62 protein-coding genes and 1 riboswitch (1 of these 63 only partly in view) are annotated in these 54428 nt (G+C 62.6%); of the genes, 38 read left to right on the top strand and 24 right to left on the bottom strand.

All coding sequences use genetic code 11. The features are described from left to right. Positions 1-89 precede the first annotated feature (89 nt). The 5 genes from V1277_RS20755 to V1277_RS20735 all read left to right on the top strand — a co-directional run bounded on the left by V1277_RS20755 (position 90) and on the right by V1277_RS20735 (position 4164). Positions 90-851 (top strand): sulfite exporter TauE/SafE family protein, encoded by a 762-nt coding sequence (locus V1277_RS20755; RefSeq protein ID WP_334417881.1) that lies wholly within the window; start codon positions 90-92, stop codon positions 849-851. A 13-nt stretch (positions 852-864) separates the two neighbouring features. Continuing rightward, positions 865-1113, top strand: a complete 249-nt coding sequence (locus V1277_RS20750; protein ID WP_065743530.1) for a hypothetical protein — start codon at positions 865-867, stop codon at positions 1111-1113. Positions 1114-1247: 134 nt separating this feature from the next. Then, entirely contained in the window at positions 1248-1955 is a 708-nt protein-coding gene (locus V1277_RS20745; RefSeq protein ID WP_334417880.1) for a glutathione binding-like protein, read from the top strand. A gap of 200 nt (positions 1956-2155) precedes the next feature. Continuing rightward, a complete protein-coding gene (locus V1277_RS20740; protein ID WP_334417879.1) occupies positions 2156-2434 on the top strand; it encodes a hypothetical protein in 279 nt (92 codons plus the stop codon). Between the two features lie 185 nt (positions 2435-2619). After that, positions 2620-4164: a peroxidase family protein gene (locus tag V1277_RS20735; RefSeq protein WP_334370148.1), complete on the top strand. Its 1545-nt coding sequence runs from the start codon at positions 2620-2622 to the stop codon at positions 4162-4164. 110 nt (positions 4165-4274) lie between these two features. Here the strand turns inward: V1277_RS20735 and V1277_RS20730 are convergent, their stop codons facing one another. The 4 genes from V1277_RS20730 to V1277_RS20715 form a co-directional block, all read right to left on the bottom strand. Then, a complete protein-coding gene (locus tag V1277_RS20730) occupies positions 4275-4814 on the bottom strand; it encodes a DsrE family protein (protein WP_334417878.1) in 540 nt (179 codons plus the stop codon). Positions 4815-4843: 29 nt separating this feature from the next. Continuing rightward, positions 4844-5467, bottom strand: coding sequence for a hypothetical protein (locus V1277_RS20725; RefSeq protein ID WP_334417877.1), 624 nt, complete (start codon positions 5465-5467; stop codon positions 4844-4846). Next, positions 5464-6486: a TAXI family TRAP transporter solute-binding subunit gene (locus V1277_RS20720; RefSeq protein WP_442894589.1), complete on the bottom strand. Its 1023-nt coding sequence runs from the start codon at positions 6484-6486 to the stop codon at positions 5464-5466. The genes V1277_RS20725 and V1277_RS20720 overlap by 4 nt, the downstream gene beginning before the upstream one ends. Positions 6487-6576: 90 nt before the next feature. After that, positions 6577-8742, bottom strand: coding sequence for a hypothetical protein (locus V1277_RS20715; RefSeq protein WP_334417875.1), 2166 nt, complete (start codon positions 8740-8742; stop codon positions 6577-6579). 398 nt (positions 8743-9140) lie between these two features. Here V1277_RS20715 and V1277_RS20710 point away from each other — a divergent pair, with 398 nt between their 5' ends. Further along, positions 9141-9833: a glutathione S-transferase family protein gene (locus tag V1277_RS20710; RefSeq protein ID WP_334417874.1), complete on the top strand. Its 693-nt coding sequence runs from the start codon at positions 9141-9143 to the stop codon at positions 9831-9833. Between the two features lie 45 nt (positions 9834-9878). Here V1277_RS20710 and V1277_RS20705 read toward each other — a convergent pair whose 3' ends face one another. After that, on the bottom strand, positions 9879-10727 hold the full coding sequence (locus tag V1277_RS20705) for a metal-dependent phosphohydrolase (RefSeq protein ID WP_334370154.1): 849 nt from the start codon (positions 10725-10727) through the stop codon (positions 9879-9881). 364 nt (positions 10728-11091) lie between these two features. Between V1277_RS20705 and V1277_RS20700 the strand changes: the two genes are divergently transcribed. The 6 genes from V1277_RS20700 (at position 11092) to V1277_RS20675 (ending at position 14803) form a co-directional block, all read left to right on the top strand. After that, complete coding sequence (locus V1277_RS20700) at positions 11092-11304, top strand: hypothetical protein (RefSeq protein ID WP_334370155.1); 213 nt, start codon at positions 11092-11094, stop codon at positions 11302-11304. Between the two features lie 241 nt (positions 11305-11545). Then, complete coding sequence (locus V1277_RS20695) at positions 11546-11995, top strand: nuclear transport factor 2 family protein (RefSeq protein WP_057842225.1); 450 nt, start codon at positions 11546-11548, stop codon at positions 11993-11995. A gap of 221 nt (positions 11996-12216) precedes the next feature. Continuing rightward, complete coding sequence (locus V1277_RS20690) at positions 12217-12483, top strand: hypothetical protein (protein ID WP_334417873.1); 267 nt, start codon at positions 12217-12219, stop codon at positions 12481-12483. A 172-nt stretch (positions 12484-12655) separates the two neighbouring features. Then, a complete protein-coding gene (locus tag V1277_RS20685) occupies positions 12656-13090 on the top strand; it encodes a nuclear transport factor 2 family protein (RefSeq protein ID WP_334417872.1) in 435 nt (144 codons plus the stop codon). A 213-nt stretch (positions 13091-13303) separates the two neighbouring features. Beyond that, complete coding sequence (locus V1277_RS20680; RefSeq protein ID WP_442894505.1) at positions 13304-14203, top strand: hypothetical protein; 900 nt, start codon at positions 13304-13306, stop codon at positions 14201-14203. A 183-nt stretch (positions 14204-14386) separates the two neighbouring features. Beyond that, on the top strand, positions 14387-14803 hold the full coding sequence (locus V1277_RS20675) for a hypothetical protein (protein WP_334370159.1): 417 nt from the start codon (positions 14387-14389) through the stop codon (positions 14801-14803). A 338-nt stretch (positions 14804-15141) separates the two neighbouring features. Here the strand turns inward: V1277_RS20675 and V1277_RS20670 are convergent, their stop codons facing one another. From V1277_RS20670 to V1277_RS20660, 3 genes are all read right to left on the bottom strand, one after another. Then, positions 15142-15285 (bottom strand): hypothetical protein, encoded by a 144-nt coding sequence (locus V1277_RS20670; protein WP_197427265.1) that lies wholly within the window; start codon positions 15283-15285, stop codon positions 15142-15144. Between the two features lie 155 nt (positions 15286-15440). After that, entirely contained in the window at positions 15441-15920 is a 480-nt protein-coding gene (locus V1277_RS20665) for a MaoC family dehydratase (RefSeq protein WP_334417871.1), read from the bottom strand. Between the two features lie 2 nt (positions 15921-15922). Further along, positions 15923-16384: a MaoC family dehydratase gene (locus V1277_RS20660; protein ID WP_334417870.1), complete on the bottom strand. Its 462-nt coding sequence runs from the start codon at positions 16382-16384 to the stop codon at positions 15923-15925. Between the two features lie 205 nt (positions 16385-16589). On the opposite strand from V1277_RS20660, the gene V1277_RS20655 reads away from it, so the two are divergent. Then, complete coding sequence (locus V1277_RS20655) at positions 16590-16883, top strand: DUF4282 domain-containing protein (RefSeq protein WP_028350758.1); 294 nt, start codon at positions 16590-16592, stop codon at positions 16881-16883. Between the two features lie 131 nt (positions 16884-17014). Here the strand turns inward: V1277_RS20655 and ychF are convergent, their stop codons facing one another. The 4 genes from ychF to V1277_RS20635 form a co-directional block, all read right to left on the bottom strand. Next, on the bottom strand, positions 17015-18112 hold the full coding sequence (ychF, locus tag V1277_RS20650) for a redox-regulated ATPase YchF (protein WP_334417869.1): 1098 nt from the start codon (positions 18110-18112) through the stop codon (positions 17015-17017). A 39-nt stretch (positions 18113-18151) separates the two neighbouring features. Next, positions 18152-18757, bottom strand: coding sequence for an aminoacyl-tRNA hydrolase (gene pth, locus V1277_RS20645; RefSeq protein WP_334417868.1), 606 nt, complete (start codon positions 18755-18757; stop codon positions 18152-18154). A 21-nt stretch (positions 18758-18778) separates the two neighbouring features. Next, positions 18779-19501, bottom strand: a complete 723-nt coding sequence (locus V1277_RS20640; protein WP_334366795.1) for a 50S ribosomal protein L25/general stress protein Ctc — start codon at positions 19499-19501, stop codon at positions 18779-18781. A gap of 192 nt (positions 19502-19693) precedes the next feature. Beyond that, entirely contained in the window at positions 19694-19984 is a 291-nt protein-coding gene (locus V1277_RS20635) for an accessory factor UbiK family protein (RefSeq protein WP_334370165.1), read from the bottom strand. A 184-nt stretch (positions 19985-20168) separates the two neighbouring features. Here V1277_RS20635 and V1277_RS20630 point away from each other — a divergent pair, with 184 nt between their 5' ends. The 4 genes from V1277_RS20630 to pgeF are packed head-to-tail and all read left to right on the top strand — an operon-like array spanning position 20169 to position 23661. Beyond that, on the top strand, positions 20169-20903 hold the full coding sequence (locus V1277_RS20630; RefSeq protein ID WP_334417867.1) for a dienelactone hydrolase family protein: 735 nt from the start codon (positions 20169-20171) through the stop codon (positions 20901-20903). Between the two features lie 12 nt (positions 20904-20915). Continuing rightward, complete coding sequence (lgt, locus tag V1277_RS20625; protein WP_334417866.1) at positions 20916-21761, top strand: prolipoprotein diacylglyceryl transferase; 846 nt, start codon at positions 20916-20918, stop codon at positions 21759-21761. 8 nt (positions 21762-21769) lie between these two features. Then, positions 21770-22897: a class I SAM-dependent methyltransferase gene (locus tag V1277_RS20620; RefSeq protein ID WP_334370168.1), complete on the top strand. Its 1128-nt coding sequence runs from the start codon at positions 21770-21772 to the stop codon at positions 22895-22897. After that, positions 22894-23661 carry a peptidoglycan editing factor PgeF gene (gene pgeF, locus V1277_RS20615; RefSeq protein ID WP_334417865.1) on the top strand — a complete coding sequence of 256 codons (768 nt, stop codon included), beginning with the start codon at positions 22894-22896 and terminating at the stop codon, positions 23659-23661. Before V1277_RS20620 ends, pgeF begins: the two co-directional genes overlap by 4 nt. Positions 23662-23664: 3 nt before the next feature. Here pgeF and V1277_RS20610 read toward each other — a convergent pair whose 3' ends face one another. Continuing rightward, on the bottom strand, positions 23665-24666 hold the full coding sequence (locus V1277_RS20610) for an NADP-dependent oxidoreductase (RefSeq protein ID WP_334417864.1): 1002 nt from the start codon (positions 24664-24666) through the stop codon (positions 23665-23667). 133 nt (positions 24667-24799) lie between these two features. Between V1277_RS20610 and V1277_RS20605 the strand changes: the two genes are divergently transcribed. Both V1277_RS20605 and V1277_RS20600 read left to right on the top strand, forming a co-directional pair. Next, positions 24800-25420 carry a hypothetical protein gene (locus V1277_RS20605; protein ID WP_334417863.1) on the top strand — a complete coding sequence of 207 codons (621 nt, stop codon included), beginning with the start codon at positions 24800-24802 and terminating at the stop codon, positions 25418-25420. 171 nt (positions 25421-25591) lie between these two features. Continuing rightward, a complete protein-coding gene (locus tag V1277_RS20600; RefSeq protein WP_213248136.1) occupies positions 25592-26545 on the top strand; it encodes a ribose-phosphate pyrophosphokinase in 954 nt (317 codons plus the stop codon). Positions 26546-26695: 150 nt separating this feature from the next. On the opposite strand, the gene V1277_RS20595 is transcribed toward V1277_RS20600, so the two are convergent. Together V1277_RS20595 and V1277_RS20590 are read right to left on the bottom strand one after the other, a co-directional pair. Beyond that, positions 26696-27511 (bottom strand): SDR family NAD(P)-dependent oxidoreductase, encoded by an 816-nt coding sequence (locus tag V1277_RS20595; RefSeq protein WP_334417862.1) that lies wholly within the window; start codon positions 27509-27511, stop codon positions 26696-26698. Positions 27512-27696: 185 nt separating this feature from the next. Then, positions 27697-28275, bottom strand: a complete 579-nt coding sequence (locus V1277_RS20590) for a 6,7-dimethyl-8-ribityllumazine synthase (protein WP_334417861.1) — start codon at positions 28273-28275, stop codon at positions 27697-27699. A gap of 77 nt (positions 28276-28352) precedes the next feature. Continuing rightward, positions 28353-28505, bottom strand: a riboswitch (FMN riboswitch). Between the two features lie 186 nt (positions 28506-28691). Between V1277_RS20590 and V1277_RS20585 the strand changes: the two genes are divergently transcribed. The 4 genes from V1277_RS20585 (at position 28692) to proC (ending at position 33247) form a co-directional block, all read left to right on the top strand. Continuing rightward, positions 28692-29669: a Bug family tripartite tricarboxylate transporter substrate binding protein gene (locus tag V1277_RS20585; protein ID WP_334417860.1), complete on the top strand. Its 978-nt coding sequence runs from the start codon at positions 28692-28694 to the stop codon at positions 29667-29669. A 131-nt stretch (positions 29670-29800) separates the two neighbouring features. Beyond that, positions 29801-31420, top strand: coding sequence for a glycosyltransferase family 87 protein (locus V1277_RS20580; protein ID WP_334417859.1), 1620 nt, complete (start codon positions 29801-29803; stop codon positions 31418-31420). A 334-nt stretch (positions 31421-31754) separates the two neighbouring features. Further along, complete coding sequence (locus V1277_RS20575) at positions 31755-32255, top strand: YbjN domain-containing protein (RefSeq protein ID WP_334370175.1); 501 nt, start codon at positions 31755-31757, stop codon at positions 32253-32255. A gap of 125 nt (positions 32256-32380) precedes the next feature. Continuing rightward, positions 32381-33247: a pyrroline-5-carboxylate reductase gene (proC, locus tag V1277_RS20570; protein ID WP_334417858.1), complete on the top strand. Its 867-nt coding sequence runs from the start codon at positions 32381-32383 to the stop codon at positions 33245-33247. A 112-nt stretch (positions 33248-33359) separates the two neighbouring features. Here the strand turns inward: proC and V1277_RS20565 are convergent, their stop codons facing one another. The 6 genes from V1277_RS20565 to V1277_RS20540 form a co-directional block, all read right to left on the bottom strand. Continuing rightward, the gene (locus tag V1277_RS20565) at positions 33360-33755 is read right to left on the bottom strand and encodes a thioesterase family protein (RefSeq protein ID WP_334417857.1); all 396 of its coding nucleotides are present in this window, start codon (positions 33753-33755) and stop codon (positions 33360-33362) included. Between the two features lie 151 nt (positions 33756-33906). Next, positions 33907-34110, bottom strand: coding sequence for a tautomerase family protein (locus V1277_RS20560; protein WP_171710092.1), 204 nt, complete (start codon positions 34108-34110; stop codon positions 33907-33909). Positions 34111-34223: 113 nt separating this feature from the next. After that, the gene (hisS, locus tag V1277_RS20555) at positions 34224-35765 is read right to left on the bottom strand and encodes a histidine--tRNA ligase (protein WP_334417856.1); all 1542 of its coding nucleotides are present in this window, start codon (positions 35763-35765) and stop codon (positions 34224-34226) included. 198 nt (positions 35766-35963) lie between these two features. Then, the gene (locus V1277_RS20550; protein WP_334416208.1) at positions 35964-37061 is read right to left on the bottom strand and encodes an ISAs1 family transposase; all 1098 of its coding nucleotides are present in this window, start codon (positions 37059-37061) and stop codon (positions 35964-35966) included. 139 nt (positions 37062-37200) lie between these two features. Beyond that, positions 37201-38091 carry a branched-chain amino acid aminotransferase gene (locus V1277_RS20545; RefSeq protein ID WP_334417854.1) on the bottom strand — a complete coding sequence of 297 codons (891 nt, stop codon included), beginning with the start codon at positions 38089-38091 and terminating at the stop codon, positions 37201-37203. Positions 38092-38217: 126 nt separating this feature from the next. Next, the gene (locus V1277_RS20540; RefSeq protein WP_334417853.1) at positions 38218-39294 is read right to left on the bottom strand and encodes a branched-chain amino acid aminotransferase; all 1077 of its coding nucleotides are present in this window, start codon (positions 39292-39294) and stop codon (positions 38218-38220) included. A gap of 335 nt (positions 39295-39629) precedes the next feature. Here V1277_RS20540 and V1277_RS20535 point away from each other — a divergent pair, with 335 nt between their 5' ends. The 3 genes from V1277_RS20535 to V1277_RS20525 are packed head-to-tail and all read left to right on the top strand — an operon-like array spanning position 39630 to position 42309. Then, positions 39630-40178 carry a MarR family winged helix-turn-helix transcriptional regulator gene (locus V1277_RS20535; protein ID WP_334366777.1) on the top strand — a complete coding sequence of 183 codons (549 nt, stop codon included), beginning with the start codon at positions 39630-39632 and terminating at the stop codon, positions 40176-40178. After that, a complete protein-coding gene (locus V1277_RS20530) occupies positions 40175-40915 on the top strand; it encodes a response regulator transcription factor (RefSeq protein ID WP_334417851.1) in 741 nt (246 codons plus the stop codon). Before V1277_RS20535 ends, V1277_RS20530 begins: the two co-directional genes overlap by 4 nt. Positions 40916-40923: 8 nt before the next feature. After that, complete coding sequence (locus tag V1277_RS20525) at positions 40924-42309, top strand: ATP-binding protein (RefSeq protein WP_334417850.1); 1386 nt, start codon at positions 40924-40926, stop codon at positions 42307-42309. Between the two features lie 19 nt (positions 42310-42328). On the opposite strand, the gene V1277_RS20520 is transcribed toward V1277_RS20525, so the two are convergent. Beyond that, on the bottom strand, positions 42329-42865 hold the full coding sequence (locus V1277_RS20520) for a DUF3617 domain-containing protein (RefSeq protein ID WP_334370183.1): 537 nt from the start codon (positions 42863-42865) through the stop codon (positions 42329-42331). A 107-nt stretch (positions 42866-42972) separates the two neighbouring features. Beyond that, positions 42973-43278 carry a hypothetical protein gene (locus V1277_RS20515; RefSeq protein WP_334370184.1) on the bottom strand — a complete coding sequence of 102 codons (306 nt, stop codon included), beginning with the start codon at positions 43276-43278 and terminating at the stop codon, positions 42973-42975. A 166-nt stretch (positions 43279-43444) separates the two neighbouring features. Between V1277_RS20515 and V1277_RS20510 the strand changes: the two genes are divergently transcribed. From V1277_RS20510 to V1277_RS20495, 4 genes are all read left to right on the top strand, one after another. Next, positions 43445-43906, top strand: a complete 462-nt coding sequence (locus V1277_RS20510) for a hypothetical protein (protein WP_334417849.1) — start codon at positions 43445-43447, stop codon at positions 43904-43906. A gap of 123 nt (positions 43907-44029) precedes the next feature. Beyond that, positions 44030-44710, top strand: a complete 681-nt coding sequence (locus V1277_RS20505) for a ribonuclease T2 (RefSeq protein WP_334417848.1) — start codon at positions 44030-44032, stop codon at positions 44708-44710. 311 nt (positions 44711-45021) lie between these two features. After that, the gene (locus V1277_RS20500) at positions 45022-45882 is read left to right on the top strand and encodes a 23S rRNA (adenine(2030)-N(6))-methyltransferase RlmJ (RefSeq protein ID WP_334417847.1); all 861 of its coding nucleotides are present in this window, start codon (positions 45022-45024) and stop codon (positions 45880-45882) included. 262 nt (positions 45883-46144) lie between these two features. After that, positions 46145-46360: a cold-shock protein gene (locus V1277_RS20495; RefSeq protein ID WP_028350729.1), complete on the top strand. Its 216-nt coding sequence runs from the start codon at positions 46145-46147 to the stop codon at positions 46358-46360. Positions 46361-46525: 165 nt separating this feature from the next. Here the strand turns inward: V1277_RS20495 and V1277_RS20490 are convergent, their stop codons facing one another. Beyond that, the gene (locus V1277_RS20490; RefSeq protein WP_334370188.1) at positions 46526-47152 is read right to left on the bottom strand and encodes an outer membrane protein; all 627 of its coding nucleotides are present in this window, start codon (positions 47150-47152) and stop codon (positions 46526-46528) included. 222 nt (positions 47153-47374) lie between these two features. On the opposite strand from V1277_RS20490, the gene uvrC reads away from it, so the two are divergent. From uvrC to V1277_RS20450, 8 genes are all read left to right on the top strand, one after another. After that, complete coding sequence (gene uvrC / locus V1277_RS20485; RefSeq protein ID WP_334417846.1) at positions 47375-49441, top strand: excinuclease ABC subunit UvrC; 2067 nt, start codon at positions 47375-47377, stop codon at positions 49439-49441. A 102-nt stretch (positions 49442-49543) separates the two neighbouring features. Continuing rightward, the gene (pgsA, locus tag V1277_RS20480) at positions 49544-50158 is read left to right on the top strand and encodes a CDP-diacylglycerol--glycerol-3-phosphate 3-phosphatidyltransferase (protein WP_334417845.1); all 615 of its coding nucleotides are present in this window, start codon (positions 49544-49546) and stop codon (positions 50156-50158) included. Continuing rightward, positions 50155-50406 (top strand): molybdopterin converting factor subunit 1, encoded by a 252-nt coding sequence (gene moaD / locus V1277_RS20475; protein ID WP_028350725.1) that lies wholly within the window; start codon positions 50155-50157, stop codon positions 50404-50406. The genes pgsA and moaD overlap by 4 nt, the downstream gene beginning before the upstream one ends. A gap of 6 nt (positions 50407-50412) precedes the next feature. Beyond that, positions 50413-50880 (top strand): molybdenum cofactor biosynthesis protein MoaE, encoded by a 468-nt coding sequence (locus tag V1277_RS20470; protein WP_334417844.1) that lies wholly within the window; start codon positions 50413-50415, stop codon positions 50878-50880. Continuing rightward, positions 50880-51845: a 50S ribosomal protein L3 N(5)-glutamine methyltransferase gene (gene prmB / locus V1277_RS20465; RefSeq protein WP_334417843.1), complete on the top strand. Its 966-nt coding sequence runs from the start codon at positions 50880-50882 to the stop codon at positions 51843-51845. Before V1277_RS20470 ends, prmB begins: the two co-directional genes overlap by 1 nt. A gap of 107 nt (positions 51846-51952) precedes the next feature. Then, complete coding sequence (locus tag V1277_RS20460; protein ID WP_334417842.1) at positions 51953-53299, top strand: aspartate aminotransferase family protein; 1347 nt, start codon at positions 51953-51955, stop codon at positions 53297-53299. Positions 53300-53401: 102 nt separating this feature from the next. After that, positions 53402-53983 carry a phage holin family protein gene (locus V1277_RS20455; protein ID WP_334417841.1) on the top strand — a complete coding sequence of 194 codons (582 nt, stop codon included), beginning with the start codon at positions 53402-53404 and terminating at the stop codon, positions 53981-53983. A gap of 189 nt (positions 53984-54172) precedes the next feature. Further along, positions 54173-54428, top strand: partial view of an EAL domain-containing protein gene (locus tag V1277_RS20450; protein WP_334417840.1) — the 5' portion only. 1217 nt of this gene lie beyond the right edge of the window; the window shows 256 of its 1473 coding nt (coding positions 1-256); it begins with the start codon at positions 54173-54175; its stop codon lies beyond the right edge, outside the window.

The raw sequence follows: 54428 nt of genomic DNA, 5'->3' as shown, positions 1-54428 counted from the left end.
GACCCTCAGGAAAACTGATGCCAGAGCAAGATAACTCAGTTTGCGCACGCCGTCCAAGCACGGCAGAAATATGATTGTGGAGATTGCCGATGACGGCCCTGATGATTGCAGCCCTCGGTGCCCTGATGGTCGCGACGGCGTTTCTGTCCGGCCTGTTCGGCATGGCCGGCGGGATGATCCTGATCGGCGTGCTGCTGATGCTGATGCCGCTGCCCACCGCGATGGTGCTGCACGCGATCACGCAGATGGCCTCCAACGGCTGGCGCGCGTTTCTGTGGCGGGCGCATATCCGCTGGCGGCCGGTGTTCGTTTATCTGATCGGCTGCGCGCTGGCGCTCGGCCTCTGGTCGCTCACCCGCTACGTGCCGGACAAGCCGATTGCCTTGCTATTGCTCGGGGCCACGCCGTTCATGGCGCGGCTGATGCCGAAGAACCTCAAGCCGAACCCGGACAGCATCTGGCAGGGCTCGTTCTACGGCTTCATCTGCATGGGGCTGATGCTGATGACCGGCGTTTCCGGCCCGCTGATGGACACGTTCTTTCTCGGCGGCAATTTCGGCCGCCGCGAGGTGGTCGCCACCAAGGCAACCTGCCAGGTCGTCAGCCATCTCACCAAACTGATCTATTTCGGCGGCATCATCGACCAGGCAGCGACGCTCGATCCCGTGCTGGCTGCAGTTGCGATCGCGGCCTCGATGCTCGGCACCACACTGGCGCGGCGGATTCTTGAGGCGATGAGCGACGCGCAGTTTCGTACCTGGGCCAACCGGCTGATTACGACGGTAGCCGGCTATTACATTCTCTACGGAAGCTGGCTGTTGCTGGTTCGCGGCTCGGTTGCTTCCTTCTGAAGGGAGAGGGCTGATGTCGGATGCTGCAGATCCACTGGTGCTCGACTTCGTCGAATGGGTCGCCCGCGAGCCGCGGAATTACGCAGAAGTGGTCGCGACCTGGCGGACCTCCTGTCCGCGCCTGACCATCTGGGAAGACGCTTCCGATCGCGGCTATGTCGTGCGCGAAACCATCGCCGGAACCGGACTGATGGTGACCGTCACCGCATCAGGCGAAAAGCTGCTGCGAGAGCACGGCCGCATCGGCGTGCCGCAACGCTAGTCTCGCGGCGCCAGCCGTCATCACATTTCCGCGCGACGCCCTTAGCCCGCATTGACTTGGGACATCGGTCCGATCAAATTCATGCATCCGCATCTTTCTTGCGATGCACGGATTTCAACCAGCAGGATCGCCCCATGATCGACCTTCACTACTGGACCACGCCGAACGGCCACAAGATCACGATGTTCCTCGAAGAGACCGGGCTGAAGTACAAAATATTTCCGGTCAACATCGGCAAAGGCGACCAGTTCAAGCCGGAGTTTCTGGCGATCGCGCCGAATAACCGCATCCCCGCGATGGTCGATCATGAACCCAAGGGCGGAGGAAAACCGATTTCGATCTTCGAGTCTGGCGCGATGCTGCTGTATCTCGCCGAGAAGACCGGAAAGTTTCTACCGTCCGATCTCTACGGCCGCTATGACGCGATCCAGTGGACGTTCTGGCAGATGGGCAATCTCGGGCCGATGGCCGGGCAGAACCATCACTTCTCCAACTACGCCCAGGACAAGATCAAATACGCGATCGACCGCTACGTGAACGAGACCAACCGGCTCTACGGCGTGCTCAACAAGCGTCTGGCCGATCGCGAGTTCATCGCGGGCGACTATTCGATCGCCGACATGGCGAGCTATTCCTGGATCGTGCCTTACAAGAACCAGAGCCAGAACATCGACGACTTCCCGCATCTGAAGCGCTGGCTGGAGACCATCCGCGCCCGCCCCGCGACCGAGCGCGCCTATGCCAAGGCGAAAGAGGTCAATCCGAACTTTGGCCAGCCCGTCAACCGCACCGAGGAGGAGCGCCGAATCCTGTTCGGCCAGACCGCGGCAGTGGTGCGGTAACGCAGCATCGCCGGGACTTGGCTTGCCTGGTCCGCCTTTCCGGCGTGATAGGCTGGGGATTCACGCGTATCCCCAGATATCCATCCCCAGCACGCATAGGCAATATCGCCGAATCATGGCGAGAATCGCCGCGTAAACGCCCAACTTTTGCCGGGCCCGGGCGTTGTCAAACCGCAGGACTCGTTGTTTCGGAGACGATTGTGGACACCACACTGAAGCTGAAGCCACGCCCAACCAACGTGGCGTTGATCGCCTGGCAGTTCACCGGACAGCCGCTGCACGAATGGCCGAGCTGGGTTCAATCCAGTTGCTCGCTGCAGCGAAGCGAGGACGGGCACCTCGAGCTCCGACATGAACGACAAAGCGGGACACAGATCGTGTATCTGCAGGAGTGGCTGGTGCGGGATCTCGATGGCGGCGTGTGTTTTTACACCGACGCCGAGCTACGCAGAGAGTTCGACATCGCATCCGGTCAGTGAAGCTGCTCACACAAATCGAAAAATAAACCGCTGGCACCGCGCTCCGATTGGCCACAATCTGGAGATGGGTTTTGCTGACTGAACCCTTTCGAGGGGTATCGAGCTAATTTACCTGTATCTTTACTGACCTGACACGCGACACACCGGTACCCCTCTTCTCCCAACATTTGCGATTGGAGGAAGTGATGGCAACTCAAGTGAATGTCCAGCCCGGCCATGGCAAGGCTGGCCGCCAACCGACCCGACAGTTTCTCGATTCGCTTTCCGGACATGACGATCCCGGAATGTTCGGACGGATGTTTCCGAATCTCGAACCGCTCGCCGTCGACGACGCGCCGCTGCAGGAGCTTGCCGACGCGATGAAGGATCCCAACCCCGGTGACGCCGCCGGCAACAACACCAAGATCCCGGCGGGCTTCACCTATCTCGGCCAATTTGTCGATCACGACATCACGCTCGATCTCACCTCGTTCGGCGACAAGGAAGCCGACCCGACGGCGGTCGAAAACTTCCGTACGCCGGCGCTCGATCTCGACAGCGTCTACGGTCTCGGTCCCGACGGCAGCCGGCAACTTTACGCGCGCAATCCCGGCGATGCCGACGGTAAGTCGCCCGGTCCGAAACTGCTGCTCGGCAAGACCATCAGCGTTGACGATGTAACCATCACGCCGCGCAACGACCTGCCACGTAACCCGGAAGGCTTCGCGTTGATCGGCGATCATCGCAATGACGAGAATCTCGTGGTTGCCCAGACGCACCTGGCGATGCTGAAGTTTCACAACAAGGTCTGCGACCGTCTTGCTGCGTCCGGGGTGCCGGCCGGCGAGATATTCACGCAGGCGCGCCAGACGGTGACCTGGCATTACCAATGGATGGTGCTGCATGATTTCGTGGAGCGCATCACCGAGAAAGGAATCGTCGCCAAGATCCTCGATCAGGGCCGCCGCTTCTACCGCTTCAAGAAGACGCCCTATATGCCGGTCGAGTTTTCCGCGGCGGCGTACCGCTTCGGCCATAGCATGGTGCGCGAGGTCTACAGCCACAACCGCAAGTTCACGCCGGGCGGCGGCATTCCCGCTACGCTCAATCTGCTGTTCAGGTTCACCGGCCTGTCGGGCGGCATCATCGGCGATCTCGCGCCCGATCCGGTGCAGCCGCCGCTGCCTATACCTGTGCTCTCGAGCAACTGGATCATCGACTGGCGCCGCTATCACGAGGTGCTGGCGGCCAATCCTCCCAATGTGCGGCTTAATCCCTCGCGGAAGATCGATCCGTTCCTGATACCGCAGTTGCACGAGCTGCCGGGCGGTGGCGGTAGCCTGCCGTTCCGCAATCTCAAGCGCGGCGTGATGCTGGGGCTGCCGTCGGGACAGGATGTCGCCAAGGCGATGAAGATCAAGAATCCGCTCACCCCGGCTGAGATCGCGAGTGGCACGGATGGCGCCGCGGCAAAGAAGCACGGCCTGCACGAGCACACACCGCTCTGGTACTACATCCTCAAGGAGGCCGAGCAGCGCGGCGGCGGCGAGAAGCTCGGACCGGTGGGCGCCACGATCGTGGCCGAAGTGTTCGTCGGCCTCGTCCACGGCGACCGTCAATCGTATCTGTGGCTGAAGGGCAAGAACTGGAAGCCGACGCTGCCGTCCAAGACACAGGGCGAATTCACCATGGCCGATCTGCTGCGCTTCGTCGGCGATATCAGCCCGATCGACGGGATTTCGACGGTCTAGGCATTCGGTGCCATCGTGCGCTTAGGATGAATCCAGCGATTGCGCGGCGGTAAAGCTGCGCAATCGCTGGCCGTCAGGCGAAAGCTGCCGGCTCCGCAGGGGCGCCATCATCACGGCTTTACATATGTCCAGCCCTGCTCCTGCAACTCCATGACACGCACGACTCCGGATTTCACGACCTTCGCCTCTGAGATCAACGGAATTTCCTTGCTTTCGGCCCTGCCCATATTGTCGCGCGTATTGGCGCAGGCTTGGAACGAGATCGATGGATTGCTCTCCGAGATCGCCTTGATCCGCGCCTTGACCGGCGAGGTGTCGTCGCGCAGCATATGCAGGCCCGGGCCGAAAGTGACGATGTCGATCGCCACGTTCTCGCCGAGGTCCTTGTAATACTGCACAACGTTCGTTGCATTGTTGAGCGCGAGATTCATCATCGCGGGCTCGTTCGAATTCACCTGCAAGATCAGGCGGTGCGGCTTCTTGTCGACAACGGCAACCGCAACGGTACGCTTCAACCCTTGCGCAGGTGCCGCCTGCTTCTTCACCAGCGCCGCTTGATTCTTTTCCTGCGCCGGCGCTGATGGCGGCGCCACAATGAGCAGCGCTATGACGCCGACCATCACTCTGATTGCATTTCCAATCCTTGTCATGACGCTTCTCCCGTGATTGTTCGACGACCTCAGTTGCGTGGACCGGCTACCGTGTGTGGCCATTTGCACACTGCGGCGAGCCGCTCTCGCGCCGTTTTCAGCCCGCCAAGCAAGAAGTGTCCTTCCTGGGCGGTGCCGGTCCGGTTCACCACACGAACGGCAAGCTCGCCCTGCTCGGGCAGCGACTGCAGCAAGCGCACGACGTCCCCGGTGAACGCTACACCGGTTCCGGACGACGGCTGGGCTCCCGCAAGCCGCACGGGCTGATCGTCATCGATGCGGTAAGAAATGGAATAATCCTTCGCGTTGCCGGAGAAGACCGGTCCTGCAATGACCGTTTCAGTGCGGCCGGCGCGGCAGCGAATCGAGAGTTGCATCGGATGATCATTTGAGCCGCCGTGGGACAGGGTGGTGGCGGTGATGATCGGCGAATAGTCAACGGGCGAAGTGGTCTCGCTGACAATCCAATTGTCGCCCCCAGGGGCCGGTCGGGCCGGCGCAATATTGCGCAGCACATTGTCCAGACATTCCAGCCGCTCTTCGCGCTCGAACTGGGAGCAAGCGCGAAGATCCGCCATCGGGTCGGTCGGGCCTTGCGCGAGCGCGATTCTGCTGACGACTTCGAACGCGACCGAGAGAGGGAGCGCTTTCATCGCGACACCTGTGCCGCGCGTGCCTGGCGATCCAGCCACTCCTGCGCCGCCGCAAAGCGGGCGAGGCTGGGGACCGTCGCGGCCAGATTGATCGACTTCCACTTCGGGTCGAAGCCCGGCCCCTGCAGCTTGCCGATACGGGAAAACAGAGCATCAACAAAGCGGGCGACGCGCTGATAGCGGTTTGTCCCTGCCGGCCAATTGAAAGCGACCAGAACGGTCGGTACCGCAATCGTCTGAACGCGCTCGCCTTGCTTGATCAGACCGGGGTATTCGGCCGCTTCCAGCACCGCGGGAAGATAGTAATCCTCGAACTTGCTTTCGTATTTGACGGGCAGGAACTTGAAGCCGGGATCCCAGTGCCCGCGCACGAAGGCGTTAACCGGTTTCGACGTGATGAAGACGACGGCCGCCATCTCGCCTTTGCGCATCTGCTCCAGCGCGATCTGATGCGGAATGAAGGTGTTCTCTGAACTGATGCCGAGACGGCTGAAGATCAGGGGTCCCGAATAGGCGGCGGCCGTTCCCTGGGTATTGAAGTTCACTTTCTTGCCGGCGAGATCCTGCAGGCTCTGGATTTCGGGTCGAACAAAGATATGTAGCTCCGAGGGAAAGAGATTGAGCAGGTAGGTAATGCGGCGCTGGATCTCGGGTACCTGAACCTTGTACTCTTCGAGCGCGTCGGAATTGATGATCGCCGTGTCGACACCGCGCAAATAGAGCAGCGAGTTCAGGTTTTCGGTAGCGCCCCGGGTGACGATCGGTAGCACATGCAAATTCGGCCCGTCGTCGACAACGCGGGCGATTTCTGCCGCGAGGCGGAGGGGCGCACCCTCTAGCAAGCCGCCGGCGAGGCCGACCGTCCAGGCATTCATCTTCTCTTTTTCAGAGATCTGCGTTGGGGAGCGTTGCGCCTTGCGGGCGCTCTGCGTTTGTGCATCCAAGGTGGCAGGCTGAAGCACCAGAATGATCGGCGCCAACACAGCGAACGTGAGCAAAATGCTCGATCTGGAAATCATGTTCATCTGTAATATCCTTTTGTATAAACTTCGGCTTCAGCCGGCCATGGCCCGCCTGGCTCCATGCCCAATTATCAGAACGTCATCCTCTCACTGATCCAGCCGCTCCAATCGATCCTTTGCATCCCGAATTCCGCCGGCACGAGCCTTCGCATAGAGCTCGCGCGCCTTGATCGCATCGCCGCGCGTACCGTATGTTCCCCATGTGGAAAGAATGGCGGAATCATATGTCTCTGCGAGCGTGAAGCTTGCCCGTGCACTACCCGTCTCGGCAGCACGCTCGAGCACGATCCGCGCTGCCCCAATATTTCCCTGACCAAGCAGCGTGCGGGCGCGCGCGATTAACCTCGTCGCCTCCGGACTCCCTTGCGCTTCCTCGGCCGGCGGCTGCGCCGTCGCGGCTACCTCGATCACGTGCGCTGCGGTGGAAATGCTGCTGTTGGCCGTCGGTTCAGGGTCAGCACGCACAGCAATCGTGTGCCGCGAGGACTCGATTTCTCGTGCCATTACCTCGGTTCGGTCGCGCTCTTGCTGCAGAGATTGTCGCAGGTCGGTCAGGGAGCGTTCCGCCGCTTGCTTGAGCTGCTCCATCTCCTCGCTGGCGTTGCGCAGTTGCGCTGTTAGCATCTCGTTTTCGCGCTTCGCTGTGGCAAGTTCGCCCGTCAGCGCGGCGCTGCGCGCGCGTTCCCCATCGAGCGTTTGACGATGCTTCGCCGCGCTCACGGTCAGCTCCTGCTGCGCAGCCGCGGCCTCCTGCGCGACGGCAGCCGACTTCTGCCGTTCCTGTTCGAGCGATTGTGCCCCCTGCCTGATTTCCTCGCTCGCCTTGCGCAATTGCGCCGCCTGCGCCTCTATCTCGCGCTGCGCCACCGCAAGTTCGCTCCACTGTGCGACCTGCCGTGCGCGTTCCTCGTCGAGCGCTTGACGATGTTTCGCCGTACTCGCGGTCAGCTCCTGCCGCGCAGCCGCGGCCTCCTGCGCGAGGGCGGCGGTCTTCTGCCGTTCCTGTTCGAGCGAGCTGTCCGTCGCTGCCGCCTGCCTGAGTTGCCCGATTTCCTCATTCGCCTTGCGCAGTTGCGCCGCCTGCGCCTTTATCTCGCGCTGCGCCGCCGCAAGTTCGCTCCACTGTGCGGCCTGCCGTGCGCGTTCCTCGTCGAGCACTTGACGATGTTTCGCCGTGCTTATGATGAGTTCTTGTCGCGCAGCTGCGGCCTCCCGTCCGAGGGCAACCGTTTTCTGCCGCTCCTGTCCGAGCGATTCTGCGGTGTCTGCGGCAGCTTGCTTGAGCTGCCGTACTTCCCCGTTCGCCTTGCTCAACTGCGCCGCTTGCGTCTCGTTTTCGCGCTGGGCTGTAGTGAGTTTGCTCTTCAGCTCGGCACTGCGCTTGCGTTCCTCGTCGAGCGCTTCCCGGTGCTGCGCCGCGCCTGTGGTCAGCTCTTGTCGCGCCGCTGCGACCTCCTGCGCCAGGGCTGCAGCCTTCTGCCGTTCCTGTGCGAGCGATTGTGCGCTGTCCGCGGTTGCCGCCTGCCTGGATTGCCGCACCTCCTCGTTCGCCTTGCTCAATTGCGCCGCTTGCGTCTCGTTTTCGCGCCGCGCCGTGGCAAGTTCGCTCTTCAGCGCGGCACTGCGTGCGCGTTCCTCATCGAGAGCTTGACGGCTTTCCGCCGCGCTCGTGGTCGGCACTTGTCGCTCAGTCGCGGCCTCCTGCGCCAGGGCAGCCGTTTTCTGCCGCTCTTGTTCGAACGATTGTGCGCGGTTCGCAGCCGCAGTCTGCAGCTTCGTATCTAGCCCCTCGATAGCCCGTCGGGTACCGGGCGCCTCTACGGTCTGCTCGGCCTGCACAGCCTTCGTACCCGCTTCCGCTTGACCGGGCTCGGCTTGCTGCCGAAGCGCCAATGACTTGGGTTTCTGCAAGTCCTCACCGTGCAACGAGGTGTCTTGCCCGAAGCCGAAGTAGAGACGTATGACCACCGCCGCGATGAGCGTGATCCAGCAAGCCGTGATTAGCCGCCGCGCGCGCGGCGAAGACGGCCAGAACCGGGAGGAGGTGTGCGCTTCATCGTGCTCTTGTGGGAGATATTTGTCGCCCGGCATTGGACGCCAATGCGTCGGCGTGATCTTGCTTGGCTCACCATTTTCAGTGACCCACTGACCCGCGTGAGCCGACCACTGAGCAATGTCATAGGTCCCAGTAGGATCATGCTCCAGGATTACGGCTTTCCCATCTCTTGGTGCGGTCTCGATGGTGTGGCGCATTGCAATGAACGCCTCTTCTAACGGTATAATCTTCTGGCGTACTATCTGAGGTATTATCGGGTCAGCGTCTCAATCCGGGTCAACTTCTGAATTTCGCTAATGAACCCAAGCGTATTCGAGCGTGGAAAGGAGATTCAATACTCCTTCCGAGATACTGCCGAAGAGCGCTCATACTGCTTTCGATATTGCCAAAGGGTCCTCAAGGCCGCTGAGGCTTGTGCTTCTCCCGTAGTTCTACGGCGTGGAAAGCTATCCGTCGTTCAAGCAGCGCCGATTGGCAGGGGGCCGATGATGGATTGCGTTCGCCTCGTCTTCGAGCTACGCGGACACCTCGTTGCATGCACTCCTTGCAATGACAGCGCTTGTGTAGTTGCCGCTGCTCGCGCAAGATGTCGCCGATGTCCCTCAAACTCTACGAACTCGTCGGTACCGATCCATCCCGTCCGTTCAGCCCATTCTGCTGGCGAACGCGGATGGCGCTGGCGCATAAGGGGCTGTCGGCGGAGACGATTCCCTGGTGCTTTTCCGAGAAAAGCGCGATCGCGCCGCATGGCTCGGAGAAGGTGCCGGTGCTGCTCGACGGCGACAGCGCGGTCGTCGATTCCTGGACCATCGCCAACTATCTCGAAGACAAGTATCCGGACCGTCCGTCGCTGTTCGGCGGCGAAGGCGGCCGCGCCATGGGACGGATGCTGAACTGGTGGGGCGATGGCGTGATCGGCGGCATGTTTCCGCTCATCATCGCCGACATCCCGCTCAACCTGAAGCCGGAGGACGCCGCCTATTTCCGCGCGTCGCGCGAGGCGCGCTTTGGCAAAAAGCTGGAAGACATCATGGCCGGCCGCGACAAGGCGGTCGAAGGTTTTCGCAAAAGCCTCGATCCGCTGCGGCTGACATTGCGGACGCAGCCCTTCCTCGGCGGCACGGCAGCGAACTATGCGGACTATATCGTGTTCGGCGCGTTCCAGTGGGCGCGCGTGGTCAGCCCGTTCAAGCTGCTGATGGAAGAAGATCCGGTTTATGCCTGGCGCGAGCGGCTGTTCGACACGTTCGATGGGCTGGCGCGGAATTCGCCGAGCTATCACGGCTAGCACCGGCGGCTGACGCTTCATTCACGCGGAGCGAGCATGCCATTATCACGGCTGCGGGCCGGACAAGTTCATTTCGCGCTCGGCCCGAAAAACGTTGCTGTGCAGGTTTGCTATCCATTGCCGTCCACTCGACGTGACATTGAGATAGCGTATTGCCGTCTGGATCTGCGGCGCGACGTTGTTCCAATAGAACTGCGGATATTTGTAAACAACGTCTGCCGGCGTCTCGTAGCCGAGCGTTTTGTTCATGCCGACTTCTTCAAATTCGTAGAACAGGGCATTCGCTTTCTTCAGATAGTTGGGGTCGCCGAGCTGCCCGATGAGGTCGGCCGCGCGCAGCAACAGGCCCTCTTCTTCGATCAGCTCGTCGTTTGACGATGAATCAACATAGGGAAATCGGGTATATTCGATTGCCCTGGCGATCCGGCTCGCATCGACTTCTTCGGCAGTGTCGAGCCGCTCGAAGACGAACAGCTTCGAGCGGTCCACATGGTAGGCTGCCAGCGCAGCATCGGATGAACCTCGCGCCAGGCGAACAGTGCGGCCGCTGAGATCTGCGACATAGGAATCTCCGTCATCTCCCTGGACAATTCCACGAACGAATCCGATGTCGTGGCTGAGGCACGCCAGGATGAAATTGGCGTAATCGTCTGCCGTCGTTGGCCGTAGCATCGCCCGACCCATGAGGATATCGTGCCCGGCAAGGGTCACGAGCATTGTGTGCTCGATGTTGTGATACAGGGCATCGCTGTTGCCGATGCATTCCAATGTGAGCCTGGCTGCATAGGGGAGAAATTCAGCCAGCCGGGCATGGGAGGAGCCAAACCGGCTCTTTGTATCCGAGGCCAGAAACGACCCCAAAGCTTGCGCCACCAGTTCCGGGATTGTGATCATCTGAGCACCGCGTCATTTGTGCGACGTTGGCGCCGGCATGATAGCACATCGGCGTTTCTTCCGGTGGCCAATGTCTACTCGCGCCACCAGAAAGCGTGGCCCAACGTCTCCGTCCGCGGGTGCACTCAAAGCGTCCGCCGATCGGTCGTGAGCCGGGCATTCTCTGACGCCCTCTCATCCGGGTACCTGGCCAGGAGGCTTTGCTTCGCTTGGGAATTCCCGAGGCAAATTACCAGACAACGATTGCCGGAGCGTCCACGCAATCGCCGAGGCTGTAAATTAGTTCTATCCGATAACGATGTTAGCCGTGACGTAAAATGAAGGCGTAAGCTGATCCCCTTGGTGGCTGTTGGGGAGACGCGTCATGACCGACCTTGAAGCCAAATTGGAGCGGTTCGAGACTCTCGCTGCCGAATGCGATTTGATCGGCAAGTTGACGTCGGATGGGGCGAAGCGCGAGCTATACCTGCGCCTCGGCTTGCATTACCGCGAACTGGCCGACGACATCCGGGCGGTGATCGCAACCAAGACGCCGCTTAGCCGACCGGACAGGAGCGGCAGCACTATCCTGGCCTAGCGCTAATCTTACCGTGTCATAAGCCCTCAATGGTGACGAGCGCCAACGGGTCCGCGCGTAGCGCGGCCCGATGACAGGCTCCGCGCGTCTCCGGACGATGCGCCGCATCGCGGGCGGCAGTGAACCTTTTGGAAACCACCGCGTCACATACTGTAGGTTGCTTTTGCTGATTGATCCCCCGCCCTTCCCTTCACAATGGACTGGGCCGCAGAGCCGGATCGAACCCAGACGGGGTGGACGAATGACCGAGGAATCTCATCGTCAGCGCGTACTGGATTTCCTCAACATCCTGTATTCCGGCGACGTCGAAGGCGCGCTGGCGCGCTGCACCGACGACATCGAATCGCTCGCCAACGCCCCGATCGACATCCTGCCGCATATGGGCCACCGTCGCGGCAAGGCCGAAATGCGCGAGATGTGGAACGCCGTCCGCGCCCGCTATTCCGAACTGCGCTGCGAGGTGCCGATCCTGGTCGTCGAGGGCGACAAGGCGGCCGCGTTCATCCGCGTGTTCTTCCGCAAGAGCATCAATCAGCGCATGGTGCAGTTCGACATCGCCGGCTTCTACACGCTACGCGACGGCAAGATCAGCCAGATCAGGGAAATCATCGACACCTTCGATCTGGTCCAGCAACTGCTCGAACGCGACGTCGCCGCGATCCTGACCGGTAGAAGGCCGGAGCCGATTTAGCGTTTGCCCAACGGCGTCATTCCGGGATAGTCCGTTAGGACCAGACCTCAGATGCGCAATTGCGCATCGGGGAATCTCGAGATTCTCAGGTGCGCAATTGCGCACCGTAGTTCGCACTTCGTGCGCCCCGGAATGACAGCACCACCTATTCCCTCCCCGCCATGAACCTGATCGCGCCGGCCGCGACACACTGCGAGGCTGTTTGCGGACCAGAAGATCATATGAAGATCGCGTTGCTGGCTTTGCTTGGTTTGGCGTTGGGGGCGTTGGGAGGCGCGGCACTGGGCATCGGGGTGGGTCTCGCCTGGGTGGAAATCTTCAAAACCACGAGTTTTGAAGGCTATAGCAGCGTGCTGGTGTTCTTCACCTTCATGCCGATGGGGGCCGCGATCGGCGGTATCGGCTGTGCCCTGCTGTTCGGCATCATCGCCATTCGCGACGCCGAGATCGCCATCGAGCGCGAACCGGTGCGCCGCCACGACCGATAATGCGGCCAGAACAGTCGCATTTGTGCATTGCAAAAACGACAATTGTGTTCTGGCGAAACTGCTCTATTTCTGGCTGCAACAGTGAAGTTCGGCATTTCGGCCCGGTGTCGATGAAGACGCCCGATTGGGCGCGATTGCCGTTTTGAAATCCAGTTTTTAGGACCAAATCAAAATGACAGAGCATAGTCTCTGGCGTTTTTCGCGCGCGTTGTATCGTGCGATCAATGAACGCCAGCCCGCCGATCTCGAAGCCCTGCTCGACGAGGAGGTCGACTGGGCGATCTATGGACCGATCGATATGTATCCCTTCTTCGGCCAGCGCCGCGGCAAGGCGGCCGTGATGGAGGTGGTCCGGCAGGTCGCGGACAATTTCCGCGTCCACCGCTTCGACCGCGAATCGATCATGCTGGGAGTGGATACGGCCGCCTCGATGATGCGCTATTCGCTGACCGCGCTGGATTCGGACAAGCCGATCAGCCTGCGCATCGCCCATTTCGCCCAGTTCAGGGCCGGCCGCCTGACCAATCTGCGCGTGCTGGTCGACACCTTCGATCTGGTCGAACAGACCATCGGCTACCCGATTCACCTGCCGCGGATGGCGGTGTAACTCACAGGTGCCGTCATTGCGAGGAGCGCAAGCGACGAAGCAATCCATGCTTCGCCGTGCGCAGAGAGATGGATTGCTTCGCGGAGCCTGTCATCGGGCGCGCATTCGCGCGACCCGTTGGCTCGCAATGACAAGAACCCGGTCATAATTTCGCACTAAAACAAACGCATTCTTGGCGCGACTGGGAATGCGGGCGGGGCAATGATTCCGAAAATGCGATTTGGCTGGGCGCGGCTGCCAATGCTGGTGGCCGGCGTAAGTTTGGCATCGATATTGGCTGTGGCGGCGCAAACGCCGCCGACCGACGAGCCGGAGATGCAAGAGGCTGAAGAAGCCGAGGCGGCTCCCAGCGTCAACGATGCCGACATCATGAAGGACATCGACGTCGAAAAGCTCGACTGGAGCCAACTCAACGTCGATGCATCGACCCTGAGCTTTCAGGCGCCGAAGGGAGGCAATTCGTCGAAAGGCGCTGCCAGCGCGGATGCCTCATGGTCCGCCAATGAAAGACCGAACGGCACCTCCGCGGTATCGGTCAAGCAATCCATCTCGCCGTTCTGGGATGCGCGGATCGGCGCCGACATGACGGTCGCGCGGCAAGGCACGGTGACGACGTCCGAACTGCTTTCGGAAAAACTTGCCAATGGCGGCAGCCTGCCGCAATCGTCCGGTACCGCGTGGGCTGCGATTACGGCCCCAGGCGTTGGCTCGATTTGGGACACGACCGCGGTCGAGGCCCGGGTCGATCCCGGATCCGAGCAGAGCAAGCTCGGCACATCCTTGAGCAAATCGCTGCCAATCAGCGAGCAGTATTCGCTGACCCTGAAGAACGACTACAACCTGATCCAGCAGGGTATCGTGCCGGTGCCCGGCATCGTCGGCCATCCGGCCAGCAGCTACGAGACCGACCAGTCGGCAAAGCTCAGCATTGCCGACACCGGCACCAGCTTGATCGCCGGCCAGACGCTATCGACATCCGACGACAAGTGGCTGCGCAAGGTCGGCGCCGAGCAGAAGCTGTTCGACGGCGTCACCATCTCCGGCTCGATCGGCGAAACTCCCTCGGGTGCCGCCAACAAGAGCCTCAGCGCCGGCTTCAGGCGTAGCTGGTGAGGGCCGAAATCGTCCCAATTTGACGCGTTTTCCGATCTCGAGGGTACCGCCCCAGAGAATGAACCACCATTGCCGCAGATTGGCCAAGATGCGGACAAAATCGGCAGGACAGATGGGGCCGCTCCACTTCGTCGTGCGGGGGACTGTCCGCGCTCGCCTGAAAGCGAAACAGAGGAATAGCCGATGAACGCCACCATTCGTTCCGAACAAGTTGATTCCAACCCGGAAGTCGACAACGATCTCGCCGCCGTGTCCGAAGTCGAGGCCGGCATCCGCGATTTCGTTCGCAACGATATCGCCTATCTGCGTCGGCCCGCGGTGGCCCCGGACGCCATGCCGATCGACGCCAATGCCGAAGCGACCGTCAACAACGTCAATTCGCTGATCCAGCGCGTCGCCGGCACGTCGCTGGCGGAAATCGAGAAGCTGATTTCCGAACTCGAAAGCCTCCGCGACTTGCTTCATGCCGAAGGCCAGCGCGTCCAGCGCGAGATCTCGGGCTATGCGCAGCTCAGCCAGGCGGCGATGAAGTCGACGCGCATGATTGCCGACAACGTCACGCAGTGGAAGCGCGCTGCCGACGGCCTGCGCAACGCCTAATCTGATCGTTGCAAAAATCTAACACTCCGCCGCGTTCCGTAACTGAGCGCGGCGGTTTTGTTTGGCTGTGTTCGATCTGAACTTTATAAGCACGGTCGCGTCCAACGACGGATGTCGTCACTTGGCGGCAGGCACCTTTTTGGGGACACACACCGGCGATGCAAAACGTTCAGCCAGACAACATGAATTCAATGCCGTTGCGGCAATCGTCGCATAGCATGGGCACGCTCGTGATCCGCTTCGTCGGACTGCTGACGCTTGCGGTCGTGGCAATGACGTTGATCTGGAGCCGCTGAATCTTTTTTGAGATTCGGCGTCTATGCTTGCCCGATCCGCAACTACTGGCGGACGAACGCGGTGTCCTCGATCGTGTAAACGCCGTCGGCATAGGATTTCACCACCATCGTGGCGGTGAGCATCACCGCCATCGTGACGGTTGCGAAGACAAAGCCGACGAATTTCAGGCCGCTGCGATCTGCCATTTTCATCCCCTCGGTACTTCCCCTGAGACGCATTTGGCAGGCAGAAAGTTCAAAATGCGTTAGCAAAAAAACGGTTTCGTGGAGTCTTGGATTACGAAGCACTAACGAAACAATTGGCTAACCATGTTTCGCCGGACAGAGTTGGCGGGCTACAATTAACCCGCATTCCGTCGCGGCACGAACGCGGTGGCGAGGAACGAGAACACGACTTCGTCGCGCTGGTTGGTGCCGGTATTGCGGGCCTGCAGGATGCCCCATTCGGGACGCTTCTCCGAGGTCCGCTTGGTTTCGACCTGGTTGGAAAAGCTGACGGTATCGCCCGCCAACACTGGCCTGACCCAGCGCAATTCACGAAAACCCGGCGACGGCCCCCACACCGCGACCTTCTCACCGCGTGCGGCGGCCTCGGCCGTCAATCGCTTGCCGTCGGCGACCAAGAGCTTCATGCACACCGCCGCAACGTGCCAGCCCGATGCGGCCAGCCCCCCGAACAGGGATTTGCGCCCCTCTTCCTCATCGAGGTGAAAGCGCTGCGGATCGAACTGCGCGGCAAACCGCTTGATGTCGTCGGCCGTGAAGGTAAACGATCCAAACTCGCGCTGCGCGCCGATCTCGATGTCCTCGAAGAAACGCATCGCTACTCCGCTCCTGCTTCAAGGCGGCGGCGCACAATCATCGGGGACTCCATCTCGCACAGTACGACCCCGGCCGCGTTGCGGATCGTACTCTTGAGGGTCACGATGCCGGTCTCGGGCCGGCTTTTCGAAATCCTGGCCTCCGCGACGCTGACATCCAGCGTCAGGTCATCGCCCGGGCGCAGCGGCGACAGCCAGCGCATTTCGTTGACACCGGGCGAGCCGAGCGAGGCGGTGCGGCCGATAAACCCGTCGAACAGCATCCGCATCACGAGCGAGCCGAGATGCCAGCCCGAACCGGACAGCCCCTTCAGCATCGACGCGTTGGCAGCAGCTTCGTCCAGATGCATCGGTTGCGGGTCGAATTCGGCGGCGAACGCCAAAATCTCCTCGCGCGTGACGTGGCGCGGTCCGAACGTGCCGAAATGGCCGGGCGTGAAGTCTTCGAAGGTCAGCGTTGTCATCAGTTGACGATTTGGATTGAGGATTGCGGCGGGGAAGCCCGATTGTGGCCGTTATTTGCAGCAATCTCAACCCGCCCACCCGCATGGCTCGTTCGCCACGGGCGAGTACCGCTGCCGGCGCTCGCCCTGACTTGCCCGAAGCAGTTTTCGGAGCTAGCCCTGTGCCGTCTGGGACTAGGTTTCTTGACCCGCCGGAGAACCATCGATGTTCGATTTTCAGGATCTATTTCAGTGGGACCGCTTCATAACGCCCACGATTATCAAGACTTTCTACTGGCTGGTCATCGGCTTGATCGTGCTGTTCGGCCTATCCGGAATTTTTTCGGCGCTTGCCGCGATGGCGGTCAGCCCGTTCGGCGGATTCATCCTGCTGTTGTCCTCGATCGCCGGCGTCGTGGTCGGCGTGGTGTTTTCGCGCATCGCCGCGGAATTCATCCTGATCGTCTTCCGCATCAACGAGCATCTCGGCGCGATCCGAGATCAGGGCGGGATGCGGTAAGTTCGTGTCCCGGACGCGGTGCAGCGTTCTTCACGCTGCTCCGCAGAGCCGGGACCCACGCCGGATAGGCCCCGGCTCTGCAGCGCACCGCTCACGCGCTGCGCCGCGTCCGGGGCACGCACACCGACTTCTCACGTATTAAACCTGAAATGCATCACGTCGCCGTCGGCGACGACATATTCCTTGCCTTCCAGCCTGAGCTTGCCGGCGTCGCGGGCGCCGGCTTCGCCGTTCAGCGCGACGTAATCGGCATAGGCGATGGTCTCGGCCCGGATAAAGCCCTTTTCGAAATCGGTATGGATCACGCCGGCCGCCGCCGGCGCCTTGGTGCCGCGGTGGATGGTCCAGGCGCGGGCTTCCTTCGGGCCGACGGTGAAATAGGTGATGAGGTCGAGCAACTGGTAGCCGGCGCGGATCAGGCGGTCGAGGCCGGCCTCCTCCAGGCCGAGCGTCTCGAGAAAGTCGGCGCGCTCCTCGCGTGACAGGGTCGCAATCTCGGATTCGATCTTGGCCGAGATCACCACCGCGACCGCGCCTTCCTTCTTGGCGTGCTCGAACACCTGTTTTGAGAAGCTGTTGCCGTCCTTGGCCGAACCTTCCTCGACGTTGCAGACATAGAGCACCGGCTTGGAGGTCAAGAGGCCAAGCATGCCGAAGGCGCGCTCTTCCTCCGGCTTGCATTCCAGAAACCGCGCCGGCTTGCCCTCACGCAGCAGCACCAGGGCGCGGTTAACGAGGTCGAGCGCTTCCTTGGCGTCCTTGTCGTTGCCCTTGGCCTTTTTCGCCAGATTGTCGACCCGCTTCTCCAGGCTGTCGAGGTCGGCGAGCATCAGTTCGGTCTCGATGGTCTCGATGTCGGCCAATGGCGCGATCTTGCCTTCGACATGGGTGATGTCGGAATCCTCGAAACACCGCACCACATGCGCGACCGCGTCGACCTCGCGGATGGTGGCGAGGAACTGGTTGCCGAGGCCTTCGCCCTTCGAAGCGCCGCGGACGAGCCCTGCGATATCGACGAAGGTCAGTCGCGTCGGGATGATCTGGGCCGAGCCTGCGATCGCCGACAGCTTGTCGAGCCTGGGGTCAGGCACGGCGACTTCGCCGACATTCGGCTCGATGGTGCAGAACGGATAATTCGCCGCCTGCGCCGCGGCCGTCTCGGTCAGCGCGTTGAACAGCGTCGACTTGCCGACATTGGGCAGGCCAACGATACCGCATTTGAATCCCATAACTTGTCCTGAAGTTCGTTGCTGACGGTCGACAACGCGTCACGCCGCGCCATCATCACCCTTGTCGAAAATTCCCTTGGCCTGCAGCGCCAGATGCACCTTGTTCTGGAACGAGGAGTCGTGCCCTGCCGCCAGCAAGCCCGCATTCTCGGCCACCGCCGCGCACAGTGCTTCCACCCAGGCGCGGTCGCTCTTGGCGAAATCCGAGAGCACGTGGCCGTGCACCAGCTCCTTGATGCCGGGATGGCCGATCCCGAGCCGCACCCGGCGATAGTCGTTGCCGATATGCGAGGTGATCGAGCGCAGCCCGTTGTGGCCGGCGATACCACCGCCGACCTTGACGCGGACTTTCGCCGGCGGCAGTTCGAGCTCGTCCTGAAACACGGTGATGTCGGAGGCGCCGAGCTTGAAAAAGTTCGCGGCTTCCTGAACCGCGCGCCCGGACTCGTTCATGTAGGTGGCCGGCCGAAGCAGAACGACCTTCTCGCGATCGAGCGTGCCTTCGGATGTCTCGCCCTGAAAACGGCGGCGCCACGGTGCGAAACCGTGACGCCGCGCAATTTCATCGACGGCCATGAACCCGATGTTGTGCCGGTTGTTCGCGTATTTCGAACCGGGGTTACCTAGGCCAACAAACAGGCGCATGACGCGGCATCCTGCCGCTGCTTACTTCTTCTTGTCGCCACCAGCCGGCGCCTTCGCGCCAGCCGCCGGAGCGGCAGCTCCCGCCGCAGGCGCGGCAGCAGCAGCCGGAGCGGCACCCGCCGCCGGAGCGGCCGTGCCTGCCGCCGCGGCAGCCGCCGCAGCCTTCTGTTCTTCGGCGTAGCCGGACGGCGGCACGATGGTCACGAGCGTTGCGTCCTCACGCGACAGCGACTTCACGCCCGTCGGCAGCTTGATGTCGGACAGATGCAGCGAGTAGCTGATTTCCAGTGCGCCGGCATCGGCCTCGATGTACTGCGGAATGTTGTCGACCGAGCATTCGAGCTCGATGGTGTGGGTGACGACGTTGATGGTGCCGCCGCGCTTGACGCCGGGCGAAGTTTCGCCGTTCACGACATGCAGGGGCACGCTGACGCGGATGGTCGCGCCTTCGCCGAGCCGCAGGAAGTCGACATGGAGCGGGAAGTCCTTCACCGGATCGAGGTGGAAGTCGCGCGGAATCACACGGTGCTTCTTGCCCTCGAGATCGATGTCGAACAGCGTGGTCAGGAAACGGCCGGCCAGGATGCGCTGGCGCAGTTCCTTGTCGTCGACCGAGATGGTCACGGGGGGCTGGTTGTTGCCGTAGATCACTCCGGGCACTCTCCCGGCGCGACGCTCTGCCCGGGCGGCCCCCTTGCCGCTCTGCGGACGCGCGGTCGCCTTCAATTCCTTGACGGTCGCCATCGTGTTAAGTCCTTGTTTTCTAAAAAGTTAAAGGCCGCATCGCGGCCCGTTGGCGTCCCACAGCAAGCCTCCAGGGGTGCGGGGGCTGCGGACGTGGCGGGCTTTTAGCCCCAAAGGGGCGAAATGACAAGGAAATGAAGGGATTTTTCTTGTTCTTCACCCTCCCCCTCCAGGGGAGGGTGGGCAAATCCCCTACCCGTCCGCCAGGACGCCGGCGTCCGGCGTGGCCGGCGCAATGCCGAGCTTGGCTTCCAGAACAGCAATCCGGCTCTTTAGCGCCTCATTCTCCTCGCGCGCCAGGCGGGCCATGTCCTTGACCACATCGAACTCCTCGCGCTTGACGACATCAAGATCGCGCAGGATGCGTTCGGCCTGGTTGCGCATGACGGTATCGACCTCGCGCTTGACGCCCTGGGCGGCGCCGGCGGCGTCATTCATCAAACGGCCGATCTCGTCGAAAAACCGATTGCTGGTCTGGGTCATCTAAAACGCTCCGGTCGCTGCAAATTGATCGTCACGACAAGACAATGGCAATCCCAAGCGAAACGTTCAAGAGCGCGGTTCAACGCCAACGTGACGGCCGTTCGCCTTGTCATGCTGCAGTTTCCTTGCAATCGTATCGAACAGCCAGCCAGACACCAGAATCGTAACGCAAAAAGCAGCGCCCATGATCGACCAGCAGATCGATATTGCGACCAAGGACGGCAAGACCACGACCTTCATCACCCACCCTGAGCGCGGCGGCCCCTTCCCGGTCATCATCTTCTACATGGACGCACCGGCGATCCGCGAGGAACTGCGCGACATGGCGCGGCGGCTCGGCACGTCGGGCTATTACGTGATGCTGCCCAACCTCTATTACCGCTCCGGCGTCATGGAGCTGGGACCGATCCCGCCGGATCCGGAAGCGCCCGAGCGCAAGCGGATGTCCGGCTTCATGAACTCCATCAATATTCCCATGGTGATGGAGGACACCAAGGCGCTGCTCGCTTATGCAGAGACGCAACCTGCCGCAAACATGAAGGTCGTCGGCACCGTCGGCTACTGCATGAGCGGCCGCTACGCGGTCAACGCGGCAACCCATTTTCCGGATCGCGTGAAGGCGGCGGCTTCGATCTATGGCACGCATCTCGCGACCGACCAGCCCGACAGCCCGCATCTGGCTGCATCGAGGACCAAGGCAGAACTCTATTTCGCCTGCGCTGAGACCGACATCTTCGCGCCGCAGGAGATCATCGACAAGGTGAAGCAGGCAATGGAAGGCACGAAGAACGAGGTCGAGATCTATCCCGGCACCCATCACGGCTTCGCCTTCCCGAAGCGTCCGGTCTATCATCGCGACGCTGCCGAGCGGCACTGGGAGCGTCTGCTGGCGCTCTATCGCCGCAACCTCGCGCACTAGACCTCCCGCCCAATGCCCCTTCTCACCATAGCCTTTCCGGAAATCCATCCGGTCGCCATCTCGATCGGACCGTTCGCGATCCGATGGTATGCGCTGGCCTATATCTGCGGCATCGTGCTCGGATGGATCTATGCGCGCGCGCTGATCAGGAAAGAGAAATTATGGGGCGGGCCGGCGCCGATCGCACCCGTGCAGCTCGACGACTTCATTCTCTGGGTCACGATTGGCATCATCGTCGGCGGCCGCACCGGCTATGTGCTGTTTTACAACCCGGCCTTCTTCATCCAGAACCCCATCGCCATTTTCAAACTGTGGGAAGGCGGCATGTCCTTCCATGGCGGCTTTCTCGGCTGCGTCGCCGCGGTGATGCTGTTTGCGCTCAAGAACAAGATCTCCATCCTGTCGCTCGGCGACATCACGACCGCCGTCGCTCCGATCGGAATATTCCTCGGGCGGCTTGCCAATTTCATCAAAGGGGAGTTGTGGGGGCGTGAGGCGGATGCCAGCGTGCCCTGGAGAATGATCTTTCCCGATGACCCGCTTCAACTTTTCCGCCATCCAAGCCAGCTCTACGAAGCGGCGCTTGAGGGTTTCCTGCTGTTCGTTGTCCTGGCGGCCATGGTCCGGATGGGCGCGCTGAAGCGGCCGGGCCTGATCCTCGGCAGCTTCATCGCGATCTACGGCCTTGCGCGGATTGCCAGCGAATTCTTCCGCGAGCCCGATCCTCAGCTCGGATTTTTGTGGGGCGGGCTGACCATGGGTATGCTGTTGTCGGTACCGATGATCATTGCCGGAGCCATCCTGATCATGATGGCATGGCGCCGCGAGACGCCGCAGCATATAGAGAAGTCGATTTAAGGCAGGCCGTGACCGAATATTCGCCGTTACAGTCGGAGATCCACAAGCTGATCAGATCGTCAGGCCCGATGCCGGTCTGGCGGTACATGGAGCTGTGCCTGATGCATCCCGAGCACGGCTACTACGTGTCGCGCGATCCATTGGGCCGCGAGGGCGATTTCACCACCGCGCCCGAGGTCAGTCAGATGTTCGGCGAGCTGCTCGGGCTATGGACGGCCTCGGTGTGGAAGGCGATCGGTTCGCCGCCGATGCTGCGGCTGGTCGAGCTCGGCCCCGGCCGCGGCACCATGATGGCGGACGCGCTCCGCGCGGTCCGGGTGCTGCCGCCGCTCTATCAATCGATCCAGATCCATCTCGTCGAGGTCAATCCGGTGCTGCGCGAGAAGCAGCAGGCGACGCTATCCGGCGCGCGCAACATCACCTGGCATGACAGTATCGACGACGTGCCCGAGGGCCCCGCGGTCATTCTCGCCAACGAATATTTCGACGTGCTGCCGATCCATCAGGTGGTCAAGCGCGAAACCGGCTGGCACGAGCGCGTCGTCGAGCTCGATGCCAATGGTAAGCTGGTATTCGCGGCCGCGGATGACCCGATGCCGCGCTTCGAGGTGCTGCTGCCGCCGCTGGTGCGCGCGGCCCCGATCGGCGCCGTGTTCGAATGGCGGCCGGATACCGAGATGATGAAGATCGCATCGCGGGTGCGCGACCAGGACGGCGCGGCTCTGATCATCGATTACGGACATCTGCGCAGCGACGCCGGCGATACCTTCCAGGCTATCGCCCGGCACAGTTTTGCCGATCCCCTGAAAAATCCCGGACAGGCCGACGTCACCGCCCATGTCGATTTCCAGGCGCTGGCGCGCGCGGCGGAAGACGTCGGGGCGCGCGTTCATGGTCCGGTGACGCAGGGCGAATTCCTCAAGCGGCTCGGCATCGAGACCCGCGCCGTCACGCTGATGGGAAAAACCACGGCGGAGGTTTCCGCCGATATTTCCGCCGCGCTCAAGCGCCTGACCGACAGCGGCCGCGGCGGCATGGGATCGATGTTCAAGGTGCTTGCGGTTACCGAACCAAATCTCACCTCGGTTGCAGGCCTCAGCGATGAACCGCAAGCACCGGGAGACGAAAAAGCATGACGTTCGGATCGTCGCTGCTGTCAGCCATTCCCGGGCTGCGCCATGCGTTCTTCACCCGCGAGGGTGGGGTATCCAGTGGAATTTACGAAGGACTCAATGGCGGGCTCGGCTCCAACGACGATCCGGCCAATGTCGCGGAAAACCGCCGCCGGATGGCCGAGCAGATGGGGGTTACGCCCGAGCGCTTGCTCAGCGTGCACCAGATCCATTCGCCCGACGCTGTGGTCGCGACCGGACCATGGCCGGGCGACAAGCCGCGCGCCGACGCGCTCGTCACCCGCACGGAAGGCATCGCCATCGGTGTCACCACGGCGGATTGCGGTCCGATCCTTTTCGCTGACCCCGCCGCGCGCGTGATCGGTGCCGCGCATGCCGGTTGGAAAGGCGCGCTGACGGGTGTTCTGGAATCCACCATCGACGCAATGGAAAAACTCGGCGCCGACCGCTCCGGCATCGTTGCCGCCATCGGCCCGCTGATCCGCCAGCACTCCTATGAAGTCGGCAGTGAACTCGTCGAGCGCTTCATGGATGCCGATGCGGAGAATGGCGTGTTCTTCATCCCGTCAGTGCGTGCGGGTCATTCGATGTTTGATCTTCCCGGATTCATCCGCATGCGGCTGGAGAATGCCGGCATCCTGATGATCGACGACCTCGGCGTCGACACCTATTCCGACGAGCGCTTCTACAGCTACCGCCGCTCGGTGCACCGGAAGGAGCCGGACTACGGCCGCCACGTACACGCGATCGCGCTGGCGAGCGAGTAATTCTTATTTCACCCGCAGCACCACCTTGCCCCGCGCCCGGCCGGCTTCCAGGTAGGTGAGCGCCGCCGGCAATTGCTCGAAGGCAAATTCGCGATCGATCACCGACTTGATCGCGCCGCTGTCGACCAGGTGGGCGATCTCGCGCAACTGATCGCCACTCGGCTCGGTGAAAAACCAGCAATAGCTCGCACCGGCCTCGGCGCTTGCGGCATAGACCTTGCGGCTCATCAACCAGACCGCCGCGCGGACCAGCCAGCCCGCGCCCTCGCGGCGGGCGAAATCGCGATCGGGCGGTCCACTCAGGGAAATCACAGCGCCGCCCCGCTCCACCACCTTGAAGGCATCGACCGTGAATGCGCCGCCGAGCGTGTCGTAGACAATGTCGTAGTCCCCGCCCGCTTCGAGATAGTTCTCGCGGTCGTAGGCGATGACCCGGTCGGCACCGAGCGATTTGACGAAATCGGCGTTTTTTGAACTCGTGGTCGTGGTAACCTCGAGGCCGAGATGCTTGGCGTACTGGATCGCGAACGTGCCGATCCCGCCGGCGCCGGCGTGGATCAGAATGCGCTGGCCGGCGCGTGCCTTGACGCGCGCAAATCCCTGCAGGGTCGTCAGCCCCACCAGCGGCAGCGCCGCAGCTTCCGCATGCGAGATGGCTGCCGGTTTCAACGCCACGAATTGCTCCTGCAGCGCGATCTTCTCGGCAAACGTGCCGATCGTTTCGCGCGAGGCGCGCGCATAGACCGCATCACCCGGCTTGAAGCGGGTGGCACGCGCGCCTGCCGACAGCACGATGCCGCTGGCATCGAAGCCGAAGGGGCGCGGCAGTCGATATTTCGAGACGCGCTTTAAGTCGCCATGCACGATCTTGAAGTCGATCGGGTTGAGGCTGGCGGCATGGATTTCGATCAGGACGTCTTCGGCGCCCGGGGCCGGATCGGCGATTCCGGCAAGGTGGACATGGTCGGCGATCGCGCCATAGCCGTCGAGGACAAAGGTTCGCATGGATGATCCTGCGGCGTTGAAGAATTCTGGCAACAAGAAGGAGAGACGGGACGAGCCGGACGCAATCTTTTTGGCGAGCTTATCCACGCGCTGCCCTAGACCTTAACACATTTTAACGATATCGCAGGGAGCAATGAGGAACATCTTGATTGCTTCGTGCCTGCAAACCCCGCGCGCCTTGATCGCAGCAGTGCTGCTTGTCGTTTCTTGCGCGCTCGGTGGCTGTGCCGGCGGCGGCGCCGCCAGCGGCTCGTATGCGATGGCACCGAGCGGGGGCGGCGGTCCCACCGTGGCGTTCGAATCAATCGACGGTCCGCCGCCGCAGGTATTCGACCGGATGGTCAGCGTGCTCGACAGCGAATCGAAGCTGCGAAACCTGTCGATCGTCTCGCGCGAAGGCGGAGCATCCTACCGCGTGCGCAGCTATCTGTCGGCGCAGGTGGTTCGCGGCAAGACCGTGATCGCCTGGGTCTGGGACGTCTATGACAACGGCCAGCAGCGCGCGCTGCGCCTTTCCGGCGAAGAGCCCGCCGGCAAGGCTGGCCGCGACGCCTGGGCGGCAGCCGACGACCTCGTGTTGCGGAAAATCGCGCAGGTCGGCCTCAGCGGTCTGTCCGGCATGGTCAACGGAAGCCCGGATGCAGCGCCTGCGCCGGCCCCGGAGCGCCGCGGTCCCGCGGTCGCGAGTGCGGAAGAAACAGTACCCGCCCAGGATGCGGCCGGGGTCACGGCGCTCGGTTTCAGCGCCCAATAAACAGCCCTGTTAAAGTCCCGTATCGGCCGATTTTTGACCGGGAAAACGACATCAACGGGTTGCCAGCCGAGCCACCCGCCTGATATCTCCTCGCTCACAAAACGCGCCGGTTCCCGAGGACTTCTCGATATGCTGAACGTCGTATCCAGCAAGGCGCGAGGAGAAGCGTTGATGGCGGCCAAGAACGGCTCGATCAAGCTGGTCGCTGGCAATTCCAACCCCGCGCTGGCCCAGGAAATCGCGAACTGGCTGCATCTGCCGCTGACCAAGGCGGTGGTCCGGCGCTTCGCCGACATGGAAATCTTCGTCGAAATCCAGGAAAACGTCCGCGGTTCGGACGTCTACATCATTCAGTCGACGTCGTTTCCGGCCAACGACCATCTAATGGAACTCTTGATCATTACCGATGCGCTGCGCCGGGCCTCCGCCCGCCGCATCACCGCGGTGGTTCCCTATTTCGGCTACGCGCGGCAGGATCGCAAGGTGGGCTCGCGCTCGCCGATTTCGGCCAAACTCGTCGCCAACCTGATCACCCATGCCGGCGTCGACCGCGTGATGACACTCGACCTGCACGCCGGCCAGATCCAGGGCTTCTTCGACATCCCGACCGACAATCTCTACGCCTCGCCGGTGATGGTGCGCGACATCAAGGAGCGCTTCGACCTCGGCAATGTGATGGTGGTGTCGCCCGATGTAGGCGGTGTGGTGCGCGCGCGCGGGCTGGCCAAGCGCATCAATACGCCGCTTGCCATCATCGACAAGCGCCGCGAGCGCGCCGGCGAATCCGAGGTTATGAACGTGATCGGCGACTGCGCCGGTTACACCTGCATCCTGATCGACGACATCGTCGATTCCGGCGGCACGCTGGTGAACGCGGCCGACGCCCTGATCGCCAACGGCGCCAAGGAAGTCTACGCCTATATCAGCCACGGCGTGCTCTCTGGCGGCGCTGCCGCGCGCATCGCCTCCTCAAAGCTGAAAGAGCTCGTGATCACCGACTCGATATTGCCGACGGAAGCGGTCAACAAGGCTGCCAACATCCGCACGCTGTCGATCGCGCCCCTGATCGCGGAGGCGATCAGCCGCACCGCGTCGGAAGAATCGGTGTCGAGCCTGTTCGACTAGGCGACTTGTAGGGTGGGCAAAGCCAACGGGTCGCGCGAATGCGCGCCCGATGACAGGCTCCGCGTGCCCACCATTTGACGACGCCGCAATAGATGGTGGGCACGGCGCAAGCGCGCCTTTGCCCACCCTACAACACCGTCATACGCTCCCTCATTCAAATCCCGGTCGCGGCACCAAATTCATCAACATATTGGCGTAGCCGCCATCGACCATGATCTCCTCGCCGTTGACATAGGACGCGCGGTCGCTGGCGAGAAACAGGATCGCATCGGCCATGTCCTGCGGCATGCCGACCCGCCGCAACGGCACGACTGCGGCGCGGCGTTCGGTGACGCCGGGTGTATCGTAGAACGCCTGGCTCATCGGCGTGATCACCATGCCGGGACTGACGACATTGCTGCGGATGCCGTGCGGTCCCCACTCGTTGGCGAGCTGCCGCGACAGCATGATCACGCCGGCCTTGCTGACGCTGTAGGCGCCGCTCTGCCCTTGCGCATTGCTGCCCGCGATCGAGGCGACGTGAACCAGGCTGCCGCGGCCAAGCGCGCGCATCTGCCGGCCGAACACCTGCGCGCAGAGGAAGTAGCCGGTCAGGTTGACGGAGAGAACGGCGTTCCATTCGGCAAGCAACAAGGTGTCGAGCGCGCCGGGACGCAGCACGGCCGCGGTGTTGACCAGCACGTTGCACGGTGCCAGCGATCTCTCGATCATCGCGGCCGCAGCGGTAACGCTCTCGACATCCGTCGTATCGCAGCACGCGATCACATGATCGGCGCCGAGCTTGACGAGCTCGGCGCGCGTTATCTCAAGGCCACGTTCATCGAGATCGATCGCGGCCACGCGGGCGCCGGCCAGGGCAAAACCGAGGGCAACGGCGCGGCCGATCCCGCCTCCCCCGCCCGTCACCACGCAAACGCGGCCTGACAGGCCGAGCCAATCGGAAGATTCCTGCGAGCTGTTGACCATCGATGCCTCCAATCGAGAGTTCATTCGTCGTTGCGAGCCACCAGGTCGCGCGAATGCGCGCCTGATGACAGGCTCCGCGAAGCAATCCATCGAACCGCAAAGAAGGATGGATTGCTTCGTCACGGAGTTTATCATCGGGCCGGCCGAAGGCCGGACCCGGTGGTTCCTCGCAATGACGGGTTGAGCTACCCCCCAATCCCCGCCGCCACTTGTCCGCGCAGCCGCTCCAGGCTGTGTAGCGTGTTGGCGCAGGCTTCTGCGACCTCGATGCCCTTGATGACGAAATGCTTGCGGAAGAATTCGTGGTGCACGGCGCTTTCATGGAATTGCTGCGGCGTCAGCACCGCCGAGAATACCGGCACTTCGGTCCTGAGCTGCACATCCATCAGCGCCTTGATCACGGTGTCGGCGACGAATTCGTGGCGATAGATGCCGCCGTCGACGACGAGGCCTGCAGCCACGATCGCGGTGTAGCGCCGCGTCTTGGCGAGCAGTTGCGCATGCAGCGGTATCTCGAACGAGCCCGGCACCTCGAACAGATCGACCTGCGCGCGCGTGATATGGCGCGCCTCGATCTCTTCGAGGAAGGCAATGCGGCATTCCTCGACCACGTCGCGGTGCCACGACGACTGCACGAAGGCGATGCGCTGCGGCTTGACGAAACGCGGATGCACCGGCGCCGGCGGACGCTCGGGCACGTCAGGAACGTGATGGGCTTCGGCTGCTTGGGATTGGACTTCAGGCTGTTGCAACATCTGATTCATGGCTTTCCTCTTTCAGGACCAGAATCAGGGCATACGGAACGACACCGGCCCACGCGTAAACGTGCGAGGCCGCCGCAAACCGTTCTCTTTCATCCGGACTGTAACCGTCGGCTTCGGAATCACACCGAATCTGCTGACCCTTCTGCTCTGGCGAGAAGAAGGCGCTCGCGGGCTTGGGCTACGTCACCCTTACCGCCGGTGGGGATTTTCACCCCGCCCTGAGAACATCGGTCGCCCGGAATGGACGACCTGCCTTCAGGATATGACCAAGGCCGGGGCGGCAGCAAGCGTCTTTGGCATGGGGAAACGGCATGTGCCCATGCCGCCGGAACAGGGCATCTGCCCTGCCGGATCGCTGCCTTTACTCAAACCGCGGCAATTGGGATAGGCTTGCCAAGAACTGGGGGACGCTCAACATGAAAATTCTTCGTCGGAATTTCCTCAAGCTGGCTGGCGCACTCATCGCTGCACCTGCCTTGCCGCGACTGGCATCCGCGCTCGATTATCCGACGCGGCCGACGAAGATCGTGGCCGGCTTCGCTGCCGGCGGCGGCGTCGATATCACGGCGCGGCTGATCGGCCAGTGGCTGGCCGACCATCTCAAGCAACCCTTCGTCGTCGAGAACCGAACCGGCGCCGGCGGCAATATCGGCACCGAGGCGGTCGTGAACGCGGCGCCCGACGGCTACACGCTATTGCTGGCGACGGTGCCGAATGCGGTCAACGCCTCGCTCTACGAAAAGCTCAGTTTCAATTTCGTCCGCGACATTGCGCCGGTCGCCGGCGTCATTCGTGTGCCGATGGTGGTGCTGGTGCACCCTGCGGTGCCAGCGCAGACCTTGGCCGAATTCATCGCTTACGCCAAAGCCAACCCCGGAAAGATCAACATGGCCTCCGCCGGCAGCGGCAGCGCGCCGCATATGGCGGGCGAGTTGTTCAAGATGATGACCGGCGTCGACATGGTCCACGTCCCCTATCGCGGCCAGGGCCCGGCGCTGAGCGATCTGATCGGCGGCCAGGTGCAGATCCTGTTTGCGGCCGCGCCCGGTACCGCCGATCACATCAAGACCGGCAAGCTGCGCGCGCTCGCGGTGACGACGGCCACGCGCATGGCGGAGCTGCCGGAGGTTCCGACCGTAGGCGATGTCGTGGCAGGCTATGAAGCCAGCCAGTGGTACGGCTTCGCGGCGCCGAAGAACACGCCGGCCGAGATCGTCGACAAGCTCAACAAGGAGATCAACGCGGCGATCGCCGATCCCGGCATGAAGGCCCGGCTTGCCGCGATCGGCGGCGCGCCGATGCCGGGCTCGCCTGCCGATTTCGGCAGGCTGATCGCAGACGAGACCGAGAAATGGGGCAAGGTGGTCCGCGCAGGCGGTCTCAAGCCGGAGTGAGACGGCGATTTGCGAACGGTCCGGGACGCACCGATGCACGGCGAAACTTTCACGAATCCTTAAAGCCGGCATCCTAGAGGTGTCTATCGTGCCCAACTCCAGATCGCCCGGGCGACGCAAATGGAACAAGCGTGACACACGCCGCTGACGTTGCCGGCACGGATGCAGCAAGGCCCGCGGACCGGGCCCGGCGAACGCCAATCCTTCAGACCAATGTCCTGGTGCCGATGGCGATCGCGCTCGGCTCGTTGCTGGCCGGCGCGATCTACACCTGGTTTGCCGGCGAGGACGTCAACTGGGATTGGCAAAATTACCACGAGTACAATGTCTGGGCCGTCATCAACGGCCGCTACGGCATCGATGCCTTGCCGGCCGGCTTTCAGACCTACTTCAATCCGACCGTCTATTTCCCGCTTTACTATCTGCGCCATCTGCTGCCGGCACCCTACGGCCTGATGATCATCGGCGCGGTACACGGCCTCAATCTGCTGCTGATCTATTTTCTCGTCCGCGTCCTGCTGCGGGAAGCGGCGACGGCAAGCGCGATCGGGGCAGCGGTCCTGATTGCGGCCGTCGGACCGATGACGCTTTCGGAAGTGGGCACGAGCTTCTCCGACATCCTCACCGCGCTTCCGATCGTTGCAGGCTGTATCCTGATCCTGTCGGCAAATCGATCGCATCACGGGCGCTACGTCCTCGCCGGGCTGTTGATCGGCGCGGCCGTCGGGCTGAAGCTGACCAACGTCGTCTATGCGCTCGGAGCGGCTGCAGCCGTGCTGGTTGCGGCCCGGCCGCTGCTGGCAACGCTCTGTCTCGGAGTTGGCGGGCTGATCGGCGCGCTGGCGACCGGCGGCGCCTGGGGGCTGATGCTCTGGCGCGAGATGGGCAATCCGATTTTCCCGCTCTTCAATGCCGTGTTCCAGTCCAAAGAACTGGTCCCGATGAACATCATGGACTGGCAGTTCATGCCGCGCGGCCTGCTGGACGCGCTGGCCTATCCATTCTACTGGCTGGCCGGCGACAACAGGAGCTCGGAATATCCGTTCCGCGATGCGCGATTTGCGGTCGCGACGCTGCTCCTCGTGTTCGGTATCGGAAGATCTCTCGTCACCCGCGTTACGATCTTCACGCAACGCGACATCCAATTCCTGCTGTTCTTCATCGTCTCCTATGCGACATGGCTCGCCGTGTTTTCGATTCAGCGCTACGCCATCGTGCTGGAGCTCTTGTGCGCGCCGCTGATCATCCTGTTGATTTCCCGCACTCTGGCTGTGCCGTTCGGAGCAAATACGCAGGGCGCATCGTCGCTGCGCGTCGATTCGGTGATTGTCACGACAGCCCTGTTGATCGCATTGTGGTCGCAACCGGGTGACTGGTTCCGCCGGCCCTGGTCCAATCCATTCAACCCCGCGATTCCCGAGCAGCTTCACCAGCCTGCAAACTATCTCATCATCGACAAGCCGCTGGCCTATGTCGCCCCACTGCTGCCATCGCAGTCGCGGTTCTACCAGATCGCCGACATCGCCTTGCCCATCGTGCCCGATGGCAGGTTCGACCGCCGCATTCGTGCCGGGCTGAAATCACCAATGCCGGGCGGCATATGGGAATTGCACATGCGCGGCAAGCCGATCCGCGAACAGTTGCTGGAGCGGTATGGTCTGCGCGTGGATCGTTCCAGGCCCTGCGTCGAAATCGAGGGCGCGCAGCTCGGGACTGCGATCGAGGCGTGTCCATTGGCAGCGCGCGAGTAGGCCGTGCCCTCTTGGAGCACCGGCGAACGCGAAGAGGCCTTCTTAACCGTCCGTTAACCATTGTGGCGGCAAGATTCCTTAGTTCCGGAATCCGATTCCGGTTTGTTCTCAAATTTGCATTTGTAGCCCCGAACACCTGTGGACGACGCCGGTTTGGCCTGTGGACGGACTCAGGGGTGAGTTGCGCGGATTCCGCAAATCACATCACTTGAACTCGGCAGGCCCCGGGATGATCCGCGAACGGGGGATTGCAGTCGGCGCAGCCGCATCGGTTCAACGCGCGCCGTGCTCCGCGTGCGTATCAGAAGAATTCAAGAAACAGGGTCGAGACGGCATGTCCCTCCTCGAAAGCATTATTGATTCCCGGAACAACCCGCTCGCGGCCGTCGAGGACATCGCCGCCGAAAACAACTGGGCGTTCGAGCGCTCCGGCGAAGACGAAGTCACGATCGTCTCCAAGGGGAACTGGACCGACTACCAGCTCTCCTTCACCTGGATGGCGGAGATCGAGGCGCTGCACCTGGCCTCCGCCTTCGACATGAAGATTCCCCCCGCACGCCGCGCGGAAGTGCAGCGGCTGATCGCGGCGATCAACGAACAATTATGGGTCGGCCATTTCGACATCTGGACCCACACCGGCATGATCATGTACCGGCAAGCGCTGCTGCTGCCGGGTGGGCTGACCGCCTCCACCGCGCAATGCGAGGTCATGCTGGCCGGCGCCATCCACGCCTGCGAGCGCTACTACCCCGCGTTCCAGTTCGTGGTCTGGGCGGGAAAGAGCGCGGAGGAGGCGATGACCGCGGCGATGTTCGATACCGAGGGTGAGGCGTAGGCCCCGCCGCTTCCACACGCACAGTGTCGTCCCTGCGAAAAGCAGGGACCCCATACTCCGTGACCGCCAGGCTCAAGCAAACTGCTTGTGGCCCCTTCCGAGCTTTACTAAAACCGCCGGTGTTTATGGGTCCCTGCCTTCGCAGGGACGACGGCAGAATTCATGGTGACACCGTGAATACCAACACACTCCAAAATCTCCGCGGCACCATTGCGCTGGCCGGCGCGGGCAAGATGGGCGGCGCGATGCTGACCGGCTGGCTGGCCGGCGGGCTCGACGGAAGCCGCGTGATCGTGATCGAGCCGCAACCATCCGCTGAGATCGGCGCGCTGGTGGCGCAAGGCATCCGCCTCAATCCGAAGGAGGCGGTTACAGTCGATACGCTGGTGATGGCGGTGAAGCCACAGACGTTCCGCGAAGCGGGGCCGGCGCTGAAGTCCTTCGTCGGAGCGAACACGCTCGTCGTCTCGATCATGGCGGGCACGACGATTGCGGCGCTTGAAGAAGTCTGCGGCGGCATAGTGGTACGCGCGATGCCGAACACGCCGGCCGCGATCGGCCGCGGCATCACGGTTGCGGTAGCGGCGAAAAATGTCAGCGCCGCGCAACGCGCCACGGCCGACGCGCTGCTGCGCGCCACCGGCTCGGTCGAATGGGTCGAGGACGAAAGCCTGATGGATGCGGTGACCGCCGTGTCCGGCTCCGGCCCGGCCTACGTGTTCCTGCTCGCCGAAGAGCTCGCGCGCGCCGGCGTCGAGGCCGGCCTGCCGGCGGAGCTTGCAACGAAGCTCGCGCGCGAAACCGTCGCCGGCTCCGGCGAATTGCTGCATCGCTCGGAACTTGCTTCGGCCACGCTGCGCCAGAACGTCACCTCGCCCGGCGGCACCACGGCGGCAGCGCTGGAAGTGCTGATGGCCAAGGACGGCCTGCAGCCACTGATGATCCGCGCGATCGCCGCGGCAACGAAGCGCTCGAAGGAATTGGCGAAGTAGCGGAATCGTAGGGTGGGCAAAGCGCCAGCGTGCCCACCATTGCGAGCACGGTGCCAGATGGTGGGCACGGCGCAAGCGCGCCTTTGCCCACCCTACGGTTCAGCGCTTTCAGCTACTTCCCTGCAAGTCTCTTTGTAAACGTCTCCGCATTGACGAGCCCGCGGGCGTGGTGGCCGTCGCCTATTCTGCGCTCGCCTTCGAAGGCTTCCACCTCGAAGCGGATCACGCGGCGCTCGACGGCTACGACGTTTGCCGTGACGCGCACCGTCGCGCCGACCAGCGCGGCGCCGAGATGGCGGATATCGACCTCGGTGCCAACCGTGATCCAGCCCGGCTGAAGATGGCTGCGGATGGCGTCGCTCGAGGTCATCTCCATTTCCAGGATCATCATCGGCGTCGCGTAGACCATCGGCATATCAGGCACGAAATGTCCGACCGTGCGCTCGGGCGGCACGACCAGCGTCCGCTCGGCGCACATGCCGATCTTGATGAAGTCGCGTGCGTCCATGGATGCTTCCGCAAAACCGCTGTCGTCCCGGCCTTGAGCCGGGACCCATAACCACACATGTCCATTGTTGGAGCAACCTGAAGCCGCAGCTCGGCGCAGCAACTGACTTCGGTGGTTATGGGTTCCTGCGTTCGCAGGGACGACGGGAGAGCTACTTCTTCGCCGCTGCAGCGCGCTCCACAAAAGTCTTGCCGCCCTTCATCTTGTGGGTGAGCGGCGCCTCGTTGATCTGGATCACGACAGCTTCCGCATCGACGCCAAGATTCTTCACCAGTGCCTGGGTGATGTCGCGCATCATGCCGACTTTCTGTTCTTCGGTGCGGCCGGCGGCCATGCTGATGGTGATCTCAGGCATTGGTAGTGCTCCCTTTGTTTTGCTTACTCGCCAAACCGTAAGTGCCGGGCTTGAGACCCGGCAATCCATCATTTTGAAGATGGATACGCGGGTCAAGCCCGCGTATGACAAAATCAGTTACCCCATTTCACATCATGGCGCGCCAGCACCTCGCGCACGGCATCCACAAGCTTGCCTTGGTCGACCTCGTACTGAGCCTCGGCCTGTTTCTTCAAATACTCTTCGCGATCCTTGATCTCGGTAAGCCCCGCACCAAGGATGAGATCCTTGATCTGGATCTTGCCATTCGCCCTTTCGTCCGACCCTTGGACGATCGCGCAGGGCGCGTTTCGCCTATCGGCATATTTCATTTGCTGGCCAATGCTGTGTTTTGGATTTCCGAGATACAGCTCTGCGCGGATATTCGCGTTGCGAAGAGCAGCGACCATCTTTTGATAGTCAGCAATTTCTCCGCCGAACACCGTGACGACCACCGGGCCAAATGCTGGCTTGGTGTTGAGCTTGCCGAGCATCGTCAGCGCGGCCTGCAGGCGCGACACGCCGATGGAAAATCCCGTTGCCGGCACCGGCTCGCCGCGGAAGCGCGAGACGAGGCCGTCATAGCGGCCACCGCCGCCGACCGAGCCGAAGCGGACGGGGCGGCCTTTTTCGTCTTTGGTGTCGAGCAAGAGTTCTACTTCGTAAACCGCACCTGTGTAGTATTCGAGTCCGCGTACCACCGTGGGGTCAATGCGAATGCGGTCTGAATTATAGCCGGCCGATCTTACAAGCGGCTCAAATTGTTCGATCAGTTCATTCAAAGCGTCGTCGTAGTCCAAGTGTCCCAAACCTCCATGCGGGTCCGGCACACCTCCCGTTTCCATTGTGTTTTGGTCTAAAATTTCCTTTAGGCGCGCTAGGCTGGGCGCTGTCACAACTGACATAACAACGCTGATGTCCTTCGGAGAAAGCCCTGCCCCTTTGGTGAAGTCGCCGCTCTCGTCCTTGCGACCTTCACCCAGAAGTTCATGCACACCTTCAGGGCCCAGCCGATCAAGCTTGTCGATTGCCCGCAGCACAGTAAGTCTGCGGCCAGCATTATCGGAACCAAGAAGACCAATTGACTCGAGCAATCCGTCAAGAATTTTGCGGTTATTCACCTTCACGACATAGCTGCCGCGCGGAATGCCCAGCGCTTCCATCGTGTCCGCAGCCATCATGCACATCTCGGCGTCCGCCGCCGGCGAGGCCGAGCCCACAGTATCGGCATCGAACTGCATGAACTGGCGAAAGCGGCCGGGGCCTGGCTTCTCGTTGCGATAGACGTAGCCCGCGCGGTAGCTGCGATAGGGTTTGGGCAGCGCGTCGAAATTCTCGGCTACATAGCGCGCCAGCGGCGCGGTCAGGTCGTAGCGCAGCGAAATCCACTGCTCGTCGTCGTCCTGGAACGAGAACACGCCCTCGTTCGGCCGGTCCTGGTCGGGCAGGAATTTGCCGAGCGCATCGGTGAACTCCATCGCCGGCGTTTCCACCGGTTCAAAACCGTAGCGCTCGTAGACCTCGCGGATCTTCTCGACCATCTGGCGCGTGGCCGCAATCGCGGCCGGGCCACGGTCTTCGAGCCCGCGCGGCAGCCGCGCCTTCAGTTTCTGCGGTTTTTTGGGTTTTTCAGCCATGGCGGCTAGGTACCAGCCGAGGCGCGGCAGGGCAACCAGGGCTTTCTTCCCTTCTCCCCTCGTGGGAGAACGTGGCGCGAAGCGCCGGATGAGGGGTATCCCTCCGCGTCCAACAGTGGCCGAGCGGAGAGATCACCCCACCCCGTCTCACATTTCGCTGCGCTCAATGTGAGCCGACCCTCCCCCTCCAGGGCAGGGCTATCGCATGTGGCCGAGGAGTTCGAAGAGGAAGGCATCGTTCCATCCGGCGCGCTTGAGCTTACCGCGCAAGGAGACCGATGTATCTGGATGGGCCCTGGCGACGTTGAGGGCCGTGCGCCTGAGTACGGCCAGATTGACCGGTCCGTTGTCCTTGCGATTGCGGGCAAGGTCCTCGTCGAGGGTAACGTCGAGCGGCCAGTGAAGGCCGTTTTCGATGGACCAATGGGCGCGGACGATGCGCAAAACTTCTTTTCGGCTGTAGAGACGGCTCATCAGGAAGTAGCGCTCGACCGTGTCGTCCTGGCCACGCTTGCTGGTGATGCGAGCGACAGCTTTGAGGCCGGGGAAGTTGTGTTTCTTGGCCATGCCGGGAACCGGCGCAACCAGCGCGACGCGCTTCTCGTTGCGCCCGTGCTGCGCATCGGTAGTGGTGAGCGATGTCTTGCCCGCGCGTTTGACGGCGCGGATTGCGGCTTTGGCATCCTCCAACAGAGCAGGCTGGTTTGCCTTCACCGCCAGCACATAGTCGCCGCCCCGCTCCACGATCTGCTTGGCCATCGCACGGTGGCAATGCAGGGCGTCGGCCGTGACCACGCAGCCCTTGAGCTGCAGAAGTTCAAGCAACTGCAAGGCGCCATCGGCTTCGTTGTTGTTCGGTGCCAGCACGTTGGCGAGCGCCATGCGCGTCTGCTCCGCCCAGGCCGTTACCATGACCGGCGGCATGTGGCTCTTGCCGCGCTCATAGCCGCGCCGCAAGGCTTTGCCGTCGAGCGCAATCACCCCGCGCGGCCGCTTGATCTTCGCACCTTGAGCAAAGGCCTTCATGAACTTCTGAAACGCGGTTTCAAATGCCTTCGGATCGAGCATCCGGAACACCCGACTGAAGGTGTCGTGGCTCGGCAGGCCGTGCTCGAGCACCAGCACATCCCGCCAAAGATAGGCCTTCATCCGGGCAAACAGCGCCATGTCGGTGCAACTCGTTGCCCCACACAATGTCGCCATCAGCGCGATGAACAAGATCTCCGTCAGGTCATGCAGCGCGTTGTCGGCCCGCGGGTCCGGGAGATCGTCAAAGCACTCGGCAAATCGATTCATGGGCCGCTCCATCCGAATCTGGAGCAACCTTCAGAATCATTTTCTTCTCACTTTGCAACAGGTTGCAATATCCAACATGCGATTCCCCCGCCCTCCAGGGGAGGGTAAAAAGAGATCCACCGAGGGACGAAGCTCTGCCTCACGCCGCCGCGGCCTTGCCCTTGGGCTGCACTTCGGCGCTGTAGTCCGCCATCAACTGCTCGGAGATCTTGCCGGGCGTGAACTTCCACTGCGCGATCTCGGAGACCGGCGTCACTTCGGCCGCAGTGCCGGTGATGAAGCACTCGGTGAAGCCGTCGAGTTCCTCCGGCATGATGCGGCGCTCGATCACCTCGAGGCCGCGGCGCCGGGCGAGGTCGATCGCGGTGGCGCGGGTGATGCCGGCGAGGAAGCAGTCGGCGATCGGCGTGTGGATCTTGCCGTCCTTGACGAAGAAGATGTTGGCGCCGGTGCATTCGGCGACGCGGCCCTGCCAGTCCAGCATCAAGGCGTCGGCATAGCCGGCGCGCTCCGCCTTGTGCTTACTGATGGTGCAGATCATGTAGAGACCGGACGCCTTGGCCATCGCCGGGATCGTCGCCGGATCGGGCCGCCGGTATTCGGCCATGCACATCCGGATGCCCTTCAGCTTCTCGGCCGGATCGAAATAGCTCGGCCAAGCCCAGGCAGCGATGGCGAGATGGATGGAGTTGGCCGGCGCCGAAACACCCATCATCTCCGAACCGCGCCAGGCGATCGGGCGCAGATAGGCATCGGGCAGATTGTTCTTGTCGATGACCAATTGCTTGGCGGCGTCGATTTCGGCCACCGAATAGGGAATCTCGAAATCCAGAATGTTGGCCGAGGCCTTCAGCCGCTCGGAATGCTCGGTGCTCTTGAAGACCTTGCCGCCATAGGCTCGCTCGCCCTCGAACACGCAGCTCGCATAGTGCAGGCCATGGGTCAGGATGTGAACATTCGCATCAGCCCACGGCACCAGCCTGCCATCGTACCAGATGACGCCATCGATCTTGTCGAACGAAACTCCCATGGTCGCCTCCCGGATTGGCGCTGTTTCAATGAGCCGCGCGTCAGCCTCGCGCGACTCGACGAGGCGCGCGCTACCGAGCGCTTGGAGTGATCTATCGTTTAAGCGGCGGCGTAATTCCGCCGCCGGTCACAGGACTTTTCTGATCCAGTCGTGCGGGTCCGCCGCGCGACCGTACTGAATATCGACGAGCTTCTTGCGCAGCCCCATGGCGACAGGGCCAGCCACGCCGCCGCTGATCTGAAAATCGCCGCTCGCCGAACACACCTTGCCGATCGGCGAGATGACGGCCGCGGTGCCGCAGGCGAACGCCTCTTTCAGCTTTCCGCTGGCGGCATCGGCGCGCCACTGGTCGATGGTGTAGGCCTCCTCGCGCACGCGGGTACCGGAATCCTTCGCCAGCGCGATGATCGAATCGCGGGTGATGCCCGGCAGGATCGTGCCGAGCGGCGGTGTCGAGAGCGAGCCGTCGTTGAACACGAAGAAGACGTTCATGCCGCCAAGTTCCTCGATGTAGCGGCGTTCGATCGCGTCGAGGAAAACGACCTGATCGCAGCCGCGCTCGATAGCCTCGGCCTGCGCGCGCAGGCTCGCGGCATAATTGCCGCCGCATTTGACGGCCCCGGTGCCGCCGATCGCGGCACGCGTATAATTCTCCGACACCCAGATCGACACCGGCGCAGGTCCGCCCTTGAAATAGGAGCCGACCGGCGAGGCGATGACGGCGAAGATGTATTCCGCTGATGGCTTCACGCCGAGGAATATCTCGCTCGCGATCATGAAGGGCCGCAAATAGAGACTGCCCTCGCCGCCAGGTATCCAGGCGCTATCGATGCGCACAAGCTGTTCGACCGCTTCGATGAAGATAGCTTCGGGCAGCGGCGCCATGGCCATGCGCTCAGCCGAACTGTTAAAGCGCCTCGCGTTGGCGTCGGGGCGGAACAGGTTCACGCCGTTGTCGCGCTTGTAGGCCTTGAGGCCTTCGAAAATCTCCTGGGCGTAGTGCAGGACGGCCGTGGCCGGATCGAGCGGAAAATTCGCGCGGGATTCGACACGCGCGTCATGCCAGCCGTTCGCCTGATCGTAACGGACGATGGCCATGTGATCGGTGAAAATCCGGCCGAAGCCCGGGTCCACGAGCTTGGCCGCGCGCTCCCTCTCAGGAGTTGGATTCGCCGCAGGCCGGATTTCGAATTTCAAACTCATTCCCCTTCGCCCTTGCTTCCCGCTATTGGAATTCGGCGCCCATATTGTTGGCGCCGGCATGCGTCTTCCGGGCCTTCACAGGTCTGGACTTCACCATCACCGGCCTTGCGGCCGGCTTCCGTCGCCGTCATGTCGGTCGAGGACATGCTTTTGCGGGATGCCGAAGTCCAGTATGTTTGCCGAAATGCCGCTCGACAATCGCACGGTAATCCATTTGCGGCCGTTGCCGCCATTGCTGGCTTTTTCCGGCTGCCTGACACGTCACCAGGTTCGAAACGACCTAAAGTTTCGTCGTGGCTGGCAGTTTTGTAACATTGAACCCAAGATATGTCAACATGACTGACATAAATTTCTCAAAGGGCTCCGTAGCCTCCGATTCGCAGGAGGCCGCCAGCCCTGCCCCGCGGGCTGGCGAATTTCGCTGGGACATTATCGAACTGCTGTTCTTCGCCTATCGCGACTTCGTCGGCGACGCCGACCATGAGCTCGAGGCTTTCGGGTTCGGCCGCGCCCATCACCGCGTGATGCATTTCGTCTACCGCTACCCCGGCCTCAAGGTCGCCGACCTCCTGGACGTGTTGCGGATCACCAAGCAGTCGCTTGGCCGGGTGCTCAAGCAGTTGCTCGACGAAGGCTACATTATCCAGAAGACCGGCAATAACGACCGCCGGCAGCGCCTTCTTTACGCCACCCCGAAGGGCGAAGCCTTGGTGGCAAAGCTCGCAGGGCTGCAGACCGATCGCATCACCCGCGCGCTCCGGGACATCAATCCCGAAGGCGTCGCTGCGATCAGCGAGTTCCTGCGCGCGATGATCGATCGCGACGACCCCGACAAGGTGTTGGAGGCGATCTTCGGGATCGGCAGCAAGAAGCCAAGGGAGTGACCGTGCCGCAAGGAGCAACCATCGCTGCAGCCACCACGCGCGCGCCGCGGCAACTGGCTGATGACGCGCCGCACCTGCTCTTGGTCGACGACGACCGCCGTATCCGCGATCTGTTGTCGCGGTTTCTGACCGGCGAGGGCTACCGCGTCACCACCGCCTCGAGCGCGAGCGATGCGCGCGCAAAACTGCTCGGCCTGCATTTCGACCTCCTGATCCTCGACGTCATGATGCCCGGCGAAACCGGGTTCGAGCTGGCGCGGTTCATTCGCACCTCCTCCTCGGTGCCGATCATCATGCTGACGGCGCGCCACGAGGCGGAGGCGCGGATCGAGGGCCTGCAGATCGGCGCCGACGATTATGTGGCGAAGCCATTCGAGCCGCGCGAGCTGATCTTAAGGATCGGCAATATCCTCAAGCGCTCCGCGCCGCCGCCGGTGGAGGCGCTGGAGCAGATCGCGTTCGGCCCTTACATTTTCCATCTCGATCGTGGCGAACTGCGCCAGGGCGAGGAGATCATTCACCTGACCGACCGCGAGCGCGAAATGCTCCGCATCCTGGCCGCCAGTCCCGGCGAAACGGTGCCGCGTGGGGCGCTGACCGGCGGCGGCACGGTGAACGAGCGCGCGGTCGACGTGCAGATCAACCGGCTGCGGCGCAAGATCGAGCGCGATCCCGCCAATCCGCTGTTCCTGCAGGCGGCGCGCGGCATCGGCTATCGCCTGGTTGCGTCGCCCTGAGCCAGCTCATGAGCACGCTCGACACCGGCCTGACGTTCATCCGCAACGCGTCGCAACGCGTCTCCAGGGCCAATGGCTGGATGGGCAATGCGTTCAAGAGCTGGATGCCGACCGGCCTCTACGCCCGCGCGCTCCTGATCATGATCGTTCCGATGGTGATCCTGCAAACGGTCGTGGCGTTCGTGTTCATGGAGCGGCACTGGAACACGGTGACGCGACGCCTGTCGGCAGCCGTCGTGCAGGACATCGCCAGCCTGATCGATGTCTACAAATTCTATCCGCAGGACAAGGATCGTGCGCAATTGCGCCGCGTCGGGCAACGATTGCAGCTCGTGGTCGATTTTCTTCCCGTCGGCGACCTGCCGCAGCCCGGGCCAAAACCGTTCTTCTCGCTGCTCGACCAGACCTTGTCGGTGCAGCTCGGTCGACAGATCGGCCGTCCGTTCTGGATCGATACCGTCGGCAAGTCCAATCTGGTTGAAATCCGCATCCAGCTCGACGATGCCGTGATGCGGGTGTTCGCGCAGCGCAGCGCCGCCTATGCCTCCAATTCGGAGATTTTTATCTTCTGGATGCTCGGCACATCCTCGATCCTGCTGATCGTCGCGGTGTTGTTCCTGCGCAACCAGATCAGGCCGATCCTGCGGCTGGCGGAAGCCGCCGAAAGTTTCGGCAAGGGCCGCGAGGTGCCGAATTTCCGTCCGCGCGGCGCGCGGGAGGTGCGGCAAGCGGCACAGGCATTCCTGGAGATGAAGGCCCGCGTCGAACGCTCGATCGATCAGCGCACCGCGATGCTGGCCGGCGTCAGCCACGATTTGCGCACCATCCTGACCCGCTTCAAGCTCGAACTGGCTCTGATCGGCGACAGTCCCGAAGTCGACGGCATGCGCAAGGACGTCGACGAGATGGCCGGCATGCTGGAGGCCTATCTCGCCTTTGCGCGCGGCGACAGCGGCGAGATCGCGCAGCCGACCGACATGGCGATGGCGCTGGAGGAATTGCGCAGCGATGCCGAGCGCCACGGCCATACCGCAACCGTGACGTTCCACGGCCTGCCGGTGGTGACGGTGAAACCGGCCTCGTTCAAGCGCTGCATCGCCAACCTGGTTTCCAATGCGGCGCGCCACGCCAACACGGTCGCGATCACCGGGCACCGCGATCACCGCTATCTGACGGTGACGGTCGACGACGACGGGCCGGGCATTCCGGTCAACATGCGCGAGGAAGTGTTCAAGCCGTTCCTGCGGCTCGACGATGCCCGTAACCAGGACGAGGGCGGCACGGGCCTCGGCCTCGCCATTGCCCGCGACATCGCCCGCTCGCACGGCGGCGACATCACGCTCGGCGACAGTCCGATGGGCGGATTGCGGGCGGCGGTAAGGGTGCCGGTGTAGTTGGGGCGAAGTAGCTCGCTTACTTCTTCGGCATCATGGACTTCAGCTTTTCCATGTCCTTGATGTTCATTTTCATGCCGCCGGGCATCATGGTGTCACCGGGCTTCTGATCGCTCTTGCAGGCGCCAAGCCATTTGGCCTCGATCGTCGTGGTGTTGTCGCGCCCCCCACCAGCCGGGCCACCCTCGCTGCGCGAGGTCGATTTCACGGTATAGGCGGAATTGAAGTCGCCGGTAATCTCGGCATGCGACTTGATCGTCATGCCGGCGATGCCGCAGACGGAATCGGTGACATACCCCGCCGCCGTCTTCTGGATATCCTGCTTCGAGCACATCTCCTTGGCCATCGGCGAGAACGCGGTGCTCATGTCCTTGTCGGTGGTCTCGTCGGTGCATTGCTGCATCGTCATCTCAGGCACCGGCGCGCCCGTGCTCAGCACCTTCATCTCCCATAGGCCGGCCTTGCGCATCGGCAGCTCCACGGCGATAGCGCTGCTCGCCGACAACAGAGCAAGCACACCAACGGCCGAGCAAGACACAAGAAGCAATCGTCTCATAGATAGGCCCCCGCTGAATTCTTCCATGGCATTCGTCTTCGCGCGAAGTGAACACACGCTCCGCGTGGCGAAAACATGTCCAGCCGGAAAACAGGTAGCGGCAGCGCTCAGTAAAGCGTGCGCAGCGGCCGCTCAGCGGCGCCATAGGGCACCCAGCGGCAGGCAAAGGAAACGTAGCCGCCGTAATTGGGCTGCGCGCCGAGGAATTTCACCACCTTGCCGTAGCGGGCGCAGTGATCGACGGCGAGCTGGCGGGCGTCGGCCTGCATCGCGAGCTGATAGGCGATGATGCCGCCGGTGTCATTGCCCTTGAACGGCGGTACCGTATCGATGTCCCACCACTGCGCCTGCGCCGGCGCGCCCGCCAGCATTCCGCCCATGGCAATCAGGCTCGCGGCCACAATTCTTCGCATCGCAGACTCCATTTCGCTCGAAGCCCACCATAGTGTGCGCCGATGGCCATGAAAAGAATGGTTGCGGCACGAGGCGGACTTGGCTGTCAAGTGTTGCCGTGCTGCACTTGACCTTGTCAGGGCTTCGCGGCACCGTCCCATGCGTTGGCTTACCGGCGGATTCCCCATGCGCAATTTGTTGAAGTCCTTGAGAGCACTCGGTCCGATAACGGCGGCGCTCGCTTTGCTGGCCTCCAGCCACGCCGCCCAGGCCGCCAATCCCTTGGAATTGAATTTCTGGCTGTCAGGTCCGAAGTATGACGGCCGCGTCGCCGAATGCGAGCGGGCGCTGTCGACCATCGCGTACCAATTCCGGGAGAAGGAGGGCAAGTTCTGGAATTCGGCGCTGACGATCACCGGCTTTGGCCGAATCCACGAAACCGCATTCCGGCCCTGGCAGTCCGACAACATTCCGCGCCGCTACTGCAGTGGCGATGTGATGCTGAGCGACGGCAAGATGCGCAGCGTGCACTACTCGATCATCGAGGATGGCGGCTTTGCCGGCTTCGGCCAGGGCGTCGAATGGTGCGTAACCGGGCTTGACCGCAACTGGGCCTACAGCCCCGGCTGCCGGGCCGCGCGGCCCTGATCGCCCTGAAATCCGGCAAGCGATCCGGCTGACTCGGGCCGACTCTGGGGTCAATTCAATTTTGTTCTTGAAATGTTCCGCCTCCCTGCTAGGCTCCCGGTAGTCGAGTAGAGGGGGCGTTCGATGCACCGGTCCATCATTATTTCGCGGCTTCTGATTTCGCTGGCTCTTGTTGTCGTCTTGGCCGGGACGGCGTCCGCACAGGACCGCCGGCAGAACGCGCCGGGCGAATTCGATTTTTATGTCCTGGCTCTTTCCTGGTCGCCCTCCTTCTGCGAGGCGGCGGCTGAGCGTGGCAATAGCGGGCGCTCACAGGCCCAGTGCAGCCGCCCCTATTCCTTCGTGGTTCACGGCCTGTGGCCGCAATATGAGCGCGGCTTTCCCGAATATTGCCAGCGGCCCTCGCCGCGGCTCGATCGCAACATCATGACCTCGATGCTGGACCTGATGCCGGCCCCCGGCCTGATCTTCAACGAGTGGGACAAGCACGGCACCTGTTCGGGCCTTGGCGCGCGAGCCTATTTCGAGACCACCCGGAAAGCGCGCGCGGCGGTAAAGATTCCCGAGGAATTCCTGCAATTGTCGGAGCAGAAGACCATCGCCCCCGGCGATCTCGAAGAGGCCTTCATCAAGATCAACCCGGGCTTGAGCAATTCGGCGATTTCGGTGACCTGCTCGAGCCGGCGCCTGAGCGAGGTGCGGATCTGCCTGAACAAGGACATGCAATTCCGCGCCTGCGACGAAATCGACCGCCGCGCCTGCCGGCGTGACGAGGTGGTGATGCCGCCGGTACGGGGCGGCTGAAGACCCGCTTACCGCCATGCCAGGCATGGCGGCCCGCTTTGCGCAGACTGCTCGAAGTTGTCTGCGTTCCCGGTCATCCACGGCTTATCGTCATCTGCAAGACACGTGGATGGCCGGGACCTATCTGCACCAAAACGTCGTCGGCATTTTGGCCCTGCTTGTGAGGCGTTTGCGAAGCAGGACCCGTCTTCGCCAAGGCTGCTTCGCCGGGTTTTCAGCCCTGGTCCTCCGAAGCGTTTCGCGAAGGAGGACAAGCCCGGCCCCGACGAGTAGAAGACAATACGTCTTCTCCAATTGGTCGGCCGATTGCCATGAACTACCGACACGCCTTTCACGCCGGCGGCTTTGCCGATGTCATCAAGCACATCGTGCTGGTACGCATGCTGACCTATCTACAGGAAAAGCAGGCCCCGTTTCGCGTCATCGACACCCATGCCGGCGCCGGGCGCTATGATCTTACGGCTGAGGAGGCGCGCCGCGGCGGCGAATGGCTGACCGGCATTGCGCGGGTAATGCAGGCGCGGTTCTCGGAAAGCGCGCTGCCGCTGGTGACCCCCTATCTCGATATCATCAGGGCATTCAACGCCCCCGCCAAGCTGGAAGCCTATCCCGGATCGCCCCTGATCGCCCGCGCTCTGCTGCGGCCGCAGGACCGCCTCACGGCCTGTGAAATCGAGCCCAATGCCCGCAGGCAACTGATCGATGCACTGCGCCGCGACAGCCAGGCGCGGGTGGTCGACCTAGACGGCTGGACGGCGTTGCCGGCCTTCGTGCCTCCCAACGAGCGGCGCGGTCTGGTGCTGATCGACCCCGCATTCGAGCAAAAGGACGAATTCGAGCGGCTGGCCGGCGGATTCGCCGAAGCCTACGCGAAGTGGCCGACCGGCAGCTATCTGATCTGGTATCCGGTGAAGAGCCGGCGCGCCACCGACACGCTGGCACGGCTCGTCGCAGGCGCTGCCGCGGCCAGCAGGCCGGCCGGGAAATGTCTGCGGCTTGAATTCAGCGTTGCGCCGCAGGAGCCGGGCGGCCCCCTCGCCTCCACCGGCCTGCTGATCGTCAATCCGCCGTGGACGCTGGCCGGTGAGTTGAAGACAATTCTACCCGAGCTCGAAAAACCGCTCGGCCAGGGCGGGGCCGGCCGGTTCAAGCTGGAGACGCCCAAGCCGTGAGCCTCGGCGCCGCCGGTGAAAAGTGCGAATCGCCGTAGGCAATTTACGCGAAACCGTATTATGCTCAGGCCGTTGGGACTGGCTTTACGTTCCGCTTCCGCGAATGGTTGCGGCGGAGTGATCAAGGCCGAACAAGAATCCGGGTCGATCGGCGGCGTGAATCCGATCGGCTCAGGTGGCCAAGCTTCCGGCAGCGAATGTCCGGTCGGCCGATACGCGAGGTGCGCGTAACGGCGGAGCAATACGGGGGAGGAGTTTCCCGATGGCCATGACTGGAACAGTCAAGTTCTTCAATGGAGAACGCGGCTACGGCTTCATCAAGCCCGACGACGGCGGCCGCGATGTGTTCGTGCACATCACCGCTGTCGAGCGGGCCGGATTGAAGGATTTGACTGAAGGGCAGCGCATTACGTTCGAGGTCGAACCGGACAAGAAGGGCAAAGGCCCCAAGGCGGTCAACCTGGTGATTTCATCGTGAGCTGACGCTCGCGTTGAACGCGGACTGAATTCTTGCTGCGAAGATCGCGCTGGCATGGCGTCGCTGTCCACAGCGTCGAGATTTGCGATGCCCGCGGCCTGAAGGCAAAAAAATCCCGGCGACTTACTGCCGCCGGGAGGTGGTCGCCGCCAGTTTCTTTTTTTCTTAGAAGCGCCAGTTCACGCCGGCCCGTATCAGGCCGAACCGGTAACCGTTCGACGCGCCCGTAATAACGAAGTTGCTGTTGGCCAGATCGACATAGAGATATTCGATCTTGGCGCTCCAGTTCGGCGCAAGGCCTACCTCGGCGCCGGCGCCGAGCGTCCAGCCCACATTGGTATGAGATTCCGTCAGGCCAAAGGTGGTAGCGCGCAGCTCGCCGAAGGCGAGACCGCCGGTACCGAAGAACAAGACGTTGTTGAACGCGTAGCCGGCGCGGCCGCGAACTGTGCCGAACCAGGGATTGGAAAACTTCCATGGGGCGAAGGTTTCTTCGGCGCCGGTCGCCTGGATGTCGCCTTCGAGACCGAACACCCACGGTCCGCCGTTCTGCCAATTATAGCCGGCCTGGACACCGCCGACGAAACCGGACGGCTTGGCCGGATTGTTTGCGACCGAACCCCAGGCATAGCCGATGTTGGCGCCAAGGTAGGGACCGGCCCAGCTATCGGGACGGAGCAGCGACTGGTTGACGGTATTGGGCGCGCGCGATCCGTAGAGGTCTGCTGCCTGTGCCGACATGGTCCAGCCGGCAGCGATCAGCGCCAGTGCGCCCGATACAACCCTGCTCATCACGCACCCCACGCAACTGCCGCAACCAAGCCCGGCGGGAGATCGGCCTGGTTACGGAACCCCACTTTTTCCGCTAAGATTTATCGAGAGTTTTAAGTTAAAGGGTTGTTAAGCCGGGTTATCCGCCCGCTCATCATTCTTAAGGATCCGTTACCGGCGCCCCCTCGGCAACGCGCGTCATGAGCGCTGGCGATGCCGCCTCGCAGCACTTAATTTACGCCCATGGATCACGATTCTACCGACCATCCGAAGCCTCCGAGCAAGGCGCGGCGGGGTTCCCAGCCGGATTTGCCGCCGCCGGACCTGACCGCCGCCGATGTCGATCCCGCAACTTCCGCTGCCGAGGAGGACGACGAGGCTCGCTTGCCGGAAGCGCCAGAGGAACCTGCTGAGGCGATTGCCGAAGGCCCGCTGGCGGTCGGCCACGCAGCCATCGAGAATGCGGTGCGGCTGGCGCCGACCTCTCCCGGCGTCTACCGCATGCTCAATACCGCCAGCGACGTGCTCTACGTCGGCAAGGCGAAAAACGTTCGCAAGCGGCTTGCCTCCTACGCCCGCCTCAACGCACCCTTGCCGGCGCGGATCCTGCGGATGATCGCGGCGACCGTCACGGTCGAGATCGTTTCCACCACGACCGAGACCGAAGCGCTGTTGCTGGAAGCCAACCTGATCAAGCAGTTGCGGCCGCGCTTCAACGTGCAGCTACGCGACGACAAATCGTTTCCTTATATCCTGATCACAGGCGACCATTGGGCGCCGCAGATCCTCAAGCATCGCGGCGCGCAAACCAGGCCCGGACGGTATTTCGGGCCGTTCGCATCCGCCGGCGCCGTCAACCGCACCATCACGGCGCTGCAGCGCGCGTTCCTGATCCGCTCCTGCACCGACGGCTTTTTCGAAAGCCGCACGCGGCCGTGCCTGCTGTACCAGATCCGCCGCTGCTCGGGGCCCTGCACGCGCGAGATCGACTTCCCCGGTTATGGCGAGCTGGTGCGCGAGGCGACCGATTTCCTGTCCGGCCGCAGCCATGCGGTGAAGGAGCTGCTCGCCGCCGAGATGGAGAAGGCGTCGAACGAGCTCGAATTCGAGACCGCGGCGCTCTATCGCGACCGCCTCGCCGCGCTGTCGGCGATCCAGTCGCAGCAGGGCATCAATCCGCGCACCGTGGAAGAGGCCGACGTATTCGCCATCCATCAGGAAGGCGGCTATTCCTGCGTGGAAGTGTTCTTCTTCCGCACCGGCCAGAACTGGGGCAACCGCGCCTACTTCCCGCGCGCGGAGAAGTCGTTCACGCCGCAGGAAGTCTTGGCCTCGTTCCTCGCGCAATTCTACGACGACAAGCCGCCGCCGAAACTCATCTTGCTGTCGCATGAGATCGAGGAATGCGCGCTGCTAGCCGACGCCCTGTGCGTGAAGGCTGGCTACAAGGTCGAAATCTCGGTGCCGAAGCGCGGCGAGAAAAAGGAACTGGTCACGCATGCGCTGACCAATGCGCGCGAGGCGCTCGGCCGCAAGCTCGCCGATACCGCAACGCAGAGCCGGCTTTTGGAAGCGATGGCCGCCACGCTCGGGCTGCCGCAGGTGCCGAAGCGCATCGAGGTCTACGACAACAGTCACATCCAGGGCACCAATGCGGTCGGTGCAATGATCGTGGCGGGACCGGATGGCTTTATCAAAAACCAGTATCGCAAGTTCAACATCAAGTCCGAGGGACTGACGCCGGGTGACGACTATGCGATGATGCGCGAAGTGCTGGAACGGCGCTTCAAGCGGCTGTTGAAGCCGCCGGAGGGCGATGCAGGCAAGGCCAAGGCCGACGATGACTCGTTCCCGCAATGGCCCGACCTCGTCATCATCGATGGCGGCCGTGGCCAGCTCAACGCCGTCAGGGAGATTTTCGAAGGTCTGGGACTGACCCAGGTCTCCCTGATGGCCGTGGCAAAAGGCCCGGACCGCGATGCCGGGCGCGAGACCCTGTTCATGCCGGACCGCGAAGCCATCAAGCTCGAACCACGCGATCCCGTGCTATATTTCATCCAGCGGCTGCGCGACGAGGCGCATCGCTTCGTGATCGGCTCGCACCGCAAATTGCGGAAAAAGGACATCCGGGAAGCGGGCTTGCAGGAAATCCCGGGCATCGGCCCGTCACGCAAACGTGCCTTGCTGCATCACTTCGGAACACTGAAGGAGATCGAGCGGGCCTCGATCGCGGACCTCGGCAAGGTTCCAGGCGTTAGCGCTGAAAGCGCCCGCAAGATCTTTGAGTTTTTCCATGCACAGGCGGGTTAAGGGGACTTCGCGTCGAGAGGCATGTCATTTGGGCGTCGCCTGCGACAGATGATCTAAATCCGCACGGTTGACCTTCACGCTCCAGCGGTATTGGTAAGACGGATGAACATTGCGACAACCAGGGGGCAGGCCAAGACCCTGTCCCTGCCGAATATTCTAACCTACGCCCGTATTGCCGCCATTCCGGTGGTGGTCGGCTGCGTTTTCGCCCAATCCATCCAGGACGGCCCGCTCTGGCTGCGCTGGGTAGCGCTGGCGGTCTTCCTCGCCGCCGCCGTGACGGATTACCTCGATGGCTACTATGCGCGAATTTGGGACCAGCAATCCGCCTTTGGCCGGATGCTCGACCCGATCGCCGACAAGCTCCTGGTAGCGTCCTGCCTCTTGATGCTGGCAGCCGACAGCAGCATCCATGGCTGGACCCTGTGGGCCGCCATCGTGATCCTGTGCCGCGAGATCCTGGTCTCGGGCTTGAGGGAATATCTCGCGGCATTGCGGGTCAGCGTACCCGTGACCAAGCTGGCCAAATGGAAGACCACGATCCAACTGGTCGCAATCGGTTTCCTGATCGCGGGCGAGGCGGGCGAGCAACTCCTGCCTGCGACCACCCTGATCGGGATCATCCTGTTGTGGATGTCGGCGCTCTTCACGATCTACACCGGCTGGGACTATTTCCGCGCCGGGATCCATCACCTCATCAAGGAGGATGAGGGATGAGGGTCAAATATTTCGCCTGGGTGCGTGAGCGGGTCGGTGTCGCGGAAGAAACCGTCGAGCCGCCGGCCGACGTGCGCACGGTGAGCGATCTGATCGGCTGGCTTTCCAGCCGCGGCGAGACGTACGCCCATGCCTTCGAGAAGCCGAAGGTGATCCGCGCCGCGATCGACCAGGCCCATGTCAAGCCGGATGCCGTGATATCAGGCGCACGCGAGATTGCGTTCTTCCCGCCGATGACCGGCGGCTGACTTACTATGTCCGTCACCGCGACCATTCGCATCCAGGAAGCGGATTTCGACGCTGCGCAGGAGATCGCGGCGCTCACCAGAGGCCGCACCGATATCGGCGCGGTCGTCACGTTCAGCGGCATCTGCCGCGACAGCGAGAACGGCGAGCCGATCGCAGCCCTGACGCTCGAGCATTATCCCGGCATGGCCGAAGCCGAGATCGGGCGCCACGCCGACGAGGCGCTGTCGCGCTGGCCCTTGCAGGGCCTCACCGTCATTCACCGGTTCGGCCGCATCGCGCCGGGCGAGAACATCGTCCTCGTGGTAACCGCCTCGCCGCATCGCCAGGCGGCCTTCGAAGCGGCGGAATTTTTGATGGACTACCTGAAGACCAACGCGCCGTTCTGGAAGCGCGAGGAAAGCGAAAAAGGCACAAGCTGGATCGAAGCGCGCGATCATGACGACGCCGCCGCCGCGCGCTGGACCAAGTCCTGATGGCCAGGCGCACCAAGCCTGCGGCGAAGCGCGGCCAGACCACATCAAAACTTCCCAACGTCGGCGCGGGCGAATTGCTGACGCTGCTCGATTTCGTCCGCTATGCCGTCACCCGCTTCGTCGAGGCCAAACTGGTATTTGCGCACGGCACCACCGATCCGCTTGCCGAAGCCGCATTCCTGGTCTGCGAAGCGCTGCACCTGCACCCCGAGCAGTTCGAGACGTTCGCGACCGCGCGCGTCACCGCCGCCGAAGGCAAGAATATCCTCGATCTGATCGCCCGCCGCGTCACCACGCGAAAGCCCGCCGCCTATCTCGTCAACAAAATCTACATGCGCGGCCTGCCCTTTTACGTCGACGAGCGCACCATCGTGCCGCGCTCCTTCATCGGCGAATTGCTGGACCAGCACTTCGGCCGCGACGGCGATGACGAGGCGGGCTCGCTGATCTCGGACCCCGACACGGTGGAAAGCGTGCTCGATCTCTGCACCGGCTCGGGCTGTCTTGCCATCCTGGCCAGCCGGAATTTTCCGAATGCGGCGATCGACGCCGTGGATATCTCCAAGGATGCGCTCGAAGTCGCCGCGCGCAATGTCGGCGACTACGGGCTTCAGGACAGGCTCACGCTGTACCGCGGCGATCTGTTCAAGCCGCTGGGGGATAGACGCTACGACCTCATCATTTCCAATCCGCCCTATGTCGATGCGGAAGGCATGGCCGGCCTGCCGCGCGAATGCCGTGCCGAACCGAAACTCGCCTTCGATGGCGGCTTCGACGGGCTCGACATTGTCAGGCGCATCCTCGACGAGGCGGCCGCGCACCTGACGCCGCAGGGCGGGCTATTATGCGAGATCGGCCGCTGCCGCCCGCAACTGGAAGCCGCCTATCCGCAACTGCCGCTGCTCTGGCTCGACACCGAGGATTCCGAGGGCGAAGTATTCTGGATCGCCGCCGCCGATCTCTGAATTTGCCGGAGTTTGCGCGAAAATATCTGGTCGTGGCGACGTTCCCGTGTCGCGACGAAACTGATACCTTGGGGCAAATCCGACGTTCGAGCTGAAAGAGGCCGCCCATGCTGGACAAGAGCCCCCGCCCCACCCCCGTCAACGTTCCGAACGATCTCGCCGCGCACTGGATGCCGTTCACCGCGAACCGGGCGTTCAAGAAGAACCCGCGGCTGCTCGCCGGCGCGAAAGACATGCACTACTTCACCGTCGACGGTCGCAAGATCATCGACGGTGCCTCGGGTATGTGGTGCACCAATGCCGGACACGGCCGCACCGAGATTTCGTCGGCGATCGCCAAGCAGGCCGAGGCGCTGGACTACGCGCCGCCGTTCCAGTTCGGCATCCCGCAGGCCTTCGAACTTGCGAGCCGCATCGCCGAGCTGGCGCCCGACGGGCTCGACCATGTGTTCTTCTGCAATTCCGGCTCGGAGGCGGCCGACACCGCGCTCAAGATCGCGCTGGCCTATCACCAGATCAATGGCCAGGGCAGCCGCATCCGCCTGATCGGCCGCGAGCGCGGCTATCACGGCGTCGGCTTCGGCGGCACCGCCGTCGGCGGCATCGTCGGCAACCGAAAACTGTTCGGCTCGCTGCTCACGGGCGTCGACCATCTGCCGGCGACCTATGACCGCGAGAAGCAGGCGTTCAGCAAGGGCGAGCCGGAATATGGCGCGCATTTCGCCGACGAGCTCGAGCGGCTCGTCAACTTGCATGGCGCCAACACCATCGCCGCCGTGATCGTCGAGCCGATGGCCGGATCGACCGGCGTGCTGCCGGCACCGAAGGGCTATCTTAAGCGGCTGCGCGAGATCACCCAGAAGCACGGCATCTTGCTGATCTTCGACGAGGTCATCACCGGCTATGGCCGGCTCGGCTTCGCCTTTGCCGCCGAACGCTATGGCGTGGTGCCTGATATGCTGACCTTCGCCAAGGGCGTCACCAATGGCGCCGCGCCGATGGGTGGCGTGCTGGTGCGCGACACCATCCATGATGCCTTCATGAGCGGCCCGGAACATGTGGTCGAGCTAACCCATGGCTACACCTATTCCGCGCACCCGCTGGCCTGCGCCGCGGCTCTGGCCACGCTCGACATCTACCGTGACGAGAAGCTGTTCGAGCGCGCGCGTGAGCTCGAGCCGAAATTCGCCGACGCCGTGATGTCGCTGCGCAACGAGCCGGGCGTCGTGGATATCCGCACCATCGGCCTGACCGCCGGCATCGATCTCGCACCGGTTGCCGATGCGCCCGGCAAGCGCGGCTTTGCCGGGCTCAACAGCGCCTTCCATGACAATGACCTGATGCTGCGGGTGGCCGGCGATACGCTGGCGCTGACCCCGCCCCTGATCATCACCGAAGACCAGATCGGCGAGATCATGGACAAGGTCGCCAAGGTGATCCGAGCGACGGCGTAGGCGCCAGCATCGGCTCTGACCGGGCAGGAACATTCGAAACGACCCCGCGTTCAGTACCTTTGGCGGAGGCGATCCTGCCTCCGCCAGCGGAGGATTGCGAAAATGCTCGCGCCTTCGAGCGGCTTGCTGCGCACCGCGATCGGACTGAAGCTGAATCAGGTCAAGCTTGCGACGCGGTCGTATTTGCGCGATCGGACCCATCAGGCGACCGGAACGATGGCTTCCTATGCCATCGCCGCAGGCCTGTTCGCAGCAGCGGGCATTTTCCTGATCGCCGCCTGCCTGGTCGGTATGACCGCGCTGTTTCGCTGGATCGAGATCCATTACGGGCCGTTTTGGGCCTTCGGCGCGATCGGCGCATTGCTCGCGACAATCGCCGCGATTTGCGCCGGACTCGCTGCCGCCAAACTCAGACAAGAGCCGCCGCAGTTTCCTTCGCTTACAAGCCGCCTGCGCGTGGCGATCAAGGCCAGTCCGATTGAACCAGATCAGATCGAAGCGACGCGGGACACCGCCAGGTCAATTCTGCAGGCGCCTTCGGCACCTCCCACGCGCAGCCGTGCTCGGCGCCGATCCCCGGGAAGGGACACCAGGCATCTGCAGGCCGGTCTTATCCTGATGGCGACATTATTGGGCCTGGCGGCAACGCGACGGCGATGGCATGCGCGGCACTCGGATGTTTGACGGCGCAAGGGCGCTGGCTATTGCACCGCTTTGATCGCAGGTTCCGACCGTATTCAAAGAACACTAGCTCTGCGAATCAACATTGATGCTAAGGTTGCGCTGCTGGGGAAAGCGCAAGTCAGACGATGCCTGAAACTTCCGTGTTTTCCCGGGGGAGCACAGTTCGGACCTGAGGGCGTAGCGCGCGACATGATTCGCATTTCGACGATTTTCATCGCCATCTGCATGGTGCTGGTTGCAGCCTCCCTCGGCCTCGTCCTGCATGCGGTGGCGGGCTTCAACGGCACCGAATCCGCGATCGTGGCGCTCACCGCGCTGACCTTCCTGATCCTCTACAACGCCGTGTCGATGCGGCTGCGCGACCGCTCCGACGTCGGCGGCCAGATCGCCGACCTTTCCCGTGGTACCGCCGACCTCGCCCGTCAGGTCGCCGAATTCGGCCGCC

Source organism: Bradyrhizobium sp. AZCC 1588 (genome assembly GCF_036924735.1).
In the GTDB taxonomy this organism is placed as follows: Bacteria; Pseudomonadota; Alphaproteobacteria; order Rhizobiales; family Xanthobacteraceae; genus Bradyrhizobium.
Note: the sequence above shows the minus strand (reverse complement) of the source record. Positions and strands in the feature narration are given on the sequence as shown.

Coding starts and splice junctions, on each gene's coding strand:
- V1277_RS20495 (WP_028350729.1), top strand. CDS start 46,145: ATGGCCATGACTGGAACAGTCAAGTTCTTCAATGGAGAACGCGGCTAC.
- V1277_RS20510 (WP_334417849.1), top strand. CDS start 43,445: ATGCGCAATTTGTTGAAGTCCTTGAGAGCACTCGGTCCGATAACGGCG.
- V1277_RS20455 (WP_334417841.1), top strand. CDS start 53,402: ATGCTCGCGCCTTCGAGCGGCTTGCTGCGCACCGCGATCGGACTGAAG.
- V1277_RS20635 (WP_334370165.1), bottom strand. CDS start 19,984: ATGACCCAGACCAGCAATCGGTTTTTCGACGAGATCGGCCGTTTGATG.
- V1277_RS20470 (WP_334417844.1), top strand. CDS start 50,413: ATGTCCGTCACCGCGACCATTCGCATCCAGGAAGCGGATTTCGACGCT.
- V1277_RS20655 (WP_028350758.1), top strand. CDS start 16,590: ATGTTCGATTTTCAGGATCTATTTCAGTGGGACCGCTTCATAACGCCC.
- prmB (WP_334417843.1), top strand. CDS start 50,880: ATGGCCAGGCGCACCAAGCCTGCGGCGAAGCGCGGCCAGACCACATCA.
- V1277_RS20560 (WP_171710092.1), bottom strand. CDS start 34,110: ATGCCTGAGATCACCATCAGCATGGCCGCCGGCCGCACCGAAGAACAG.
- pgsA (WP_334417845.1), top strand. CDS start 49,544: ATGAACATTGCGACAACCAGGGGGCAGGCCAAGACCCTGTCCCTGCCG.
- V1277_RS20675 (WP_334370159.1), top strand. CDS start 14,387: ATGAACGCCACCATTCGTTCCGAACAAGTTGATTCCAACCCGGAAGTC.
- V1277_RS20505 (WP_334417848.1), top strand. CDS start 44,030: ATGCACCGGTCCATCATTATTTCGCGGCTTCTGATTTCGCTGGCTCTT.
- uvrC (WP_334417846.1), top strand. CDS start 47,375: ATGGATCACGATTCTACCGACCATCCGAAGCCTCCGAGCAAGGCGCGG.
- V1277_RS20700 (WP_334370155.1), top strand. CDS start 11,092: ATGACCGACCTTGAAGCCAAATTGGAGCGGTTCGAGACTCTCGCTGCC.
- V1277_RS20750 (WP_065743530.1), top strand. CDS start 865: ATGTCGGATGCTGCAGATCCACTGGTGCTCGACTTCGTCGAATGGGTC.
- V1277_RS20690 (WP_334417873.1), top strand. CDS start 12,217: ATGAAGATCGCGTTGCTGGCTTTGCTTGGTTTGGCGTTGGGGGCGTTG.
- V1277_RS20610 (WP_334417864.1), bottom strand. CDS start 24,666: ATGCGAACCTTTGTCCTCGACGGCTATGGCGCGATCGCCGACCATGTC.
- V1277_RS20595 (WP_334417862.1), bottom strand. CDS start 27,511: ATGGTCAACAGCTCGCAGGAATCTTCCGATTGGCTCGGCCTGTCAGGC.
- hisS (WP_334417856.1), bottom strand. CDS start 35,765: ATGGCTGAAAAACCCAAAAAACCGCAGAAACTGAAGGCGCGGCTGCCG.
- V1277_RS20735 (WP_334370148.1), top strand. CDS start 2,620: ATGGCAACTCAAGTGAATGTCCAGCCCGGCCATGGCAAGGCTGGCCGC.
- V1277_RS20540 (WP_334417853.1), bottom strand. CDS start 39,294: ATGAGTTTGAAATTCGAAATCCGGCCTGCGGCGAATCCAACTCCTGAG.
- V1277_RS20725 (WP_334417877.1), bottom strand. CDS start 5,467: ATGAAAGCGCTCCCTCTCTCGGTCGCGTTCGAAGTCGTCAGCAGAATC.
- moaD (WP_028350725.1), top strand. CDS start 50,155: ATGAGGGTCAAATATTTCGCCTGGGTGCGTGAGCGGGTCGGTGTCGCG.
- V1277_RS20600 (WP_213248136.1), top strand. CDS start 25,592: ATGGCGGCCAAGAACGGCTCGATCAAGCTGGTCGCTGGCAATTCCAAC.
- V1277_RS20685 (WP_334417872.1), top strand. CDS start 12,656: ATGACAGAGCATAGTCTCTGGCGTTTTTCGCGCGCGTTGTATCGTGCG.
- V1277_RS20565 (WP_334417857.1), bottom strand. CDS start 33,755: ATGGACGCACGCGACTTCATCAAGATCGGCATGTGCGCCGAGCGGACG.
- pth (WP_334417868.1), bottom strand. CDS start 18,757: ATGCGCCTGTTTGTTGGCCTAGGTAACCCCGGTTCGAAATACGCGAAC.
- V1277_RS20710 (WP_334417874.1), top strand. CDS start 9,141: ATGTCCCTCAAACTCTACGAACTCGTCGGTACCGATCCATCCCGTCCG.
- V1277_RS20590 (WP_334417861.1), bottom strand. CDS start 28,275: ATGAATCAGATGTTGCAACAGCCTGAAGTCCAATCCCAAGCAGCCGAA.
- V1277_RS20490 (WP_334370188.1), bottom strand. CDS start 47,152: ATGAGCAGGGTTGTATCGGGCGCACTGGCGCTGATCGCTGCCGGCTGG.
- V1277_RS20730 (WP_334417878.1), bottom strand. CDS start 4,814: ATGACAAGGATTGGAAATGCAATCAGAGTGATGGTCGGCGTCATAGCG.
- V1277_RS20665 (WP_334417871.1), bottom strand. CDS start 15,920: ATGCGTTTCTTCGAGGACATCGAGATCGGCGCGCAGCGCGAGTTTGGA.
- V1277_RS20500 (WP_334417847.1), top strand. CDS start 45,022: ATGAACTACCGACACGCCTTTCACGCCGGCGGCTTTGCCGATGTCATC.
- V1277_RS20605 (WP_334417863.1), top strand. CDS start 24,800: ATGAGGAACATCTTGATTGCTTCGTGCCTGCAAACCCCGCGCGCCTTG.
- V1277_RS20525 (WP_334417850.1), top strand. CDS start 40,924: ATGAGCACGCTCGACACCGGCCTGACGTTCATCCGCAACGCGTCGCAA.
- V1277_RS20550 (WP_334416208.1), bottom strand. CDS start 37,061: ATGAATCGATTTGCCGAGTGCTTTGACGATCTCCCGGACCCGCGGGCC.
- V1277_RS20720 (WP_442894589.1), bottom strand. CDS start 6,486: ATGATTTCCAGATCGAGCATTTTGCTCACGTTCGCTGTGTTGGCGCCG.
- V1277_RS20515 (WP_334370184.1), bottom strand. CDS start 43,278: ATGCGAAGAATTGTGGCCGCGAGCCTGATTGCCATGGGCGGAATGCTG.
- V1277_RS20705 (WP_334370154.1), bottom strand. CDS start 10,727: ATGATCACAATCCCGGAACTGGTGGCGCAAGCTTTGGGGTCGTTTCTG.
- V1277_RS20535 (WP_334366777.1), top strand. CDS start 39,630: ATGACTGACATAAATTTCTCAAAGGGCTCCGTAGCCTCCGATTCGCAG.
- V1277_RS20715 (WP_334417875.1), bottom strand. CDS start 8,742: ATGCGCCACACCATCGAGACCGCACCAAGAGATGGGAAAGCCGTAATC.
- ychF (WP_334417869.1), bottom strand. CDS start 18,112: ATGGGATTCAAATGCGGTATCGTTGGCCTGCCCAATGTCGGCAAGTCG.
- V1277_RS20640 (WP_334366795.1), bottom strand. CDS start 19,501: ATGGCGACCGTCAAGGAATTGAAGGCGACCGCGCGTCCGCAGAGCGGC.
- V1277_RS20680 (WP_442894505.1), top strand. CDS start 13,304: ATGCGATTTGGCTGGGCGCGGCTGCCAATGCTGGTGGCCGGCGTAAGT.
- V1277_RS20460 (WP_334417842.1), top strand. CDS start 51,953: ATGCTGGACAAGAGCCCCCGCCCCACCCCCGTCAACGTTCCGAACGAT.
- V1277_RS20575 (WP_334370175.1), top strand. CDS start 31,755: ATGTCCCTCCTCGAAAGCATTATTGATTCCCGGAACAACCCGCTCGCG.
- V1277_RS20520 (WP_334370183.1), bottom strand. CDS start 42,865: ATGAGACGATTGCTTCTTGTGTCTTGCTCGGCCGTTGGTGTGCTTGCT.
- lgt (WP_334417866.1), top strand. CDS start 20,916: ATGCCCCTTCTCACCATAGCCTTTCCGGAAATCCATCCGGTCGCCATC.
- proC (WP_334417858.1), top strand. CDS start 32,381: ATGGGTCCCTGCCTTCGCAGGGACGACGGCAGAATTCATGGTGACACC.
- V1277_RS20695 (WP_057842225.1), top strand. CDS start 11,546: ATGACCGAGGAATCTCATCGTCAGCGCGTACTGGATTTCCTCAACATC.
- V1277_RS20630 (WP_334417867.1), top strand. CDS start 20,169: ATGATCGACCAGCAGATCGATATTGCGACCAAGGACGGCAAGACCACG.
- V1277_RS20660 (WP_334417870.1), bottom strand. CDS start 16,384: ATGACAACGCTGACCTTCGAAGACTTCACGCCCGGCCATTTCGGCACG.
- V1277_RS20745 (WP_334417880.1), top strand. CDS start 1,248: ATGATCGACCTTCACTACTGGACCACGCCGAACGGCCACAAGATCACG.
- V1277_RS20670 (WP_197427265.1), bottom strand. CDS start 15,285: ATGGCAGATCGCAGCGGCCTGAAATTCGTCGGCTTTGTCTTCGCAACC.
- V1277_RS20755 (WP_334417881.1), top strand. CDS start 90: ATGACGGCCCTGATGATTGCAGCCCTCGGTGCCCTGATGGTCGCGACG.
- V1277_RS20545 (WP_334417854.1), bottom strand. CDS start 38,091: ATGGGAGTTTCGTTCGACAAGATCGATGGCGTCATCTGGTACGATGGC.
- pgeF (WP_334417865.1), top strand. CDS start 22,894: ATGACGTTCGGATCGTCGCTGCTGTCAGCCATTCCCGGGCTGCGCCAT.
- V1277_RS20585 (WP_334417860.1), top strand. CDS start 28,692: ATGAAAATTCTTCGTCGGAATTTCCTCAAGCTGGCTGGCGCACTCATC.